This is a genomic window from Limnohabitans sp. TS-CS-82 (genome assembly GCF_002943475.1).
This window is the reverse complement of sequence record NZ_PTQX01000016.1, coordinates 111270-156095: the sequence shown is the minus strand read 5'-3', so window position 1 is coordinate 156095 and position 44826 is coordinate 111270. Positions and strand designations below refer to the sequence as shown.

The following is a 44826-nucleotide window of genomic DNA, read 5'->3' as shown; positions in this document are numbered from 1 at the left end:
GCAGCTGATATCTTGAACCGAATCAAGGCTTGCAATTTTTTTAAGTACGCCACCTCCGCGCGTAGTCGCTCGTTCTCTTCGCGTAAGGCCTGCGCCGAATCTGTGATGGCCGTGCTTGGCGGCACTGGGCTTCGTTGTTCATTCTTCATACTGGAGTGCTCTTGTTCCCAGGTCCCGAAGGCCTGCACGCCGCCTTCATCAAGTTTACGTCGCCAGGTCACGACTTGGTTGGGATTGCGGATGTCATAGACCGCCGCAACCTGCCGGCAAGAAAGCTGCTCACGGTCCTGATGAGACAGTACCTGCAACTTGAACTGCGCACTGTACTTGCTGCGCTTGGGTCGTAGCCCGTCAATGCCGTGCAGACGGTAGTGGCTTACCCAAGTACGGATCTTCTCCTCAGGCACTGACCACTGCCGGGCCAGCAACTTCGCTCCGCCGTCCCCATTCAAAAAGCTCTTGACCACCTTGAGCTTGAACTCGGTTTCGTACTTCCTCATGTCACCCCCTTTAAGTTTGTCCAACTCTTGGGGGTCAGTTCAAACACGGGGCGATTCAGTTTGGAGAGGTTTGCATTTTCGAGTTTCGTTCGCAGTGTCACCAATTCCTCTGTGCTTAGTGTTCGGTTTCGTTCGACATCCGAGCCACCTGCTTCTTTTTTCGAGACCGCATCAAGTGGATTAGAAGCAATCAGTTCCCGTGTGTGTGCAAACCGAAACATTTGTTTCATGTCTGCTAACAGCATGTTGCATGTCCTTCGTTTGCCTTCTGATTTCACTTTGTCCAAGATGGCAACCAAATCAGATTTTCGAATGGCATTTATGTCGACATTGCCCAGCATCGGAAATAAGCGCCGTTCGAATTGCTCAAGTGTGTATTTGCCTCCATCTTTTCTGCCGATGCGACGGCCATCAGCACGAACCTGTGGTTTTAGTTCCACGCTGGCCCAGCGTTCATAAAGCTTGCGGACAGAAATTCGTCGGAGTTTGTCTAAGGCCTCAGCCTCCACTGCTCTCTTTTCGGAGAGGATGCGTTGAGCTTCGTCCGCTTTTTCCTTTTCGCGTTCTAGCTCAAAGTGCTTGTGTAAATCCTTGATGCCGTTGCGATACAACTCAGAGAGTTCACAGGCTTTGGCATAGGCATCAGCCAGGGTAATCCCCTTGATTCCCTTTGGGTGATACGGGCCGATTGGGAAAGGTTGGCGTTTGCCTAAGGTGTTTGTGTAACGAAAGTAAAGAAGACGTTCACCGTTAGGTGTGATTCTTCCCACAAATACGCCAGCTCCTCGCTTAAACGGGCTATTGAGCCATTGGTCTTTGCCCGTTGGTTTGGCTTGCATGCCTTTGTCCGTGATTGATGCCATCGCTGTTTCTCCATCGAAGTTAAGCACGTGGTTGCCGTTCGGTTGCCGTTTCGTGCTGGATTAAAGTCTATGTAGAAACATCTCGTTGAATCAAATTTGCGAATAACTCATTGATTTCATTGGTAAAATTCAGAAAAGCCTTTTTCAAAAAAACTTCTCTGGACTGCCAGAAATGCAAAGTGTGTTGGCTACGAACCAAGGGGTCGTGGGTTCGATTCCTGCCAGCCGCACCAAATTGAACAAGGGTTTACATCTTCGGATGTAAACCCTTTTTCTTTTGCCCCGTTGATTCATCTACTTGCCTAAAATTTCTCTTATGAAAAATCATCTCGCTATTTTTTTGACGGCAATCGCAGCTGTTTTGTTGATCGGTTGTGCCACGCCTGTGGCAAAACCCGCGTTTTATCCCAATGCGCATTACCAACGCATGGGCCCAGCTCAAGCCAATGCGGATGCTCAGTATTGCGCTGAGCTTGCACAGCAATCTCAGGTAACAGCTGTTAACAAGGTCGATGCTGGACGTTCTGCCGCCGCAGGTGCTGCAGGTGTGGGTACGGCAGGTGTTGTGGGCTCACTGCTCAGTGGCCACAAACCAGATCTGAAAAATATTGCTGCTGGCGCTGTAGCCATTGGTGCAGGTGGCGCTGCTGCTACGGCCGCGGGCCAGTCGGTGGGAGGAAGTGGCTTGTACCGCCAGTTCGTTCAGCAATGTTTGGCTGAACGCGGCTATCAAGTCATTGGCTGGCACTGAGCCATTCATTGAGCGGCAATGAGCAAAGCCTTCACGCGTGAGACCGATGGCGAGGACGACGACCTCACCTTGCCACACTTGCCCGCGGGCAGTAAAAATTACATCACGCCACTTGGTTATGCCACGCTTCGTGATGAATTGTTTGAGTTGATTGACAACGAACGCCCACGCATTGTTGACATCGTGCATTGGGCCGCCAGCAATGGCGATCGATCCGAAAACGGCGACTACCTGTATGGCAAAAAGCGTTTGCGTGAGATTGACCGACGCATTCGCTTTCTGACCAAACGCCTAGAAATTGCCGAGGTCACCGACCCCAGCGCGCACCACGGCAGGGATCAAGTGTTTTTTGGTTGCACCGTTACCTATGTCGACGAAGCCAATGTCGAGCGCACTGTCACCATCATGGGCATTGACGAGGCCGATAGCCTGAAAGGCCAGGTCACGTGGGTGTCGCCCATTGCACGTGCTTTGCTCAAAGCGCGCGAAGGCGATGTGGTGAAGTTGGTCACGCCCGTGGGCGTGCAAGAGGTGGAAGTGGTCGAGGTGCGCTATCCCGCACCTGCGGTTGAAAAGACTTAGGCCAAGGCGATAGGTCGGCTACGCCTCTCGCCCCACGCCGGATACCACGCGTTGCGCTTGCAACACAGACGGCACGCGGCGTAAATTACCCAGCACCGTTTCCAAATGCGCCTTGTCGCGCACCGTGAAGAGAAAGCGCAAGTCGGTGGCTTCTTGACCGCTGACCTCATCGGCCATTAACACGTGGCTGATGTCTGCTTCTGCGCTGGTGATGGCCGATGCCACTCGGGCTAGCACGCCTTTGCCGTTGCTGACCGTCACCACCACAGCCACTTCAAATGCGCGTGTCGGTTCTTCGGCCCATTCCACAGAGATGAAGCGTTCACTGTCTTTGTATTTCAAGCGTTGTGCCACGCCGCATTGGTCAGTGTGCACCACCAAGCCTTCGCCGCGGCCCAGATAGCCCACGATGGCATCGCCTGGCACCGGGCGGCAGCAGGTGGCGTATTGCACCGAAGCGTTTTCGCTGCCGTCGACCGTCACGCCGCCTTGCGACACGTTTTCGTGCGCGGTAAAGCGCTCGCGGCTCAACAGCAGAGCATCGGGCTTGTGGCCCATGTCTGACAACAAGGTCGCCAAGCGTTTGGCCACGATGCTCGCCACGCGTTTGCCCAGGCCGATGTCGGTTAACAACTCTGCCTTTGTTTTGCTGCCTGTGAAGTGCAACAGTTTTTCCCAAGTTTGCGCATGTTGTTCGTCTTGTGCTGGCAACGCTTCAATACCTTCAGCCCGCAACGCTTGGGCCAATAGTTTTTTCCCCAAACCTTCCGACTCTGAGTGAGCCATGCTCTTGAGGTGGTGGCGAATTTTTGAACGTGCACGGCCCGTACGCACAAAACCCAACCATGCCGGATTAGGCGAAGCCACCGCAGAGGTGACCACTTCCACAATGTCGCCATTGCGCAGCTCTGTGCGCAGTGGTACTTGCTCGCCATTGATTTTTCCAGCCATGGTGCGGTCGCCCACATCGCTGTGCACGGCATAAGCGAAGTCGACGATGGTTGCGCCGCGCGGCATCGCCATGATCTTACTTTTCGGCGTGAACACATACACCGCATCGGGGAACAGGTCGACTTTGACGTGGTCCCAAAACTCGGTAGCGTCGCGTGTTTCGTCTTGGATGTCCAGCAACGACTGCAGCCACTTGTTGCCCAAGTTGGCATTGGCTTCGGAGTTGGAGCCTTTGTCTTTGTAGAGCCAGTGTGCAGCCACGCCGGTTTCGGCCACCAAGTGCATGGCCTCGGTGCGCATTTGAAACTCCACGTTCAAGCCAGATGGCCCGACGATGGTGGTGTGCAACGATTGGTAGCCGTTGAGCTTGGCAATGGCAATGTGGTCTTTGAACTTGCCAGGTACGGGCTTGTACATCTGGTGCAACACGCCTAGGGCTGTGTAGCAGTCAATCACATCGGGCAGCACCAAGCGGAAGCCGTAAATGTCGGTCACTTGCGCAAAGCTAAGGTGCTTACCGTCCATTTTTTTGTAAATCGAATACAGCGTTTTTTCGCGGCCCGAGATGTGCACCTTGAGACCTGCTTTGATAAAAGCGGCGTCGACTTCTTGCGCCACTTTTTCCATCAAATCGCGGCGGCGGTGGCGGGCTTTTTGAATGGCTTTGCTCAGCACTTTATGGCGCCATGGCCACAGGTGTTGAAACGCCAGTTCTTGCAGTTCGCGGTAGGTTTGGTTCAGGCCCAACCGATGGGCGATAGGCGCGTAAATTTCCAGCGTTTCGTTCGAGATGCGGCCCCACTTGGCACGAGGCATATCTCCCATGGTGCGCATGTTGTGGCTGCGGTCAGCCAGCTTGATGAGGATGACGCGCACATCACGCGCCATGGCCAACAGCATCTTGCGGAATGATTCAGCTTGGTTCTCTTCGCGGGTGTTGAACTCCAGCTTGTCGAGCTTAGTCAGGCCATCCACCAAATCGGCCACTTGAATGCCAAAGCGCTCGATCAAGTCGGTTTTGGTGATGCCGCAGTCTTCCATCGCGTCGTGCAGCAGCGCGGCCGACAGGGCTTGGGCATCGAGTTTCCAATCTGCGCATTGCGCAGCCACGGCAATGGGGTGAGTGATGTAAGGTTCGCCGCTGTTGCGCAGTTGGCCCAGATGGGCTTCGTCGGCATAGCGGTAAGCGCGGCGCACCATGTCTAAGCCTTCAGCATTGAGGTAGCTCAGTTTTTCAGTCAACGCAGCAAAGCTGGCCGCTGCCGCATTGGCTGCAGCCGCGCTTCCAGACAAGGAAGCAGGGGGCTTTAACGTGGATTGGGTAACGCTCATGTGGCTGACTTTACCCGCAATGAAAAAAGCACCGCAAGAGCGGTGCTTTTCACTTGGGGTAACCCCGATTTAGCCGGGTACTTTTTTGAGCATTTCGATGCCAATTTGGCCAGCAGCAATTTCGCGCAAGGCGGTCACGCCTGGCTTGTTCTTGCTTTCGACCTTGGCAGTGTGGCCTTGGCTCAGCATACGAGCGCGGTAAGTGGCGCACAGAACCAATTGAAAGCGGTTAGGGATTTGCTCGAGGCAATCTTCAACAGTGATGCGGGCCATGTGGATACTCCAGAATTCAGGTGATGTTCAGGGCTTGAAAGATATCAGCCCGAGCCCGGCGCTGTGCCAGGTATTTGAGGCGCTGTGCATGAACGATCGCTTTCAGGTCGAACAGTGCCGTCTCAAACAATTCATTGATTATAACGTAGTCAAATTCTTTGGCCTGTGCCATCTCGTCGGCCGCGTTTTGCAGGCGCAGGTCAATGATGTCGGGGGCGTCTTCGCCACGGTTGTGCAGGCGAGACTTCAGTTCTTCCCAGCTGGGCGGCAAGATGAAGATGAGCACCGCGTTGGTAAACAGCTTTTTGACTTGAATTGCGCCTTGGAAGTCGATCTCCAAAATCACGTCTGCGCCTTGGGCAATGCGGTCTTCAATGGCTTTGCGCGACGTGCCGTAGCGCTGGCCGTGCACATTGGCCCATTCCAAAAACGCATTGCCTTCCACCATTTGGTCGAATTCGGGCGGAGACACAAAGAAGTATTCGCGGCCATGCTTTTCTTGGCCACGTGGCTGGCGCGTGGTGTGCGACACGGAAGGGCGCACTTTGGCGTCTAGCTCCATCAAGGCTTTGACGAGGCTCGATTTGCCAGCCCCGCTGGGGGCCGCGACCACAATGAGGTTGCCGGGGAAGTTGTCCATTATTCGATGTTCTGTACTTGTTCGCGGAGTTGTTCGATCAACACTTTCATGTCCACCGAAATACGGGTCATTTCCATGGTGGCCGACTTCGAGCCCAAGGTGTTGGCCTCGCGGTGCAGCTCTTGAATGAGGAAGTCCAAACGCTTGCCCACACCTTCGGCCTTGCCGCCTTTGGCCAGCAAGTCGTCCATCTCGTCAAAGTGCGACACCAAGCGGGTCAGCTCTTCGGCCACGTCAATGCGAATGGCAAACGATGTGGCTTCGGTCAACGCGCGGTCTTGTGCGGCTTCGGGCAGGGCCGTGCCTTCGGTCAAGGCCATGGCTTCGCGCCAACGCTCTAAAAAGCGCAAGCGTTGTTGTTCCACCAGCTGGGGCACCAGCGGTGCGGCCTGTGTGGCCAGCACGCGCAGTTGGCCAATGCGCTCGCGCAGGGTTTGGGCCAGTCGTGCGCCTTCACGTTCGCGGGCATCGCTCAGCTGGGTCAGGGTGGTTTGGGCCAGCTTCAGCACCGCAGGGCCAATGTCGGCGGGCGCGGCAGATTGGGCCGTGGCCAAGCGCAACACATCGGCCACCGACAGGCCGTTGGCCTTTGGCAAGTGAGCGTGCACTAGCTCTTGTAAGCCCAGTAGGCGTTGCAGCAGGGCAGGGGTGGGCTCGGCAAAGCTGGTGTCGGCCGTGCTTTCAATGTTGGCGCGCACTTCCACTTTGCCGCGCTTGAGGTGTTTGGTCACCAGTTCGCGCATGGCTGCTTCGTGCTGGCGCAGCTCTTCGGGCATCTTGAACGTCAGGTCTAGAAAGCGGCTGTTGACCGAGCGAATCTCTAGCCCCAAGCGCAGGGCTGGGCTGTTGGCGGTGTCTGAAGGTAGCTCGGTTTGCGCGCTGGCATAACCGGTCATGCTGTAAATTGGCATGGGGTGGCGTTTCGTATCAAAGACTAGATTATCTCAGGCTCTCCGTTTCAGTTTTTTGACGCAGGGGTGGGGTATTCGGATTGGTCGACAATTAGTCTTTTACTGAACCGCTAGAAGCATTAAAAAATGACCACCACCTTGCCCGCCTCTCGCCACACCCGTGCTGCCGACCAATTGCGCCCCGTGCGCATCACACGCCACTACACCATGCACGCCGAAGGCTCGGTGCTGATTGAGTTTGGCCACACCAAAGTGCTGTGCACCGCGTCGGTGGAAGAAAAAGTGCCTGGCCACAAAAAAGGTTCGGGCGAAGGCTGGGTCACCGCCGAATACGGCATGCTGCCCCGCGCAACCCACACCCGCAGCGACCGCGAAGCCGCACGCGGCAAGCAGTCGGGCCGCACCCAAGAAATTCAGCGCCTCATTGGCCGCTCCATGCGCGCTGTGGTTGACCTCAAGAAACTTGGCGAACGCACCATCCATTTGGACTGCGACGTGTTGCAAGCCGACGGCGGCACACGCACGGCCAGCATCACCGGCGCGTTTGTGGCCGCTCAAGACGCGGTTAACAAGCTGATCGCCGCAGGCAAGATTTCTGAGAGCCCCATCACTCAAGGCATTGCCGCTATTTCCGTGGGCATGTTGGGTGACTTGCCCTTGCTCGATTTGGAATACACCGAAGACTCAGGCTGTGACACCGATATGAACGTGGTCATGACCTGCGCTGGCCACTATGTCGAAGTGCAGGGCACTGCTGAAGGATTGCCTTTCACCCGCGACCAAATGAACGCCTTGCTGGCCTTGGCTGAAAAAGGCGTGCGTGAACTCATCGCCATGCAGCAAGAGGCTCTGGCTTCTTAAACCATGACGCAGCTCATGAAACGAATCGTTCTGGCCTCTAACAACAAAGGCAAACTCGCCGAGTTGCAAGCCATGTTTGCGCCGTTGGGCGTCGAGCTGGTGCGCCAAGGCGATTTGCAGATTGGCGAAGCCGAAGAGCCGTTTCACACCTTTGTAGAAAACGCCTTGGCCAAAGCCCGCCACGCCGCGCGTGAAAGCGGCTTGCCCGCCGTGGCCGACGATGCGGGCCTGTGTGTCGATGCTTTCGGCGGCCTGCCTGGCGTGCAAACCGCCTTCTACGCCACCCAGTTTGGTTACGAGAAAAGCGACGACAACAACGTGCGCGCCTTGCTAGAGCAAATGGCCAGCATCGACAACCGCCGCGCCGCTTTGGTCAGCACCTTGGTGGCCGTGCGCCATCCGGATGACCCCGAGCCACTGATTGCCGTGGGCCGTGCGGTGGGTGAAATTACCCGTGCGCCTGTGGGTAGCAACGGCTTTGGCTTTGACCCCATCATGTTCATCCCGCGCTTTGGCAAAACCTTTGCCGAGCTGCCCATCGAAGTGAAAAACGCCAACAGCCACCGTGGCCAAGCCGCGCAGCAAATGTTGGCGCTCATGCGTGAGCGCTGGTTCGTTTGACCTTCGCTTGAAACACTGTCAATGATCCAAGATATCCAACACCTCATGCGCCCCGGTACGCTGTCCCTCAGCAGCTTGCCGCCGCTCTCGCTGTATGTGCATTTGCCGTGGTGCTTGAAGAAGTGCCCATACTGCGACTTCAACTCGCACGAGCTCACTAGCAGCGTGGGTGGCGAGCTGCCCGAGCAGCGCTACCTTGATGCCTTGTGCGCCGACCTAGAACACAGCCTGCCTCTCATCTGGGGCCGCACTGTGCACAGCATCTTCATTGGGGGCGGCACGCCCAGCTTGTTTTCGCCGGCTGCGATTGAGCGCCTCATCAGCGACATGCGCGCGCGCTTGCGCCTTGAGGCCGATTGCGAAATCACGCTAGAGGCCAACCCAGGCACGTTTGAAAAAGACCGCTTCCGCGCCTTCCGCGCTGCAGGCGTGACCCGCTTGTCGGTGGGCGTGCAAAGCTTCAACGACCAACACTTGCAAGCCTTGGGCCGCGTACACAACCGCGCCCAAGCCATTGCCGCTGTAGAAGAAGCGCGTGAAGCCTTTGACACCTTCAACCTCGACCTGATGTACGCCTTGCCTGGCCAAACGCTGGCGCAGTTGGACGAAGACCTTGACATGGCCTTGTCGCTCGCGCCCCCGCATCTGTCGGTGTACCACCTGACGATCGAGCCCAACACCGTGTTTGCCAAATTTCCGCCCCAAGTGCCGGAAGACGACGACGCCTACGCCATGCTCGACCGCATCACCGAGCGCACCGCCGCTGTGGGCCTGCACCGCTACGAAGTATCGGCCTACGCCAAAGACAACCACCGCTGCTGGCACAACACCAACTACTGGCAGTTTGGCGACTACCTAGGCATTGGCGCTGGCGCACACAGCAAGCTCAGCTTTGCCCACCGCGTGCTGCGCCAAGTGCGCAACCGCGACCCGCGCCTGTTCATGGACCACGCGCTAGACACCAGCCGCGCAGACCGGGCCGTAGCCCAAAGCACCGAGGTGGCGCGTGCCGAGCTGCCGTTTGAATTCATGCTCAACGCCCTGCGCCTGCGCCACGGTTTTTCGTTGGCCGACTTCACCGACCGCACGGGCCTGCCCGTGACCGCCATTCAGGCTGCACTTGCAGAGGCTGAAGCCAAAGGCTTCATCACGCGCGACTTTCAGCGCGTGGTGCCCACCGAGCGCGGCTTTGATTTCTTGAGCGATTTGCAATCTTTGTTTTTGCCAGAGGCCTGAACCCGAAAAACAGGTCAAACTGCCATTACAATCTCGCCTGAAATTCAACAAGGAAGCGTGGCAGAGCGGTTGAATGCACCGGTCTTGAAAACCGGCGAGGGTGTGAGCCCTCCGTGAGTTCGAATCTCACCGCTTCCGCCAAATTTTAAAAAACCAACTCATTGCAGTTGGTTTTTTTATTTCTGCAGTTGCAGAAAACATAAAGGCAACCCGTGTTCAAAAATGTGATGATGTATCGAATCGGTGAGGGCTGGAGCCCAAGCCTTGAGCAAATCGAACAGGCGTTAGACGCCGAGCGTTTTGTGCCTTGCGGCGCAAGCCAAGAAAAAGCGATTGGCTGGGTCGAGCCTCGTGGCGAAGCACATGGCCCGCTGGTGGAGGCGGTGAGTGGCCAGCGCATTTTGAAGCTCAAGATCGAGACCAAAGGTGTTCCCGGCTCTATCGTCACACGCAAAGCCAAAGAGCGTAGCGCGGTGATTGAAGCCACTGAAGGCCGCAAGCCTGGCAAGAAGGAAATGAAGGAAATCAAAGAAGACGTGAAGATGTCTTTGATGCCCATGGCCTTCAGCAAAGAATCGTCGATCCTTGTGTGGATTGATCCCGCTACCAATTTGATGGTGATGGACGCGGGCAGTCAAGCCAAAGCGGACGAGGTGGTGACGATGCTCATCAAATCATTCGCGGGTTTGAGCCTGACTTTGATCAACACACAAATGTCGCCTCAGTCGGCGATGGCTTCGTGGCTGATCACGCAAGAGTCGCCCGCTGCATTTAGCGTGGACCGCGAATGTGAGTTGAAGGCCGCTGATGAATCGAAGTCAGTCGTGCGCTACGTGCGCCACCCGCTCGATACCGACGAGGTGAAGCAACACGTCGAAGGCGGCAAGCTGCCCACGCGTTTGGCGCTGACATGGGAGGGCCGTGTGTCGTTCTCGCTGACCGAGGCGATGCAGCTGAAAAAAGTCACGTTCTTGGATGTGGTGTTTGAAGCCACCTCCACCGAAAAAGACGAAGGCTTTGATGCCGATGTGGCCATTGCCACGGGTGAGTTGAGCAAGCTGATCCCAGACTTGTTTGAAGCCCTAGGCGGTGAGATGGCTCTGGGCTAAACGCCAGCGGTGTGTGATGCGAATTAACCTTGTCACCCCATTTGCCGAGAAGGATGCGGCCAAGGCGCTAGGTGCGCGTTGGGACGCAGCCAAAAAGTGCTGGTTCATCGTGGACGTGGATGACCTGACACCGTTCATGCAGTGGATTCCAAACCTAGATGCAGCCCAAGACACAGGGGCTACAACAGGTACAAGCCCTAAAGCAAGCGCCAAGGCTGCGGTGGTGAAGACAAAGCCACCCGTGGCCTCTAAACCCGCCGTAGAGGTGCCGCATTGCGGCTGCCACGTGTTGCCGTGGGAAGACTGCGAGCACTCGCTGGCGAAGCGCCTGACTTAGTCTGTAATCAACTCAGCGTTCAAGCGGCGTGCGCGTGGATCCACGTAGTAGCCACCAAACTCGGTGTAACGCAGTGCGTGTTGCTGGCATTTGCCGCAGGCGTGCACATCGCAGCGGTTGTACGGGAAAAACTTCAAGGCCACAGGCGCATCGGCTGATTCATAGCGCGTGCCGTTTGGGTGCTGTTCTTCAAACGTGGGTTCATACACATCGGGGTCGCGCAGGGTGGCCACGAGGGTCATGTGCTGCGCTGGCCACACGGCTTCGCTCACGCTCTCCCAGCCTGCGCAATGTTGCAGGCTGCATTGGCAGGGTGTATGGGGTTTGGCGGCCAGTTGGCGCAGGGCCTCGGGCGTATTTAAAAACGGTACAGAACTCATAGCGGCAGAGCCTACCACTGCACTGATGTGTGAACGCCTCAAAAACAAAAAAGCCCTGCAGTGCAGGGCTTTTTGCTGTCGCGCACGAGTCGCGACGAGGCTGGGTGCAATTACTTGCGCTTGGCCAATGCTTCAACGTTGCGGTGTGCATCGCCAGTGAACAACTGACGTGGACGGCCGATTTTGTACTCGGGGTCGCTGATCATTTCGTTCAACTGAGCAATCCAGCCCACAGTGCGTGCCAAGGCGAAGATGCCGGTGAACAAGTTCACTGGAATGCCGATGGCGCGTTGCACGATGCCAGAGTAGAAGTCGACGTTGGGGTAGAGCTTGCGGCTGACGAAGTATTCGTCTTCCAAAGCGATCTTTTCCAAGGCCTTGGCCAACTTGAACAAGGGGTCGTTCTCGAGGCCGAGTTCTTTCAACACTTCGTCGCAAGTTTCTTGCATCAACTTGGCGCGAGGGTCATAGTTTTTGTAAACGCGGTGACCGAAGCCCATGAGCTTGACGCCAGAGTTTTTGTCTTTGACCAGTTCCATGAACTCGCCGACTTTAGAAATGCCGCCCATTTTCTGGATGTCTTCCAGCATGTTCAAGCAAGCTTCGTTGGCGCCGCCGTGTGCTGGGCCCCACAAGCAAGCCACACCAGCAGCGATGGCTGCGAATGGGTTGGTGCCTGAAGAACCGCACAAACGCACAGTCGATGTAGAAGCGTTTTGCTCGTGGTCTGCGTGCAAAGTGAAGATGCGGTCCATGGCGCGCTCGAGCACGGGGTTGACCACGTATTCTTCGCAAGGTGTACCGAACATCATGCGCAAGAAGTTACCTGCGTAGCTCAGGTTGTTCTGTGGGTACATGTAAGGCTGGCCCACGCCGTATTTGTAGGCCATAGCAACCAAAGTTGGCATCTTTGCGATCAAACGGATCGCAGCGATTTCGCGGTGCTCTGGGTTGTTGATGTCAGTGCTGTCGTGATAGAACGCAGACAAAGCGCCGACCAAGCCAGTCAACACAGCCATCGGGTGTGCATCACGGCGGAAGCCACGCAAGAAGAATTGCATTTGCTCGTTGACCATGGTGTGGTTGGTCACGGTGTGCTCGAACTCAGCTTTTTGTGCGGCGTTGGGCAGTTCGCCCTTCAGCAACAAGTAGCAAGTTTCGAGGTAGTCGCAGTTGGTGGCGAGTTGTTCGATGGGGTAGCCGCGGTACAGCAACTCACCTTTGTCGCCATCGATGTACGTGATGGCCGATTGGCAAGACGCAGTCGACAAGAAGCCTGGGTCATACGTGAACATGCCAGTTTGGCCGTACAACTTACGGATGTCGATCACGTCTGGACCCACGCTGCCGCTGTAGACGGGCATGTCGATGCTGGGGCTGCCGTTGCTGAACGACAGAGTGGCTTTGTTATCTGCAAGTTTCATGGTGATTCCTAAATGTCTTTTTAAAGCGGTGTTCGGTTCAGTCTCTCAACATACTCAGCACTTCAAGTGCTTCTTCTGTCAGGGGCTTTTCTGGCAAGTCTTTGCGTTTCAAAAAGATGTCGAGCAAATCGTTGTCAGACAAGTCCATCAACTCATACATGCCTCTGGCATGACCCACGGTTAAGCGAGATTCATGCCGCTCAAAGAACTTTTTGATGAACAAATCGTTTTCGAGCAGGCCGCGCCGGCTACGCCAGTGCAATTTGCTGAGGGCCCGTTCGCCAAGCGCTTGCTTGCCGTCTAAACCATCCAGCGTCGGATCACCCACAGAGGTGTCGCGAAATAGTGCGTCCACGTCCATGTTGGTGCTCCGTGTGATGTGGTCGTGCCTTAGACGGCGCGACGCACCATCAATTCTTTGATCTTGCCGATGGCCTTGGTGGGGTTCAAACCCTTGGGGCACACGTCGACGCAGTTCATGATGGTGTGGCAACGGAACAGACGGTAGGGGTCTTCCAAGTTGTCCAAACGACCAGCGGTGTCTTGGTCGCGGCTATCGGCAATGAAGCGATAAGCTTGCAACAAACCAGCGGGGCCCACGAACTTGTCGGGGTTCCACCAGAACGAGGGACAGCTGGTGGAGCAGCTGGCGCACAAGATGCACTCGTACAAACCGTTCAACTCGTCACGCTCTTCGGGCGACTGCAGGCGCTCTTTGTCAGGCACCTGTGTGTCGTTGACCAAGTAAGGCTTGATGGAGTGGTATTGCTTGAAGAACTGAGTCATATCCACGATCAAGTCGCGGATGACAGGCAGACCTGGCAGAGGCTTCAACACGATCACGCCGGGGAGGGTGCGCATGTTGGTCAAGCAGGCCAAGCCGTTTTTGCCGTTGATATTCATTGCGTCTGAACCGCACACGCCTTCACGGCATGAGCGACGGAACGAAATGGTGGGGTCGACGGCTTTGAGCTTCATCAAAGCATCCAAGAGCATGCGCTCATTGCCATCCAATTCGACCTCGATGGTCTGCATGTATGGCTTGGCGTCGGTGTCTGGGTCGTAGCGATAGATTTGGAACGTGCGTTTTGTCATGGTGTTTACCTGATCAGAAAGTACGGGTCTGCAGCGGGATGCTGTCGACAGTCAAAGGCTTCATTTGCACGGGCTTGTAAGTCAGCTTGTTGCCTTCTTTGTGCCACAGGGTGTGCTTGTGCCAGTCTTGGTCGTTACGGCCGTTTGGATGCTCGGGCGTGTCGCCGTAGTCGTTGACTGTGTGAGCGCCGCGGCTTTCGTGACGAGCAGCAGCAGAAACCATCGTGGCTTGTGCGGCTTCGATCAAGTTTTCAACTTCCAAGGCTTCGATGCGTGCGGTGTTGAAAACTTTGGAGTTGTCTTTCAAACCAATGTTGTTTACGCGCTCGCGCAGGGCTGCGATTTGCTTCACGCCTTCGTCCATCAACGCCTGTGTGCGGAACACGCTGGCGTGTGACTGCATGGCGTCGCGGATGTCGTTGGCCACGTCTTGTGCATATTCGCCAGTTTGGTTGGCTTCCAAACGAGCCAAACGAGCCAAGGTCACGTCAGCCGCGTTGGCTGGCAGAGGCTTGTGCTCTTTGTTCTTTTGGTTGAATTCAACAATGTGGTTACCAGCTGCGCGGCCGAACACCAACAAGTCGAGCAAGGAGTTGGTGCCCAAGCGGTTAGCGCCGTGCACTGACACGCAAGAGCATTCACCCACAGCGTACAAACCATTCACCACAACGCTTTCGTTGTTGGCGTTTTGCGTCACAACTTGGCCGTTGATGTTGGTGGGGATGCCGCCCATTTGGTAATGGATGGTGGGGATCACTGGGATTGGCTCTTTGGTGATGTCGACGTTGGCAAAGTTGTGGCCAATTTCGAACACCGAAGGCAAACGCTTCATGATGGTGTCAGCACCCAAGTGGGTCATGTCGAGGTTGATGTAGTCCTTGTTTGGACCGCAGCCGCGACCTTCTTTGATCTCTTGGTCCATACAGCGTGACACATAGTCGCGCGGGGCCAAATCTTTGTAGGCGGGGGCATAACGCTCCATGAAGCGCTCGCCATTGCAGTTACGCAAGATAGCGCCTTCGCCACGGCAGCCTTCAGTCAACAACACACCAGCACCGGCCACGCCGGTGGGGTGGAATTGCCAGAATTCCATGTCTTCGAGTGGGATGCCAGCGCGTGCGGCCATGCCCAAACCGTCGCCGGTGTTGATGAACGCGTTAGTCGAAGCAGCAAAAATGCGGCCTGCACCACCGGTGGCCAACATCACGGTTTTGGCTTCCATGATGTAGAGCTCGCCAGTTTCCATCTCGAGGGCGGTCACGCCAACCACGTCACCCGCGTCATCGCGGATCAGGTCGAGGGCCATCCACTCCACGAAGAAGCTGGTTTTGGCTTTGACGTTTTGTTGGTACAGCGTGTGCAACATGGCGTGACCGGTACGGTCAGCCGCAGCACAAGCGCGCTCCACAGCCTTTTCGCCGTAGTTGGCGGTGTGGCCGCCGAAGGGGCGTTGGTAAATGGTGCCGTCTGGGTTGCGGTCGAAAGGCATGCCCATGTGTTCCAAGTCGTAAACGACTTTGGGGGCTTCACGGCACATGTATTCAATCGCGTCTTGGTCGCCGAGCCAGTCGGAGCCTTTGACGGTGTCATAGAAGTGGTAGTGCCAGTTGTCTTCGTTCATGTTGCCCAAAGACGCGCCAATGCCGCCTTGAGCAGCCACGGTGTGTGAACGTGTGGGGAACACTTTGGACAACACGGCCACGTTCAAACCTGCGCGAGCAAGTTGCAACGATGCGCGCATGCCAGAGCCGCCGGCTCCGACGATGACCACATCAAATTTACGACGTGGGATAGAGCTTTTAACTGTCATGACTTAGAGCCTCCAGAGAACCTGAATGGCCCAGCCGAGGCAAGACACCAGCCAGACCAAAGTGAATACTTGCAGAACCAAACGCAAACCCACGGGTTTGACGTAGTCCATCCAAATGTCGCGCATGCCGACCCACACGTGCAGGGACAAGGCGATGAAGACTGAGAAGGTCAAGGCCTTCATGAACTGACCACTGAAAATGGCAGCCCATTTGTCATAGCTGATGTCGCCGCTGGTCAACAACACTTGGCCTAAGACGGCCAAGGTGAATAAAACCATCAAGACAGCGGTGACGCGCTGAGCGAGCCAGTCGCGTAGACCGTAGTGCGCGCCCACGACGACGCGTTTGGAACCGTAATTCACGGACATGTTGAAGCTCCTAGAAAATCAGTAAAGGCCAAACAGCTTGGCGCCCAAGGCGGCGGTCAGGCTCAAGCTCAAGACCAGAGTGGCGATGGCTGAAGACTTGCCGAACTCTTTGCTCACAGCGTGGCAAACGTCCATGTAGACGTGGCGCACACCTGCGATCGCGTGATGCAAATAAGCCCAGATCAGGCCCAGCACCACAACCTTGACCAACACAGCAGGCACAAAGCCCAGACCGACGTTGAACGCGGCGCTGAATTTAGCAAAGGAAATTTCTGATGACACAGAGGTGTCAAACATCCAAACGAGGAGTGGTAACAACAAAAACATGATCAAACCGCTGATGCGGTGCAAGATCGATACGATGCCAGCCGCTGGAAGGCGGTACGAAGGCAGGTCGGTCAAGGCGTTGATGTTGCGGAACTCAGGCCGCTTTTTGGCAAGCTGGGTCATGTGGGCTCTTTCTTCGGGTTTATCTGTATGTCAAAGCAACTTTAAATTCTATTTCACTTCACCAAACTGACATGAGGGTTTCACGCCTGTCAGCTCAAAGCATTACGGTAGTGATGCGTGTCAGTTCTATAGAGTCCTCGGCGCAGTTCCATGGGGGTGTCGTTGTAGGTGTAAGCCACGCGCTCCACGCTCAGTAACGGCGTGGCTGCGTCGACCTTGAGCAGTTCGGCTTGCTCGGCATCAGGGTTGACAGCGCGGATGTTTTCATCGGCGCGCACCATGCGCACGCCAAACTCGGTTTCGAACAACGCATACATCGGTCCGCTGTAATTACTTAAGCGTTCGGCGGTCAATCCTTTGAACGGCGCGCCAGGCAGCCACAGCTCTTCCAAAATGGTAGGGACGCCCGCATAAGCCAGCACGCGACGCACTTGCAGCACGGGGTCGCCGCTGCGTAGGCTGAGCGCGCGGGCCACGTCGGCACTGGCGCGCAGGCGCTTGCAGTCGATGATGGTGCGCTCGGCAGGGCCTTCGCTTTGGGTGTCGCCGTTGTCGGGCTGCAGCTTTAAGAAGCGGTATTGCACATGCTGTTCGGCGTGTGTCGCCACAAATGTGCCTTTACCTTGGCGGCGCACCACCAAGTTTTCGGCGGCCAGTTCGTCAATGGCTTTGCGCACCGTGCCTTGGCTGACGCGAAAACGGGCGGCTAGGTCCATCTCACTGGGGATGGCTTCGCCCGGCTTCCACTCACCAGACTGAAGGCTTTGAAGGATCAAGCCCTTGATCTGTTGATACAGCGGGCTGAAGGCGGGGGTGAGGCCAGGCGCACCCAAAGCATCGCTGCCCGTATACGGCGGGTTGGCGATGGTTGCAAAAGTGGGCGCGGAGTTGGTGGCCATTTTTTATTGGTTTGGCGCGTGTGCGTCAGTTCTTTGTCAAGCTCGTATCATATCTTCTATAAGACATAAGACAGACGGTTTGCCCGATTTCGCGGGTAAACTCTGCCCATAATCTTTTTTTAATCACTACTTGGAGTTTTCCCCATGAGCAAGAAGCCTGTTCGCGTTGCCGTCACTGGTGCAGCTGGTCAAATTGGTTACGCACTGTTGTTCCGTATCGCCTCTGGCGAAATGTTGGGCAAAGACCAACCCGTCATCTTGCAATTGTTGGAAGTGCCTGTTGAAGGCCCACAAAAAGCCCTGCGCGGCGTGATGATGGAACTCGAAGATTGCGCGTTCCCTCTGTTGGTCGGAATGGAAGCCCACGGCGACCCAATGACTGCATTCAAAGACGTCGACTACGCTTTGTTGGTCGGTTCACGTCCACGTGGCCCAGGCATGGAGCGCGCTGAATTGCTCGCCATCAACGGCGCGATCTTCACGGCTCAAGGCAAGGCTTTGAACGCTGTGGCTTCTCGCGACGTGAAAGTTTTGGTGGTCGGCAACCCCGCCAACACCAACGCTTACATCGCCATGAAGGCAGCGCCTGACCTCAAGCCAGGCAACTTCACTGCCATGCTGCGTTTGGACCACAACCGTGCTGCGTCTCAAATCGCTGCCAAGACTGGCAAAGCAGTGGCCGACATCGAAAAATTGTGCGTGTGGGGCAACCACTCTCCAACGATGTACGCTGACTACCGCTTCGCCACCATCAAGGGCGAGTCTGTCAAGACCATGATCAACGACCAAGAGTGGAACGCCAACGTGTTCTTGCCAACCGTTGGCAAGCGCGGCGCCGCCATCATTGATGCACGCGGTTTGTCTTCTGCTGCTTCTGCTGCCAACGCTGCCATCGACCACATGCGCGATTGGGCTCTGGGTACCAACGGCAAGTGGGTGACCATGGGTATTCCATCACAAGGCTGGTACGGCATTCCAAAAGACGTCATGTTCGGTTTCCCCGTGACCTGCGAAAACGGCCAATACAAAGTGGTCGAAGGTTTGGAAATCGACGCATTCAGCCAATCTTGCATCGACAAGACTCTGAAAGAGTTGACTGACGAGCAAGCTGGCGTTGCCCACTTGATCTAATTCTCAACAGAGAACTAGAGTGAGCCATCCGCGCGACGTTCTGTTGGGTTCGCAAGCAGGTAGCGTTCAGCTACCCGTTTGTGACCACTACAGCGGTGTCGAAGCGCGGATGCGCAAAAGCTTGCAGCTGCAAGCCGAAATGACGCAAGAGTTTGGAACCTGCGTCTTTGATGTGACCCTTGATTGTGAAGACGGTGCCCCCGTGGGCGGCGAGGCAGAGCATGCCGCGCTGGTCACCGAGTTGGCATTGAGTGCCGCACCCGAAGCCCGTGTGGCTGTGCGTGTGCACCCCGTGGATCACCCCAGTTTTCAAGCAGACATGGCCACCATTGGGGCACAAGCTGCCCACCGCTTGACGCACATCATGGTGCCCAAGGTTGAGTCAGTGGCCGATGTGCAACTGGCCGAACAAGCCTTGGCTCAAGCGGGCGCCAAGAATTTGGCCTTGCATGGGTTGATTGAGTCTCCCGCTGCGGTGCACCGCGCGTTTGACATTGCCGCGCATCCGCGCGTGCAGTCGCTCAGTTTTGGTTTGATGGACTTTGTGTCGGCTCACGGTGGTGCGATTCCTGCACACGGTATGGGGGCACAAGGTCAATTCACCCACCCGCTGGTGGTGCGTGCCAAGCTGGAGATTGCCAGTGCCTGCCATGCCCACGGCAAAGTGCCCTCGCACTGTGTGGTGACCGAATTCAACGACACCGCCGCCATGCGCGCTGCAGCCCAGCGTGCTGCGCACGAATTTGGCTACACCCGCATGTGGAGCATTCACCCCGCGCAAATTCGCCCCATTCTTGAGGCCATGGCCCCAGATGCCGCCGCCATTGAAGTGGCCAGCGAAATTGTGTTGGCTGCGCGTGCTGCTCAGTGGGCGCCCATCAGCCACAAAGGTCAGTTGCATGACCGCGCGAGTTACCGCTTCTTTTGGCAAGTGTTGGAACGCGCGCACAGCACGGGCTGTAGCCTTCCAGCTGAAGTCCAGTTATTCTTCAAGGATTAACAGGAGATGGCTATGCACAAGATGATTGCAATGTTGGCTTTTGCTTTGGCAAGCACGTCTTGGGCTGCAGAGCCTGCCAAGGCTCAAGCGAGTGCGCCTGTTAAATCGCCGGTCAAAGCTCAACCCGCCAAGCCCGCTGCAGTGAAACAAGCCGCAGTCAAGGCTAAGCCAGCAGCGCCTAAATACTATTACGTCAGAGCGACGCCTTTGGTTGCGTTGCCGATTGCCGCGGCGGCTGCACCTGTTGCTGCCCCCCAAGTGCAAACGGCTACGCCTGAAGTGGGCGAGGTCCACACGGGGCGCATGATGTGTGAGTTGGGTAACTCGGTCACCGTCACGCCAGACCCGCAACTTGCCTCGCGCTTCATCGTGCAGATGAAGAAAAACACGTACTACATGACGCCCGTGGAAACCACCACCGGCGCCGTGCGATTAGAAGATGCGCAAGCTGGCGCAATGTGGCTGCAGCTGCCCAACAAGTCGATGTTGATGAACAGCAAGTTGGGTCAGCGTATGGCCGATGAGTGCCAAAGCGATCACCAAACAGTTGTTGCACATCGCATGAAGCTAGACCCGCCGCCTAGCTTGCTGGATGCGTCCACCCTTGCCAAGAAATAACCCTTTTAATTTTTGATTTGATAGACCGGAGAAAACCATGTTGAAAGCCTACCGTGAACACGTAGCCGAGCGCGCAGCGCTGGGTATCCCTCCCTTGCCATTGGACGCTAAGCAAACGGCTGAATTGATCGAGTTGATCAAAGCCCCCGCTGCAGGCGAAGAAGCGTTTTTGATGGACTTGTTGACGCACCGCGTGCCACCAGGTGTGGACGATGCTGCCAAAGTCAAAGCTTCATTCTTGGCTGCTGTGGCTCACGGTGAAGTCAAGGTTGGCTTGATCTCCAAGTCCAAAGCCACCGAGCTGTTGGGCACCATGGTGGGTGGCTACAACGTGCACCCCCTTATCGAATTGCTCGACGACGCTGAAGTTGCCGCTGTGTCCGCTGAAGCTTTGAAGAAAACATTGTTGATGTTTGACTTCTTCAACGACGTCGCTGAAAAAGCCAAGGCCGGTAACGCCAAAGCCAAAGAAGTCATGCAAAGCTGGGCCGATGGCGAGTGGTTCACCACACGTCCTGAAGTCGAAAAGAAAATCACCGTCACCGTGTTCAAGGTGCCCGGCGAGACCAACACCGACGACTTGTCTCCAGCGCCTGACGCATGGAGCCGTCCAGACATTCCATTGCACTACTTGGCAATGTTGAAAAACACCCGCGAAGGCGCAGCGTTCAAGCCTGAAGAAGATGGCAAGCGCGGCCCTATGCAATTTGTTGAAGACCTGAAGAAAAAAGGCCATTTGGTTGCCTACGTGGGCGACGTGGTGGGTACAGGTTCTAGCCGTAAGTCGGCCACCAACAGCGTGATCTGGGCGACAGGCCAAGACATCCCATTCGTGCCAAACAAGCGTTTCGGCGGTGTGACTTTGGGCGGCAAAATTGCCCCCATCTTCTTCAATACCCAAGAAGACTCTGGCGCATTGCCTATCGAAGTGGACGTGACCCAACTCGAAATGGGTGACGTTATCGACATCTTGCCCTACGACGGCAAGATCGTGAAAAACGGCGCTACCGTGACTGAGTTCAAACTCAAGAGCGATGTGTTGTTTGACGAAGTGCGCGCCGGTGGCCGTATCAACTTGATCATCGGTCGCAGCTTGACTGCCAAGGCTCGCGAGTTCTTGAACTTGCCAGCCTCTACCTTGTTCCGTTTGCCCACAGCGCCTATCGCGACCAAAGCCGGTTTCACATTGGCTCAGAAGATGGTCGGTCGTGCGGTTGGTTTGCCAGAAGGCCAAGGCGTTCGCCCCGGCACATATTGCGAACCCAAGATGACGACCGTGGGTTCACAAGACACCACAGGCCCGATGACACGCGACGAGTTGAAAGACTTGGCCTGCTTGGGCTTCTCTGCTGACATGGTCATGCAATCGTTCTGCCACACAGCGGCTTACCCCAAGTCAGTGGACGTCAAAACACACCGCGAATTGCCAGCGTTCATCAGCAACCGTGGCGGCGTGGCTTTGCGTCCAGGCGACGGTGTGATTCACTCTTGGTTGAACCGTTTGTTGTTGCCTGACACCGTCGGTACTGGTGGTGACTCTCACACACGTTTCCCCATCGGTATCAGCTTCCCGGCTGGTTCTGGCTTGGTGGCTTTCGGTGCGGCCACAGGCGTGATGCCTTTGGATATGCCTGAGTCCATTTTGGTTCGCTTCAAAGGCGAAATGCAACCAGGCGTGACATTGCGCGACTTGGTACACGCCATTCCTTTGTATGCGATCAAGCAAGGTTTGTTGACTGTTGCCAAGGCTGGCAAGATCAACGAATTCTCTGGTCGCATCTTGGAAATCGAAGGCTTACCAAACCTCAAAGTGGAACAAGCGTTTGAATTGTCTGACGCGTCTGCCGAGCGTTCTGCTGCTGGTTGCTCGATCAAACTCAACAAAGAGCCAGTGGCTGAGTACCTCAAGTCCAACGTGGTTCTGATGAAGAACATGATTGCTGATGGCTACGCTGACGCACGCACTTTGGCTCGTCGCATTGAGAAGGTTGAAGCATGGTTGGCTGCGCCAACTCTGCTCGAAGCCGACAAAGATGCTGAGTACGCACACATCATCGAAATCGATTTGGCCGACATCAAAGAGCCCATCGTGTGCTGTCCGAACGACCCAGATGACGCCAAGTTCTTGTCTGAAGTTGCTGGCACTCACATCGACGAAGCCTTCATCGGTTCTTGCATGACCAACATCGGTCACTTCCGCGCAGCTGCCAAGTTGCTCGGCGGCCAACGTGACATCCCTGTCAAGTTGTGGGTGGCACCTCCAACGAAGATGGACGAGAGCGAGCTGATCAAAGAAGGTCACTACGCTGCATTCGGCACAGCCGGCGCACGCACTGAAATGCCAGGCTGCTCGTTGTGCATGGGTAACCAAGCGCAAGTGCGTGAAGGCGCGACTGTGGTGTCTACCTCCACACGTAACTTCCCCAACCGTTTGGGTAAGAACACCAACGTGTACTTGGCTTCTGCCGAGTTGGCTGCCATCACCTCGAAGATGGGTAAGTTCCCAACCGTGGCCGAATACCACGCTGCAATGGGCGTGGTGAACAGCGACGGCGCAGCCATCTACAAGTACTTGAACTTCAACCAGATCGACGAGTACGTTGAAACTGCCAAGGGCGTGACAGCGTAAGCTGCCTGCGTCTTCACCCAGCACTTCGGTGCTTGGGTTACAAAACTAAACCCCGCAAAGCTCGCGAGCCTTGCGGGGTTTAGTTTTTGAGCAGATGCGGCTTAGAACATGCGAGCCAACAAACCACCTTCAACAGGACCATCGACAGGAATCCACACGTGCGTGGGGCTGCCTGCAGCCACGTCAATCGACGCACCGTTTTTGTCTTTCATCTGCTCAAGCTTCACCTTGCGGTTGCCGCTGGGGTGAATGATTTCGATGGTGTCGCCGACTGAGAATTTGTTTTTGGTTTCGATTTCAGCCCAGCCGTCAGCCACAGCACGCACCTCGCCCACAAACTGGCTGCGGTGAGCGATGGAGTGACCGGTTTCGTAGTTTTGGTAGTCGTTGGCAGGGCGGCGGTCCATCAAGCCTGCGGTGTAGCCGCGGTTGGCCAAGCCTTCGAGTTCGGTGATGAGCTCGGGGTTGAACGGGCGGCCCGCCACGGCATCGTCAATCGCGCGGCGGTACACCTGTGCGGTGCGGCTCACGTAGTACAAGCTCTTGGTGCGGCCCTCAATCTTGAGTGAGTCCACGCCGATTTTGGTTAGGCGCTCCACGTATTCCACAGCACGCAAGTCTTTGCTGTTCATGATGTAGGTGCCGTGCTCGTCTTCCATGATGGGCATGAGCTGACCGGGACGGCCTTTTTCTTCGAGCAAGTAAATGTTGTCGGCGGCGGGGTGGCGTTCACCATTGCCGCACGAAGAAAAGCTGGACTCTGCTTCTTGCTGTGACTTGGCAAAGTCAAAGTCGCCTTGCATAGCAACAGCCATGGCTTCGCCGGTGTTGGGGTCGGTGGCGCTGGCTTGTGTGCCGTACTCCCAGCGACAGGCGTTAGTGCAAGTGCCTTGGTTGGGGTCGCGGCGGTTGAAATAGCCCGACAGCAAGCAGCGCCCTGAGTAGGCAATGCACAACGCGCCGTGCACGAACACTTCGAGTTCCATGTCAGGGCACTCTTGGCGGATTTTTTCAATCTCATCAAAGCTAAGCTCGCGCGACAAGATGATGCGCTTCACGCCCACGTTTTGCCAAAACTTCACAGCCGCCCAGTTGACGGTGTTGGCTTGTACCGAGAGGTGAATGTCCACCTCGGGCCACTTTTCGCGCACCATCATGATGAGGCCAGGGTCGGCCATGATGAGGGCGTCGGGCTTCATCGCGATGATGGGTTCGATGTCACGTATATAGGTGCGCACCTTGTCGTTGTGCGGCAGCAAGTTGCTGGTCAAAAAGAATTTTTTGCCACGTGCATGGGCTTCGGCAATGCCGATACCAATTTGTTCCAAGCGGAACTCGTTGTTGCGCGCGCGCAAGCTGTAACGGGGTTGGCCGGCATACACGGCATCAGCGCCGAAGTCATAAGCGGCTCGCATTTTGTCGAGCGAACCTGCAGGCAACAGGAGCTCGGGGGCTTTGAGTGTGGTCATAGAGGTGTGCTGCTTACAGGGCAGCTAAAAAATCATTCAGGGTCGATTTTCGCATCCCGCACGACTTTTGCCCAACGTGGGGCTTCTGCTTTGATGAGTGCCGCAAATTGCTCGGGCGTGCCGCCACCCACTTCATTGCCTTGGCTCAAGATTTTTTCTTTCACCTCAGCGGTTTGTAGTGCTTGGTTGCACACCGTGTTGAGCTGTTTGACCAGTTCGGGGGACATCCCTTTGGGGCCAATCAGGCCTTGCCAGTTGAGTACTTCAACTTCAGGGAAGCCTTGTTCGGCCATCGTCGGCAAGTTGGGCAACAAGGGCGAGCGTTTTTTGCTGGTGATGGCCAATGCGCGCATGCGGCCACCTTGAATGGCGGGCATAGCGGTGTACATCTGTTCAAACATCATGTGCACTTGGCCGCCCATCAAATCGGTGGCCGCTGCAGAGCCGCTTTTGTAGGGGGCATGAATCATGTCGATGCCGGCCGCGTGCTCAAACAAAGCACCGCTCAAATGGTGCGAGCCACCAATGCCGCCCGAGCCGTAGCTGAGTTTGCCGGGCGATGCTTTGGCGGCGGCCACGAGGTCTTTGACCGTCTTGTACGGCGAGTCGTTGCGCACCATCAAGATGAGGGGACCGCGCTCAATCAGGCAAATGGGGGTGAGGTCGTTCAGCGGGTCGAAGTTGAGCTTTTTGAACAAGGCCTGGTTGACAGCCAAGGGCGCGAAGTTGCCCATGCCCAAGGTGTAGCCATCGGGCTTGCCGCGAGCAATGGCTTCGGTGCCAATGTTGCCGCCAGCGCCCGCCTTATTGTCAATGATGATGGGCTGGCCCAAGAGGGTGCCCATGGCTTTGGCCACTTGGCGTGAGCGGCTGTCGGCGTTGCCGCCTGCCGCATAGGGGCAGATCCAAGTGATGGTTTTGCTCGGGTATTTATCTTGAGCCAAGACGGATGTAGATACAAGGCCTAAGCCCGCTGTCGCTTTTAGCAATTGACGACGTTGCATGTCGAAGTCTCCTTGGTATTAAAGATTTCATTCATCATAGGCGGACCCGCGCCGTATTGAGGTGATGCAGACATAGCACAATCACGTATATGAATCGAAATGTGTTGATTGCAGGGGGCGGTATTGCAGGCATGGCCACAGGCTTTGCGCTAGCCCGTGCAGGAGGACAAGCTGCAGTAATTGAGCGTGCGCCTGAGTTCTCAGAGGTCGGGGCTGGCGTGCAGCTGGGACCCAACGTGACGCGCATTTTGCAAGCGTGGGGTTTGGGTGACGCACTCAAACACGTCGCCGCATTTCCTGCGGGCTTGCAGGCCCGCAGCATGAACACGGGTGAGGTACTCGCGATCTTGCCTTTGAAAGACGCGGTGAGCACTTACGGCGCACCGTACGTCACCCTCCATCGCGCTGATTTGCATGGTTTGTTGTTGCAGGCGGCTGTGCGCGAAGGCGTGCAAGTGCACCGTGACGCGGCGGTGCAACGCGTCGACCAAACGCCTGATGCCGTCATGTTGGATGTAATGCAACACGCGCAGCTTCAACACCATCACGCTGCCATGGCGGTGGTCGCCGATGGCGTGTGGAGTCCCTTGCGCCAACAGTTGCTGGGCGATGGCTTGCCCGCTTTCACAGGTCATGTGGCTTACCGCACATTGGTGGCGCAAGCCGACTTGCCTGTGCATTTGCGCAGCCAAGATGTGTCGGTATGGATGGGCGAAAAAGCCCATGTGGTGAGCTACCCTGTGCGCGGCGGTGAATACCTGAACATCGTGTGTTTGGCTGAAGGCCGTTTGTTGGACCACGATGCCAACAATCTCACAGCCTTACAAACATGGAATGCGCAGAAGTCAGAGGCGCAAACGTTGGCCGAGTTGCACCATGCCTTGCGCGGCGCCTGTGCGCCGTTGACTGATTTGATGGCGGCTTGCAGCGATTGGCGTTTGTGGCCCTTGTGCGGCAGACCCGCTATGCAAGGTGCGCACGAACATGTGCAAGGGCGTATCGCGTTGGTGGGTGATGCCGCGCACCCCATGCTGCCGTACTTGGCTCAAGGTGCGGGCATGGCGATCGAGGACGCCTCTGAACTGGCTGTGCAGTTGGGCCAAGTCGCCGCAGAAGGTGTGCCGCAGCGATTGCAAGCGTTTGCCCAAGCCCGCTGGGAGCGCAATGCACGTGTACAAGAAAGGGCGGTGCGCAATGGCCAAATTTTTCATGCGCAAGGGCCGATGCGCGTGGGGCGTGACATGGGCTTGCGCCTGATGGGCGCGCGTTTGATGGATGTGCCGTGGCTGTACGGCTATGGCCGCAGCTAAGCGGGCTTAGTCGAGCGCCGACAAGCCTTGGCGCATGCGTGCACGTTGGCAAGCATCACTGCCTTCTTCAAACTCTCGGCAAGGGGAGGGACGCCATTCGTAAATGCCGCAGGTAGCTTTCTCGCCCACTTTGCCACTCAGTGCGCCGCAGCGTGGCGGCGAGTAATCAGTACCACGCATGCGGCACATCGTGGCTGTGAGTTCTTGGCCCAAGCCTGTGGGCACAGAGCCGCCGTGCGTGTCCATTTCTTCCACGCTGAAATCCACCCGAAAACTGGCGCAGCAAGCGCCGCAGCTGGTGCAGGCCGACATGCTTATTGACGTCCGAGCAGCAGGTACTCCATGAGCGCTTTTTGCACGTGCATGCGGTTTTCGGCTTCATCCCACACCACGCTTTGTGGGCCGTCGATCACGTCGGCCGACACTTCTTCGCCGCGGTGTGCAGGCAAGCAGTGCATGAAGAGGGCGTTGGGTTTGGCCACGGCCATCATCTCGTTGTCCACGCACCAATCGGCGAATGCTTTTTTGCGCGCTTCGTTTTCAGCTTCATAGCCCATGCTGGTCCACACGTCGGTGGTGACCAGGTCTGCGCCTTCGCAGGCTTGCATGGGGTTGGCAAATACTTTGTAGCAATCGGTGTTTTTCAGGCCCGCAATGGCGGGATTCACCTCGTAGCCACTGGGCGTGCTGACGTGGACGGTGAAGCCCAGCATGTCTGCGGCTTGCAGCCAAGTGTTGGCCATGTTGTTGCCATCACCCACCCACGCCACCACTTTGCCTTTGAGGCATTCGAGCGGATGCACGGTCAAGCCGCGGTGTTCGACGAAGGTGAACAAATCCGCCATGATTTGGCAGGGGTGAAACTCGTTGGTCAAGCCGTTGATCACGGGCACGCGCGAGTTGGCGGCAAAGTTGCTGATTTTGTCTTGGCCGTAGGTACGAATCATCACCAAGTCGGTCATGCGGCTGATGACTTTGGCGCTGTCTTCAATGGGTTCAGAACGGCCCAGTTGGCTGTCGCCCGTGGTCAAGTGAACCACCGAGCCGCCCAGCTGATACATGCCAGCCTCAAAGCTCACGCGTGTGCGCGTGGAGGCCTTCTCGAAAATCATGGCCAGCGTGCGGTCAGCCAGCGTGTGGTGTTTTTCGTAGGCTTTGAATTTCTTCTTGATCAGCGCTGCACGTTGGAACACGTACGCGTATTCATCCGCCGTGAGGGAGGTGAACTGCAGGTAATGTTTGATCGTCATGCTTTTTCTGCCAAGAAGGTTTTGATCAGAGGCACCAAGATGGAAATCAATTCATCACACTCAGCTTGGGTGATGATGAGTGGTGGCAACAAACGCACCACGGTGTCAGCCGTGACGCTGAGCATCAGGCCTGCATCCAAAGCACGCTGCATGATGGCACCGCAAGCGCGGTCGAGTTCAATGCCAATCATCAAGCCTTGGCCGCGAATGTCTTTCACGCCCGCTTCATTGGCAAGCTCACGCTCGAATGCGTTGGTCAGGTACTCACCCATGCGAGCCGCATTGCCCATGAGGTCGTCTTTTTCCATGATGCGGATGGTTTCTAAACCCGCGCGCACGGCCAGCGGGTTGCCGCCGAATGTGGAGCCGTGGGTGCCCGCAGTTAATACGCCTGCTGCTTTGGGCCCAGCGACCACCGCGCCAATTGGCACGCCTGAAGCCAAGCCTTTGGCCAGTGGCATCACATCAGGCACCACGCCTGCCCATTGGTGGGCAAACCATTTGCCTGTGCGGCCCATGCCGCTTTGCACTTCGTCGACCATCATCAACCAATCGTGTTGGTCGCACAGGGCGCGCACGTCACGCAGGTAGTCCATGTGCATGGGGTTGACGCCACCTTCGCCTTGGATGGTCTCCAAGAACACAGCCACCACATTGGAGTTGCCTTCAGTGGCTTGCTTGAGTGCGTCGATGTTGTTCACGGGCACACGGATGAAGCCTTCGAGCAAAGGCTCAAAGCCTTTTTGAATTTTGGGGTTGCCCGTGGCGCTGAGTGTGGCAATGCTGCGACCGTGGAAGGCTTTTTCGTAGACCACGATTTGTGGGTTGTGGATGCCTTTGTCATGGCCGTATTTACGTGCCAATTTGATGGCGGCTTCGTTGGCTTCCAAGCCGCTGTTGCAATAGAACACATTGGTCATGCCCGAAAACTCGACCAGCTTGGCGGCCAGCTTTTCGGCATTGGGTGTGTAGTAGTAGTTGCAGCAGTGAATGACTTCGGTCATTTGTTGCTGCAAGGCGGCCACAAACTCGGCGTGGTTGTGGCCCAGGGTGTTGACGGCAATGCCTGCCAATGCGTCTAAATAGGTACGACCTTCTGTGTCCCACACGCGGCAGCCTTGACCGCGTGCAATGGCGATGGGCAAGCGCCCAAAAGTCGGCATGACATGAGGTTCTGTAGGCACTGTGCGTGTAGCGGATGACATGTAGGTACTCCAAAAAGAAAACGACCCAACGAAGGTTGAGCCGTTGAAGGGTGATTTTAGAGGCAGAGCTGTGACAAAACAGTGGCAAATCAGAGGTCATGAAAATGCCACAAGTCTTATATAAGATAGAATACTAGTCACCCTAGCGACTGAGGGAGATCCCCCGTTCGCCACGCAACTGTTTTCAGCCTCTACCCGATGGTTTCACACTCCGCCAAAGAAGTTTTTATTCTGGGTATCACCCAAGATGGACGCACGTTTCGCCCCAGCGATTGGGCCGAGCGTTTGGCGGGCGTGATGAGCCAATTCCGCCCGGGCGGCGCCACCCCTGGCAGCCATTTGAGCTATTCGCCTTGGTGTGTGCCCAACACGCTGGACAACAAAAAATGTGTGATCGTTCACACCGACTTGCGCGACGAAGAACCCATGGCCTGGAACTTCGTGATGAACTTTGCCCGTGATAACAATTTGCAAGTTGTTGAGGCTTGTTTGCTGCCTGAGCACCCACCTGCGGTTTAAGTCTCTGGCCCAATGGCCAGGCCTTCAAAAACGAATAGGCAACAAAAAACCCGCTCAAGAGCGGGTTTTTGCTTTTTCTTTGCTGACAGCGCACCCGTTACAAACGGCGGGCTGAACGTTCAGCCCGGGCTGGTTGCCTAATAAATTAGGCGGCGAGTGCCAAGGCTTTCACCTTGGTAGACAAGCGGCTCTTATCGCGAGCTGCTTTGTTTTTGTGGAAGATGCCTTTGTCAGCAATCGTGTCCACAACCGCTTGCATCTTGGCAAACAGTTCGGTAGCTTTGGTTTTGTCGCCAGCGATGACAGCTTTTTCGACGTTCTTCACCGCAGTGCGGTACTTCGAGCGCAACGATGTGTTGGCAGCGTTGATTTTGATGTCCTGACGGACGCGTTTACGGCCTGATGCCAGGCGTGGGTTCTTTTTCTTGGGTTTGGCTGAAGCCATGATAGTTTCCTTATGTGTCTGAGGATGATGTCAGCAAAGCCTGCGATTGTAGCAAATCGCTACACTCATCACGTGTCACTGTTCAAATCTGCCTCCATCGTCTCGGGCTTGACCCTGGTTTCCCGCATCACTGGGCTGATGCGCGAACTGCTGATTGCCTCGACCTTTGGGGCCAGCGCCCTGACCGACGCCTTTAATGTGGCGTTTCGCATCCCCAATTTGTTCCGACGTCTGTTTGCCGAAGGTGCCTTCAGCCAAGCCTTTGTGCCCGTGTTGGCCGCCAGCCGCCAACAGCATGGTGATGACGCCACCCATGTGTTGATCAACCAAGTGGCCACCCTGCTGATTTGGGCCTTGTTCATCACTTCAGTGTTTGGCGTTTTGGCTGCACCTTGGTTGGTGTGGGCCATGGCCAGTGGTTTGCAGCAGTCGCCCGAGGGTTTTGAGGTGGCGGTGGTGATGACGCGCTTTATGTTTCCGTACATCGCTTTTATGTCGTTGGTGGCTTTGGCCGCAGGGGTACTCAACACTTGGAAGCGTTTTGCTGTGCCAGCTGCCACGCCTGTGTTGCTGAACGTGTCCATGATTGCCGCTGCATGGTGGGGCGGCCCATGGTTTGGAACTTTGGGTGTGCCCCCGATTTATGCCTTGGCCGTGGGCGTGATGCTGGGCGGTGTGGCCCAGCTCAGTATTCAGCTTTTGGCGTTGCGCCGTTTGGGTATGTTGCCCCGCATGGGCCTCAGCTGGCGTGCGGTGCGCGAGGCTTGGGGCGGCGAAGGCCCCAAACGCATCTTGCAGCTGATGGTGCCTGCTTTGCTGGGCGTGAGCGTGGCGCAGATTTCTTTGCTCATCAACACGCAAATCGCCTCGCACCTCATGGCTGGTAGTGTGAGTTGGCTCAGTTATGCAGACCGTTTGATGGAATTCCCCACCGCTTTGCTGGGTGTGGCTTTAGGCGTGGTGCTGATGCCTCAGCTGTCGGCGGCGAAGGCGGCCAACGACACTGCCAAATATTCAGACATGCTTGACTGGGGCTTGCGCCTAGTGCTGCTGCTGGCGCTGCCGTGTGCCTTGGCCTTGCTGATTTTTTCTAAGGCCTTGGTCGCTGTTCTTTATAACTACGGCGCATTTAGTGCCCACGATGTGCAGCAAACCACACTGGCGCTGATGGGCTACGGCGTAGGCTTGCTCGGGCTGGTGGCCATCAAGGTGCTGGCGCCTGGCTATTACGCCAGTCAAGACATTCGCACGCCGGTGCGCATTGCCGTGGTGGTGCTGATCATCACGCAGTTGTTTAACGTGGCATTGGTTCCATACTTCGCGCATGCTGGCTTGGCCTTGTCGATTGGCTTGGGCGCGTTGGTCAACGCAGCTTGGCTGCTGTGGGGCTTGCGCAAGAATGGTACGTATGTGATGAGCGAGGGTTGGTTGCGTTTTGTGTTGCAAGTGTTGGTAGCGTGTGCCGTGTTGGCCGCATGGCTGTGGTGGTCGGCCCAGCATTGGGATTGGACGGCTTTGCACGCCACGCCGCTGTTGCGCGTGGGTTTGATGGCCGGTGTGCTGGCTGTGAGTGCATTGCTGTACTTTGCGACACTCACCATCACCGGCTTGAAACTGCGTACGTTGTTGCGCCGATAAAAAAGGGGCAGAGCTATGGATTTCAAACTCGAAGTACCCACTGCCTTGGAATACTTTGCCTCGTTGGTGCAAAGCGATGAGCAGTTCCCCTTGCTTGAAGCCGCCGCCAGCTTGGCCCAAGACGAATACCCAGAGCTAGACATTCAAGAGGTGCTGGATCTGGTGGATCAGCTCAGCAGTCGCCTCAAACAACGCTTGCCCTCAGATGCAGGTGCCTTGCAGAAGCTGCGCTTGCTCAATAAGTTCTTTTTTGAGGAACATGGTTTCAGCGGCAACCTCAACAACTACTACGACCCCGACAACAGCTACTTGCATGTCATGCTGCGCACGCGCCGTGGTATTCCTATCAGCTTGGCGGTGTTGTGGCTAGAGCTGGCGCAAAGCATCGGGCTGCGTGCGCAAGGTGTAGGCTTTCCGGGGCACTTCTTAGTCAAAGTTCGTTTGCCTTTCCCGAACGAAGGGCAGGTGGTGATTGACCCATTCACGGGTGAGTCGCTCAGCAAAGAAGATTTGTCCGCGCGCTTGGTGCCCTTGCACGCCGAGTCGGGCTTGTTGCGTGATGGCCATGTGTCTGACGAGTTGCTCAAACACTATTTACGCGCCGCCACGCCACGCGAAATCGTGGCGCGCATGCTGCGCAACTTGGAAGAGGTGTACACATCTCACCAAGACCCAGAGCGCTTGCTGTTGGTACGGCAAAGGTTGATGGTGCTGCTGCCGCAGGTTGGTGATAAGGATTGAAAATCCGCTTGTCGGCAGTTCGATTCTGCCCTAGGCCGCCAGAGATAAGGCTCTCCACGTGAAAGCCTTTAAAAACCATTAAAGTTTCGACTTTAGTGGTTTCTTTCGACAGTACGGTTCAAGGCAGCCTCTAGCAAGGAAGTCTTTCGCATTGATAGATTAAGATGAAATTACAGTTCCTAAGGAGGTAGCGTGAGAGAGAGTTTTCGCCTTTACAACCATTTCAGGGACGGCAGCATAAACCGTAGGTATCACAAATTCCTCTACACGGCTGCTCTAAGACTGGGTGTCATTCCTAAAGTGGTCAGTGGGGTGACTGAGTTCCTCTTTGAAGGGCAACCTTACGTTGAAATAGACGCACACAACGGAAATGAATCATTCTTAGGCTCACTCCGTGTGAATGGTGAACTTTTCAGAGACATTGTTTTCATCGCAAAAATGAAGACAACTGGACGATATGACTTCATTACATTCTGGCCTGTAGTTCAACATCCTGATGCACATAAGAGCTATACCGATCCGCTGGTCGATACAGCTATGGATGGCACACCATTCGATATTGAGGTCGTTGCCGACAAGATGCATAAGCACTTCGCTGAGAATGCTGGTGTATCACCAGCAACGCTAATGAAGCTCATATACGAAGATGCCAACGAGAGCATTCGTGCGGCAGCAGAAAAGCTCGGAACTTTGTTGGATGAGGCTTTAGAAATATCCAAACAAGAGTCTGAGCGTGCAAATCGTGAAAAAGATCGAGCAGATAAGCTTGCGATTGATGCTGAAGGTTTCAAGCAAGATGCCGAACTTCAAAGAAAGAGGAGTACAGAGTTGGAAAAAGAAAATGAAGAGCTTAGGAAGGCTGCTTACATAGCCCCACCGCCAAATGAACAATTAGTGGTTTCCGAAAAAATTAAGCTCGTACGAGCATTTGAAGGTGTTCAAGGAAAATTTAATCAGCGTGCCGTAGTGCTTGAGATGAGTGACGGCACAACGCGCTCAAACAATTGGGCGAGAGGACTTGACGAAAGGCTAGCCTACGCAAAGAGCTTAGAAGGGCACTACATCACGACGGACGTATGGGGTGGATACGATGGTAAGAAGTGGTACAAAAATATCTATCAGGCTTAGCATTTCATTAACCGTGATGCACGAATAAGGCAACGAATGAAACTTGCATTAACTAAGCAGCTGTTCGCGATAAGTCAGAGTTTGCCAATAGGCGAAACATTTGACTCAAAAGGAAACTTGTTATCTTCTAAAAGCGCGGATGGGCACTTTGTGCAAAATACCTATGATGAAAACGGTAACGACACTTCATATTTGAACTCGGCAACGCAGTTTCTATCAGAGAAAACTTATGACGGTAATGGTCGTCAACTTTCATACAAAGACAATGGCGGTGGATTTACTAAGTGCGAATATGATGAAAATGGATTTCAGACTTTGTATGAAATGGGTCGATTTGACAAAGTACATCTGTGGTGGAAAAGAACCTACGATAAAAACGGTAATGTACTGACTACGAACGGAAACAGCTCGATAAAGTAAATAGGAAAAATAATGAAAAAAATTCCAGAAGTAGAAAAGCCAAAATTTTTTAATGCAATCTATCAAGCCTATTGCAGAGCAGAATCAACAGGCCTTGTCGCACCAGTAAATTTCACAGCATTAGCCGATATCATTCAAATTCAAATTTTGCTTTCGCAGCAGTCAAATTTGCTTTGCTTCGAAATACCAAAAAGGCTTCAGCGTACATTGATTGACATATCGCATAGTACGAAAAGCGAGTACAGCACTAAGTTTGGAGCAGACAGCGATACATTAATCATTGAGTTCGAAAATAAAAGCTCTCTTGACAATGTGATTCAAATTTTTGAAATGATTCGTACCCAGAACAAAAGAGCCTACGATGCACCTGACCTCTATCTTGGGGAGGCTGAACTCAATTTAGATTATGTGCGTGATGTATTGCGCGGCATCATTTTGCAAGTTGAGACTGCTTAAGGTTTATGAGTTTGCCGAGGTAAATGAGACATTCATATCAAGTAGTTTGAGGTTTGCACGGGGAGGTTTAAGCCACCACCACCGCAGGGCCATCACCCAGTTCTGCAATCACCCCAATGGTGTGCACTTGTTCGCCATGGGCCTTCAGGATCTCGGTGCAAGCTGCTGCGTGGGCGGCGTCAATGACCACCACCATGCCAATGCCGTTGTTGAACGTGCGGTTCATTTCGATGTCGTCAATGCCCGCTGTGTTTTGCAACCAAGCAAACAGCTCGGTTTGTGGCCAGCTGCCTTTTTTCAGGTGAGCGGCTGTGCCTTCGGGTAACACGCGTGGGATGTTCTCCAGCAAGCCGCCACCGGTGATGTGAGCCAAGGCCTTGATGGGGGTCTCGGCCAAAGCAGCCAACACGCTCTTCACATACAAGCGGGTAGGGGCCATGATGGCTTCTTTGAAGGGCTTGCCGTCCAAGGTGGCGGGGGCGTTGGCGCCTGCGCGGTCAATCACCTTGCGTACCAATGAGAAGCCGTTGGAGTGCACGCCAGCCGAAGCCAAGCCGAGCACTACATCGCCTGGCTTGACGTTTTGGCCGGTCAAGATTTTGGATTTTTCCACCGCACCCACGGCAAAGCCGGCGAGGTCGTATTCGCCGTCTGGGTACATGCCGGGCATTTCAGCGGTTTCGCCGCCAATCAAGGCGCAGCCTGACAGCTCGCAGCCTTTGGCAATTCCGCCCACCACCGCAGCGGCGGTGTCGATGTGCAATTTGCCGCAAGCAAAGTAGTCGAGGAAGAACAGGGGTTCAGCGCCTTGCACCAACACGTCGTTCACGCTCATGGCCACCAAGTCGATGCCCACGGTGTCGTGCATTTGCCATTCAAAGGCCAGCTTGAGCTTGGTGCCCACGCCGTCAGTGCCACTCACCAGCACAGGTTCTTTGTAGCGCTTGGGCACTTCAAACAAGGCGCCAAAACCGCCGATGCCAGCCAATACGCCCTCGCGCATGGTTTTCTTGGCCAAGGGTTTGATGCGTTCGACCAAGGCATCACCTGCGACGATGTCGACGCCGGCGTCTTTGTAGGAGAGGGGTTTGTTCATAGTGAAGAGGTGCTGGGGCGCTGCCAAGATGGGCGTGGATTGTGCGCCGATAGAATCAAACGGTAATTTTAAAGCCAACCCCTTCACACGCTGTATGCAATTCACCCCCGCTCAACAACATGCCTTGGCTTGGACTGGCCTCGCAGGCGCGACTGCGCTGGTCTTGTGGCTGTTGGGCCCTGTGTTGATGCCGTTTGTGGTGGCAGCTGTGTTGGCTTATGTGCTGAGCCCGATGGTGCGCGGCTTGCAGCGGTTGTGCGGCCGTCGTTTGCCCCGTTTGGTGGCGGTGGTGTTGGTAGAAGTTGTGTTTTTGCTGCTGCTGGTGGCTTTGTTCACTTTGCTGATCCCCATCTTGGCGAACGAGCTGCCCCGTATGCGTGACCAGCTGCCTGTGCTGGTTGAACGCTTGCAAACCGACATTGCACCTTGGTTGCAGGCCAAAGGTATTCCGGTCATGTTGGACAGTGCCAGCATCAAAGCCTTTGTGCTGCAAACCTTCAGCACCTCGTTTGACGATGGTTTCAAACAAGCCCTGACTTCGTTGCGCATTGGTGGCAGCGTGGCGCTGGCGGTGGTGGGCAACTTGGTGCTGATTCCGGTGGTGCTGTTTTATTTGTTGGTCGATTGGCACCGTTTTGTTCGCCACGTCGAGGCTTTGGTGCCTATGCCCGCACGTGAAGCCTATGACAGCTTTGTGAGCGAATGTGACGAAGTGCTAGGCCAATACTTGCGAGGTCAGTTGTCAGTCATGGCCTTGTTGGCTGTGTATTACAGCGTGGCCTTGTGGGCCTTTGGCTTGGAGCTGGCATTCCCGATTGGCGTGTTCACAGGCTTGGCGGTGTTTGTGCCGTATGTGGGTTTTGGTGTGGGCCTGGTCTTGGCCGTCTTGGCGGGTGTGTTGCAGTTTTCGCCTAGCGAGGCTTTGCTGATGGTGGCAGTTGTCTATGGCTTGGGCCAACTCATTGAGAGTTTTGTGCTTACGCCCCGCTTGGTGGGCGAGCGCATTGGCCTGCACCCGCTGCATGTGATTTTTGCCTTGATGGCGTTTGGCCAGTTGTTTGGTTTTGTCGGTGTGCTGGTGGCTTTGCCTGCCAGCGCCGTGTTGTTGGTGGCCATTCGCCGCTTGCGTGCGCAGTACCAAGCCAGCGCTTTGTACCGTGGTGTTTGAGTGCAGATGAAGCAAATCGCACTCGACATTGGTTTGGCCCCCGGCCCGACGCTCAAAAACTTTTTCGCAGGCCCCAATCAAGCAGCGTTGCAGCACTTGCAACTGTGGGTGGGCAACGACAAGCGCTCACCCGTGCCCACGTATGTTTGGGGTGAAGGCGGAAGTGGAAAAACCCATTTGCTACGCGCCGCGCAAGCCGCGTTGCGCGACCAAGGTTGCTCCGTGGGTTGGATGGATGCCGCGGTGACCGAGCCCTCGGCTTTCAATGACGCATGGCGCGTGGTCATCTTGGACGATGTGCACCTCTACACCGCTGTGCAGCAGCACGCCGCCTTCAATTGGTTTGTGAACGCCACCACGCCCAGCGATGGCCAGCAGCGTTGGGTGTTGGCTGCTGGCAATGTGCCGCCCAGCGACTTGGCCCTGCGCGAAGACTTGCGCACCCGTTTGGGCTGGGGTCATATTTTTCAATTGCAGGTGCTCAGCGAGCCTGAACGCCGGGCCGTGCTGCGCCAACAGGCCGATGACCGAGGTGTGTTTTTAAGCGACGAGGTGATGGACTTCATGCTCAATCGCTTCAGTCGCGACCTCAGCAGCCTCATTCAACTCCTCGATCAACTTGATGGTTACGCCTTGCAAACACAACGCGCCATCACCATCCCGTTGATCAAAGCCATGCTGGAAGCCATGTGATGAAACTCGCCTTATTTGACCTCGACCACACTTTGTTGCCGATTGACTCTGACCAATCGTGGGGCGAATTCACTGTGCGTTTGGGCTGGCATGCGCGTGATGCGTTCATCCAACGCAACGACGAGTTTTATGCCCACTACCAAGCCGGCACTTTGGATATTCACGACTACGTGCGTTTTGCCTCCGAGGCGTTTTGCCAGCGCGGGCCAGATGTGGCAGCTGAGGCCCATGCGCAATTCATGCGCGAAGTGATTCAGCCCGCCATTCGCCCCGAAGCGCTGGCGCTGGTGAAAAAACACAAGGATGCAGGCGATCGCGTCATCATCATCACCGCCACCAACGAGTTTGTGACCCGCCCAATCGCCAAAGCCTTTGGCGTGGATGAGTTGATTGCGGTGGAGCTGGTACGCGACGCCAAGGGCTGGTTCACCAACGAAATCAGCGGTGTGCCCACCCTGCGTGAAGGCAAAGTGCAACGTCTGCAACAATGGCTCATACGCGAAGGCTTGGACTGGGCCGATGTAGAGACCACCTTCTACAGCGATTCCCGCAACGATTTGCCCCTGTTGGAGCGCGTCAACCACCCCGTGGCGACCAACCCCGACAACACACTGCGCGCCGTGGCCTTGGAAAAAGGCTGGCCGATTTTGGAACTGTTCCCAAAACAATGATCAAACAATTCATCAACAAGCTGATGGGCAAGTCGCCCGCCAGCACGCTGCCCAGCTTAGGCAAACGCCATGTGGTGCCTGCCAAGGTGCACGGCATCAACGTCGATTGGGTGGACGAACGCGCCCTGAACGTGGTGCGTACCCTGCAAGACCGCGGCTTTGAGGCCTATATCGTGGGTGGTGCGGTGCGCGACTTGTTGTTGGGGCTCAAACCTAAAGACTTTGACGTGGCCACCAACGCCACGCCTGAGCAAGTCAAAGCTGCATTCCGTCGTGCCTTCATCATTGGCCGACGCTTCCGCATCGTGCACGTGGTGTACGGCCGAGGCCGTGAGCATGAAGTGATTGAGGTGTCGACCTTCCGTGCGCACCTAGACAACACCGAAGCCGAGCAAGTCAAAGGCAACGAACGCAGCAGCAAACAAGAGCTGGCGAATATGAAGCACGCCGTGGACGCCAGCGGCCGTGTGTTGCGCGACAACGTGTGGGGTCCACAAGACCAAGACGCGGCGCGCCGTGACTTCACCATCAACGCCATGTACTACGACCCCGAAACGGGCAACGTGATCGACTACCACGGCGGCATTGCCGACGCGAAGAAAAAAGTCATCCGCATGATTGGCGACCCTGCCACGCGCTACCGCGAAGACCCTGTGCGCGTGATTCGCGCCGTGCGTTTTGCCGCCAAGCTCTCGGTCTTGGGTTTCAAGATGGAAGCAAAGACGGCAGCTCCTTTGAAGAAAGCCGCCAAGCTGCTGGCCGATGTGCCGCAAAGCCGCTTGTTTGATGAAATGCTCAAACTCTTGCAAACCGGCCACGCGCTGGCCAGCATTGAGCAACTCAAGCAACACGGTTTGGCCAAAGGTATTTACCCGCTGCTCGACATCGTGGTCGAGCGTGCCAGCGAACAATTTGTCACCACCGCTTTGAATGACACCGATCGCCGTGTTGGCGAGGGCAAGCCCGTGGCTCCAAGCTTCTTGCTGGCTTGCGTGTTGTGGTCAGATGTGCGCGAAACATGGGCGCATCGCAGCGTCAAACAGCCATCGTTCCCGGCCTTGCAAGATGCGATTGACGAAGTGTTTGACTCTCGCATTGGCGATGTGTCCGGTCGCGGCAAGCTTGGCGCGGACATGCGCGAAATTTGGATGATGCAGCCGCGCTTTGAAAAGCGCACAGGCAGCGGCCCTTGGACCTTGGTAGATCAATCGCGCTTCCGTGCTGGCTTTGACTTCATGCGCTTGCGTGCGGATGTGGGCGAGGTGGACGAAGCCTTGTCGGATTGGTGGCAAGAGTTCAGCGTGGCCAGTGACAGCGAGCGCGAAGACCTGCTTCAGCAAGTGCGCCAAGAACAACAAAAAGCCCAACGTGCACCACGCGTGCATGCGGTGCGTCGTGCGCCAAAACCTGAAGGCGAAGACCCACGTTTCCGTGAGGTGGAGCCCGAAGGTGAAGAGGGTGCCGCGTCGCCTGCCAAAAAACGCCGCCGTCGCCGTCGCAAGCCCACGGGCGAAGCCGGTGGCTCACCCGCCGCCGAATAAGCGGAGACTTCGCCATGTCAGCAACACCCGTCATGGCGTGTGTGGCCCTCGGCGCCAACTTGGGCGACGCGGTGGCCACGGTGCAGCAAGCCTTGCGCGATGTGGCGGCCTTGCCAGAGACGCGGCTGCTCAAAGCTTCGTCCCTCTACCGCAGCGCTCCCTACGAGGCGCAAGGGCCAGACTTCATCAATGCGGTGGCCTTGGTTTATACCCAGCTCAGCCCACTGGCGCTGTTGCATGCCTTGCAAGCGCTGGAGTTGCAATGTGGTCGTGAGCGGCCTTTTAAGAATGCACCTCGCACGCTGGACCTTGACATCATTTTTTACGGTGATGTGTCGCTGGATACGCCTGAGCTGACTTTGCCGCACCCGCGCTGGCAGGAGCGTGCTTTTGTCTTGCAGCCCTTGGCCGAAGTTTGGCCGGAGCGTGTCAGTGCCGTGCAGTTGGCTGGGGTGAAAGACCAAGCCATCCAGCGCATGGCCTGAGGCCCTGCTTCATCTCACGACCGACGGATTTGCCATGAACTTCTCTGCCATTCCCCTCGCTTTGCAAGCGGTGTTGTTGCTGGTCGCAGCCAACGTGTTCATGACGTTTGCTTGGTACGGCCACCTCAAGAGCCTGGCCAACTCGCCTTGGTACACAGCGGCATTGGTGAGCTGGGGCATTGCGCTGATGGAGTATTTGCTGCAAGTGCCGGCCAACCGCATTGGGTTTCATGAAGCGGGCTTGCAAGTAGGGCAGCTCAAAATCATGCAAGAAGTGATCACTTTGGCAATCTTTGTGCCGTTCTCCGTCTTTTTCTTGAATGAGCCACTGAAATTGGATTATTTGTGGGCTGGGTTATGCATGGTGGGGGCTGTGTATTTCATCTTTCGCACGTGAGCTGGGTTTACACTTCCGTGTCATTTAACTGTCACAAATAAGTCATCCACAGGAGATCCAAATGCTGTTTGGAAAGTTGCTGCCCACCGAGGGCAATTTTTTCGTCATGTTCAACCAGCACGCTGATCGCATCGTCGAAGCTGCGCATGCTTTTTCAAATTTGGTGGCCAATTACGGTGACGCCAATTTGCGTGACAAATACAACCAAGAGGTAGACAACGCTGAGCGTGCCGCCGATCGCATCACACACGAGTGCAATGTGGCGATTCACAAAACCTTCATCACCCCCATCGATCGCGAGCAAATTCACTCGCTCATCAACACCATGGACGATGTGGCCGACTTGATTCAAGACAGCGCTGAAACCATGGCTTTGTATGACGTGCGCGTCATGAATGAAGAGATCGTCCGTTTGACAGACCTGAGCTTGAAGTGTTGCGAGCGCTTGCGCGATGCGGTGTACATGTTGGAAAAAATCTCTGACCACAACACGGCAGAGGCGGCCCTCAAGACGTGTGAAGAAATCGACAAGCTCGAGTCAGATGCCGATCGCGTGATGCGCGGCGCGATGAGCAAGTTGTTCCGCGAAGAGCCTGATGTGCGTGAAGTGATCAAACTCAAAGCCATTTATCAGTTGTTGGAAACCATCACGGACAAGTGTGAAGACGTGGCCAACTTGATCGAGGGCATCGTCCTCGAAAACTCTTAATCACGAGCGCCGTATGGAAACCGTACAAACCGCCTTTTGGGTGGTCGCTTTGTTGGTAGTGTTGGCCCTGATGTTCGATTTCATGAACGGCTTTCACGATGCTGCCAATTCAATTGCGACTGTGGTGTCAACGGGGGTGTTAAAGCCCGGTCAGGCCGTGTTGTTTGCTGCCTTCTTTAACTTCGTCGCCATTTTTATTTTCCATTTGAGCGTTGCTGCCACCGTGGGCAAAGGGATCGTGCAGCCCGGCATCGTCGACACCCATGTGGTGTTTGGGGCGCTGGTGGGAGCGATCACTTGGAACGTCATCACTTGGTACTACGGCATCCCCAGTAGTTCGTCGCATGCGTTGATTGGTGGTATTTCGGGCGCTGTGATTGCCAAAGCAGGCACGGGCGCCTTGATTTCTGCTGGCATTTTCAAGACCGTGGCGTTTATTTTTGTGTCGCCTTTGTTGGGCTTCACACTTGGCTCGTTGATGATGGTGGCGGTGGCTTGGATTTTCCGCAGCTTCCGTCCTTCACGCGTGGACAAGTGGTTCCGTCGCTTGCAGCTGGTGTCTGCGGGCGCTTACAGCTTGGGCCACGGCGGTAACGATGCGCAAAAAACCATTGGCATCATTTGGATGTTGCTGCTGGCCACGGGCTATGCCTCGGCCGATGACAAGTCACCACCCAGCTGGACCATCGTGAGTTGTTACATGGCGATTGGCTTGGGCACCATGTTTGGTGGCTGGCGCATTGTGAAGACCATGGGTCAAAAGATCACCAAGCTCAAGCCGGTGGGTGGTTTTTGCGCGGAAACAGGCGGTGCCATGACGCTGTTCTTGGCGACAGGCCTGGGTATCCCCGTTTCAACGACGCACACCATCACGGGTGCCATCGTGGGCGTGGGCTCTACGCAACGCGCCAGTGCCGTGCGTTGGGGTGTAGCTGGCGGCATTGTGTGGGCTTGGATTTTGACGATTCCCGCCAGTGCCTTTGTGGCTGGCGTGGCGTATTGGATCAGCCTGCAGATTTTTTAATTATTCCGACAGCTCTTTGGCCGCTTCGATTTGGTATTCGAAGTAGCGTTGAAAGCTGAACACGATGCTCGACATGAGCACCGTGGTGCCAATCAATAAGGCAAATGCAATCGCACCGATGGTCAACCAATTGGTTTGACCAGCCGGTGCGTCTTTGTTTTCGGTGCCGTTGAAACGTGTATTCCAAGCTTCCGGCGTCATCAGGCCATACACGATGGCGTTCAAGGCGCAGGCCGCAAAGGTGAAGCCTGCGATGGGAATGAGCCACCAACTGGCGACATCGTCTAAACCGTATTGCTGGACCCGCTCGACCCCGTAAAAGCCCAGGGCCGTTGGAATGGGCAACAACCAGCCCAGGGTGTCCCACAGGCCAAACAGGTAAAAGCGATGAAGGCCAAAAGGGCCGCCTAAGAAGGCCAACCAGGCTGCAATTGTTTTATTTTTCATAGCCTGAGTGTAGAGCGCTATAATGGAAGGCTTTTCAGCGTGTCGCAGGCCGGGTGGCTTAGCGCGTGTCTCAAACGTTGAAAAAAATTCCACCCGAAGGATTCATCATGGTCGTCATCCGACTTTCACGCGGCGGTTCTAAAGCCCGTCCGTTTTTTAACATTGTTGTTGCCGACAAGCGCGATCGTCGCGACGGCCGTTTCATTGAGCGCATTGGTTTTTACAACCCAATCGCCAAAGGTCAAGCTGAAAGCTTGCGCGTTGCGCATGACCGTTTGAACCACTGGACCAGCGTGGGCGCTCAGTGCTCTCCTACCGTGATCCGTTTGGTCAAGCAAGCTGCTGCTAAGGTTGCTGCTTAATTGAACAAAGGCAATGCAATGATGCTGAACCTTGAGTCTGCGGAACTTCCTGCGGACGCCATCGAGGTTGGGCGCATTGCAGATGCTTGGGGCATCAAAGGCTGGTTCAAGGTCTTGCCCCACAGCGCTTCTCCGGAAGCGCTTTTTTCTTCCAAGCGTTGGTTTTTACAACCCTCGGAAAGAGGTGCCAAGACCTTTGCTGGTACCGTGCTTCTGAAAATCATCGAAGCCAAAGAACATTCTGATTCTGTGGTGGCCACGGCCCAAGAGGTGCCCGACCGCAACACTGCAGAACTGCTCAAAGGCGCACGCATTTTTGTGTCGCGTGCCAGCTTTCCCACCCCTGCGACAGACGAGTACTACTGGGTCGACCTGATTGGCCTTGATGTGGTCAACCGCGAAGGCGTGGCGCTTGGCGCTGTGCGTGAGCTGTTGCATACAGGTCCACAAACCGTGTTAGTACTTGCTTACGAGGAAGATGGCAAGGCTCAAGAGCGCATGATTCCTTTTGTGTCTGCCTACATCGACACCGTCGATTTGGCTGGACGCCGCATCACCGCCGATTGGCAGCCCGATTACTAAATCGGCCCGTCCAAGGCCATCGCCATGCGCTTTGACATCATCACCCTGTTTCCTGAACTGTTTGAGCCGTTTTTAAAAATCGGCATCACACGTCGCGCCTACGAGGCTGGACTGGTGGATGTGCGCTTGTGGAACCCCCGTGATTACGCCGAAGGCAATTACCGTCGTGTGGACGACCGCCCCTTTGGCGGTGGCCCTGGCATGGTGATGATGGCCGAGCCCCTGTCTGCCTGTTTGGCTGCCATTCGTGCCGATCGTGCCCAAGGCCGTGATCTGGCACCGCTGGTGTTGTTCTCGCCCATTGGCGAGACGCTGCGCCACTCTGCCGTACAGCACTGGTCAGACAGCCAAGGCGCAGTGTTGTTGTGTGGCCGCTATGAAGGCGTGGACCAACGCTTCATCGACACCCATGTGGACCTGCAAATCAGCGTGGGCGACTTTGTGCTGTCCGGTGGTGAGATTGCCGCCATGACCCTGCTGGATGCCGTGGCCCGCTTGCAGCCTGGCGTACTTAGTGACGAAGGCAGCCATCAGCTCGATAGCTTTAACCCTGCTTTGGATGGTTTGTTGGACTGCCAGCATTACACCCGTCCCGAGCAATGGGAAGGGCAGGGTGTGCCTGCCGTGCTGGTGTCTGGCCATCACATCAACATCGAGCGCTGGCGCCGTGACCAACGTTTGTTGCTCACTGCGCGCCTGCGCCCAGAGCTGATTGATGCAGCACGCGCCGAGGCCAAGCTCACAGCCCAAGATGAGGCTGTTTTGAAGGCTCAAAACTCGCTATAATGGTGGGCTTTTCGATCCTCTGGTCGGCCGCTTCGCGCCTTTGTTGCAAGAAGCCTTTTGTGTAGCGCGACCAAGATCCTTTAGAGGAAATCATGAACTTAATCCAAACTCTCGAGGCAGAAGAAATTGCTCGCCTCGCCAAAGTTATCCCCGAATTCGCACCTGGCGACACAGTCATTGTGAGCGTCAACGTGGTTGAAGGTACACGCAAGCGTGTGCAGGCCTACGAAGGTGTGGTGATCGCCAAGCGTAACCGTGGCCTCAACAGCGGCTTCACAGTTCGCAAAATGTCCAGCGGTGAAGGCGTGGAGCGTACGTTCCAAACTTACAGCCCATTGATCGCGAGCATCGAAGTCAAGCGTCGCGGTGATGTGCGTCGTGCCAAGTTGTATTACTTGCGCGACCGTAGCGGTAAGTCTGCTCGTATCAAAGAAAAATTGGTCAGCAAGTCGGCCGCAGCGCTCAAAGCCGCAGCAGCCGCTAAATAAGCAGGTCTCACCTTGCTTAG

51 protein-coding genes, 1 tRNA gene and 1 pseudogene are annotated in these 44826 nt (G+C 55.7%); 31 read left to right on the top strand and 22 right to left on the bottom strand.

Features of this window, described 5'->3' with window-relative positions; genetic code table 11:
• The coding region (locus tag C5F52_RS24845; RefSeq protein WP_146100156.1) for a transposase at positions 1–500 on the bottom strand (500 nt) is incomplete at its 3' end.
• Positions 497–1363: an Arm DNA-binding domain-containing protein gene (locus tag C5F52_RS24840; protein ID WP_146100155.1), complete on the bottom strand. Its 867-nt coding sequence runs from the start codon at positions 1361–1363 to the stop codon at positions 497–499. The genes C5F52_RS24845 and C5F52_RS24840, both read right to left, overlap by 4 nt.
• A gap of 316 nt (positions 1364–1679) precedes the next feature.
• On the opposite strand from C5F52_RS24840, the gene C5F52_RS24835 reads away from it, so the two are divergent.
• Together C5F52_RS24835 and greB are read left to right on the top strand one after the other, a co-directional pair.
• On the top strand, positions 1680–2114 hold the full coding sequence (locus C5F52_RS24835) for a glycine zipper family protein (RefSeq protein ID WP_104801049.1): 435 nt from the start codon (positions 1680–1682) through the stop codon (positions 2112–2114).
• An 18-nt stretch (positions 2115–2132) separates the two neighbouring features.
• Positions 2133–2696, top strand: coding sequence for a transcription elongation factor GreB (gene greB / locus C5F52_RS24830; RefSeq protein ID WP_104801048.1), 564 nt, complete (start codon positions 2133–2135; stop codon positions 2694–2696).
• Positions 2697–2714: 18 nt separating this feature from the next.
• Here the strand turns inward: greB and C5F52_RS24825 are convergent, their stop codons facing one another.
• From C5F52_RS24825 to C5F52_RS24810, 4 genes are all read right to left on the bottom strand, one after another.
• The gene (locus tag C5F52_RS24825) at positions 2715–4979 is read right to left on the bottom strand and encodes a bifunctional (p)ppGpp synthetase/guanosine-3',5'-bis(diphosphate) 3'-pyrophosphohydrolase (RefSeq protein ID WP_104801047.1); all 2265 of its coding nucleotides are present in this window, start codon (positions 4977–4979) and stop codon (positions 2715–2717) included.
• Between the two features lie 69 nt (positions 4980–5048).
• Entirely contained in the window at positions 5049–5252 is a 204-nt protein-coding gene (gene rpoZ, locus C5F52_RS24820) for a DNA-directed RNA polymerase subunit omega (protein ID WP_104801046.1), read from the bottom strand.
• A 16-nt stretch (positions 5253–5268) separates the two neighbouring features.
• Positions 5269–5892: a guanylate kinase gene (gene gmk, locus C5F52_RS24815; protein WP_104801045.1), complete on the bottom strand. Its 624-nt coding sequence runs from the start codon at positions 5890–5892 to the stop codon at positions 5269–5271.
• Positions 5892–6803, bottom strand: a complete 912-nt coding sequence (locus C5F52_RS24810) for a YicC/YloC family endoribonuclease (RefSeq protein WP_104801044.1) — start codon at positions 6801–6803, stop codon at positions 5892–5894. The genes gmk and C5F52_RS24810 overlap by 1 nt, the downstream gene beginning before the upstream one ends.
• 126 nt (positions 6804–6929) lie before the next feature.
• Between C5F52_RS24810 and rph the strand changes: the two genes are divergently transcribed.
• From rph to C5F52_RS24780, 6 genes are all read left to right on the top strand, one after another.
• Positions 6930–7664, top strand: a complete 735-nt coding sequence (rph, locus tag C5F52_RS24805) for a ribonuclease PH (RefSeq protein WP_104801043.1) — start codon at positions 6930–6932, stop codon at positions 7662–7664.
• 15 nt (positions 7665–7679) lie between these two features.
• Positions 7680–8285 (top strand): RdgB/HAM1 family non-canonical purine NTP pyrophosphatase, encoded by a 606-nt coding sequence (rdgB, locus tag C5F52_RS24800; protein ID WP_104801061.1) that lies wholly within the window; start codon positions 7680–7682, stop codon positions 8283–8285.
• Between the two features lie 21 nt (positions 8286–8306).
• Complete coding sequence (hemW, locus tag C5F52_RS24795; RefSeq protein ID WP_104801042.1) at positions 8307–9521, top strand: radical SAM family heme chaperone HemW; 1215 nt, start codon at positions 8307–8309, stop codon at positions 9519–9521.
• Between the two features lie 51 nt (positions 9522–9572).
• Positions 9573–9662 (top strand) — tRNA-Ser (locus C5F52_RS24790).
• Positions 9663–9733: 71 nt separating this feature from the next.
• Positions 9734–10630: a recombination-associated protein RdgC gene (locus C5F52_RS24785; protein WP_104801041.1), complete on the top strand. Its 897-nt coding sequence runs from the start codon at positions 9734–9736 to the stop codon at positions 10628–10630.
• 16 nt (positions 10631–10646) lie between these two features.
• Positions 10647–10967: a DUF5710 domain-containing protein gene (locus C5F52_RS24780; protein WP_104801040.1), complete on the top strand. Its 321-nt coding sequence runs from the start codon at positions 10647–10649 to the stop codon at positions 10965–10967.
• On the opposite strand, the gene C5F52_RS24775 is transcribed toward C5F52_RS24780, so the two are convergent.
• The 8 genes from C5F52_RS24775 to C5F52_RS24740 form a co-directional block, all read right to left on the bottom strand.
• The gene (locus C5F52_RS24775; RefSeq protein WP_236658002.1) at positions 10964–11347 is read right to left on the bottom strand and encodes a hypothetical protein; all 384 of its coding nucleotides are present in this window, start codon (positions 11345–11347) and stop codon (positions 10964–10966) included. The two genes, C5F52_RS24780 and C5F52_RS24775, sit on opposite strands and share 4 nt — an antisense overlap.
• A 110-nt stretch (positions 11348–11457) precedes the next feature.
• Positions 11458–12771 (bottom strand): citrate synthase, encoded by a 1314-nt coding sequence (locus C5F52_RS24770; protein ID WP_104801039.1) that lies wholly within the window; start codon positions 12769–12771, stop codon positions 11458–11460.
• 37 nt (positions 12772–12808) lie between these two features.
• Positions 12809–13132, bottom strand: a complete 324-nt coding sequence (locus C5F52_RS24765) for a succinate dehydrogenase assembly factor 2 (RefSeq protein WP_104801038.1) — start codon at positions 13130–13132, stop codon at positions 12809–12811.
• A gap of 29 nt (positions 13133–13161) precedes the next feature.
• Positions 13162–13866 carry a succinate dehydrogenase iron-sulfur subunit gene (locus tag C5F52_RS24760; RefSeq protein WP_104801037.1) on the bottom strand — a complete coding sequence of 235 codons (705 nt, stop codon included), beginning with the start codon at positions 13864–13866 and terminating at the stop codon, positions 13162–13164.
• A 13-nt stretch (positions 13867–13879) separates the two neighbouring features.
• Positions 13880–15676: a succinate dehydrogenase flavoprotein subunit gene (gene sdhA, locus C5F52_RS24755; RefSeq protein WP_104801036.1), complete on the bottom strand. Its 1797-nt coding sequence runs from the start codon at positions 15674–15676 to the stop codon at positions 13880–13882.
• A 3-nt stretch (positions 15677–15679) separates the two neighbouring features.
• Positions 15680–16045 (bottom strand): succinate dehydrogenase, hydrophobic membrane anchor protein, encoded by a 366-nt coding sequence (gene sdhD, locus C5F52_RS24750; protein ID WP_104801035.1) that lies wholly within the window; start codon positions 16043–16045, stop codon positions 15680–15682.
• Between the two features lie 18 nt (positions 16046–16063).
• The gene (sdhC, locus tag C5F52_RS24745; protein WP_104801034.1) at positions 16064–16495 is read right to left on the bottom strand and encodes a succinate dehydrogenase, cytochrome b556 subunit; all 432 of its coding nucleotides are present in this window, start codon (positions 16493–16495) and stop codon (positions 16064–16066) included.
• 89 nt (positions 16496–16584) lie between these two features.
• Entirely contained in the window at positions 16585–17394 is an 810-nt protein-coding gene (locus C5F52_RS24740; RefSeq protein ID WP_104801033.1) for a GntR family transcriptional regulator, read from the bottom strand.
• A gap of 144 nt (positions 17395–17538) precedes the next feature.
• On the opposite strand from C5F52_RS24740, the gene C5F52_RS24735 reads away from it, so the two are divergent.
• From C5F52_RS24735 to acnB, 4 genes are read left to right on the top strand one after another with little or no spacing between them, the layout of a single operon-like run.
• Positions 17539–18525 (top strand): malate dehydrogenase, encoded by a 987-nt coding sequence (locus tag C5F52_RS24735; RefSeq protein ID WP_104801032.1) that lies wholly within the window; start codon positions 17539–17541, stop codon positions 18523–18525.
• 19 nt (positions 18526–18544) lie between these two features.
• Positions 18545–19525 carry a CoA ester lyase gene (locus tag C5F52_RS24730; RefSeq protein WP_104801031.1) on the top strand — a complete coding sequence of 327 codons (981 nt, stop codon included), beginning with the start codon at positions 18545–18547 and terminating at the stop codon, positions 19523–19525.
• 12 nt (positions 19526–19537) lie between these two features.
• Positions 19538–20143 (top strand): hypothetical protein, encoded by a 606-nt coding sequence (locus C5F52_RS24725; RefSeq protein ID WP_236658001.1) that lies wholly within the window; start codon positions 19538–19540, stop codon positions 20141–20143.
• Between the two features lie 37 nt (positions 20144–20180).
• Complete coding sequence (gene acnB, locus C5F52_RS24720; RefSeq protein ID WP_104801029.1) at positions 20181–22772, top strand: bifunctional aconitate hydratase 2/2-methylisocitrate dehydratase; 2592 nt, start codon at positions 20181–20183, stop codon at positions 22770–22772.
• A 101-nt stretch (positions 22773–22873) separates the two neighbouring features.
• Here the strand turns inward: acnB and yegQ are convergent, their stop codons facing one another.
• Positions 22874–24241, bottom strand: coding sequence for a tRNA 5-hydroxyuridine modification protein YegQ (gene yegQ / locus C5F52_RS24715; RefSeq protein WP_104801028.1), 1368 nt, complete (start codon positions 24239–24241; stop codon positions 22874–22876).
• Between the two features lie 32 nt (positions 24242–24273).
• Positions 24274–25245, bottom strand: a complete 972-nt coding sequence (locus C5F52_RS24710) for a tripartite tricarboxylate transporter substrate binding protein (protein ID WP_104801027.1) — start codon at positions 25243–25245, stop codon at positions 24274–24276.
• An 89-nt stretch (positions 25246–25334) separates the two neighbouring features.
• On the opposite strand from C5F52_RS24710, the gene C5F52_RS24705 reads away from it, so the two are divergent.
• Positions 25335–26555 (top strand): FAD-dependent monooxygenase, encoded by a 1221-nt coding sequence (locus C5F52_RS24705; RefSeq protein ID WP_104801026.1) that lies wholly within the window; start codon positions 25335–25337, stop codon positions 26553–26555.
• Positions 26556–26561: 6 nt separating this feature from the next.
• Here C5F52_RS24705 and C5F52_RS24700 read toward each other — a convergent pair whose 3' ends face one another.
• Genes C5F52_RS24700 through C5F52_RS24690 form a run of 3 tightly spaced genes read right to left on the bottom strand, consistent with a single transcriptional unit; the run spans position 26562 to position 29010 of the window.
• Complete coding sequence (locus C5F52_RS24700) at positions 26562–26867, bottom strand: YkgJ family cysteine cluster protein (protein WP_104801025.1); 306 nt, start codon at positions 26865–26867, stop codon at positions 26562–26564.
• Positions 26868–26869: 2 nt separating this feature from the next.
• Complete coding sequence (gene argF / locus C5F52_RS24695) at positions 26870–27799, bottom strand: ornithine carbamoyltransferase (RefSeq protein WP_369954232.1); 930 nt, start codon at positions 27797–27799, stop codon at positions 26870–26872.
• A gap of 2 nt (positions 27800–27801) precedes the next feature.
• On the bottom strand, positions 27802–29010 hold the full coding sequence (locus C5F52_RS24690) for an aspartate aminotransferase family protein (RefSeq protein ID WP_104801023.1): 1209 nt from the start codon (positions 29008–29010) through the stop codon (positions 27802–27804).
• Between the two features lie 198 nt (positions 29011–29208).
• Here C5F52_RS24690 and C5F52_RS24685 point away from each other — a divergent pair, with 198 nt between their 5' ends.
• Positions 29209–29529, top strand: a complete 321-nt coding sequence (locus C5F52_RS24685) for a DUF3579 domain-containing protein (RefSeq protein ID WP_104801022.1) — start codon at positions 29209–29211, stop codon at positions 29527–29529.
• A gap of 145 nt (positions 29530–29674) precedes the next feature.
• Here the strand turns inward: C5F52_RS24685 and rpsT are convergent, their stop codons facing one another.
• The gene (gene rpsT / locus C5F52_RS24680) at positions 29675–29974 is read right to left on the bottom strand and encodes a 30S ribosomal protein S20 (RefSeq protein ID WP_104801021.1); all 300 of its coding nucleotides are present in this window, start codon (positions 29972–29974) and stop codon (positions 29675–29677) included.
• Between the two features lie 72 nt (positions 29975–30046).
• Between rpsT and murJ the strand changes: the two genes are divergently transcribed.
• The 5 genes and pseudogenes from murJ to C5F52_RS24660 all read left to right on the top strand — a co-directional run bounded on the left by murJ (position 30047) and on the right by C5F52_RS24660 (position 34357).
• Positions 30047–31612, top strand: coding sequence for a murein biosynthesis integral membrane protein MurJ (murJ, locus tag C5F52_RS24675; protein ID WP_104801020.1), 1566 nt, complete (start codon positions 30047–30049; stop codon positions 31610–31612).
• A gap of 15 nt (positions 31613–31627) precedes the next feature.
• Positions 31628–32332 (top strand): annotated as a pseudogene (locus C5F52_RS24670) (SirB1 family protein); the annotation flags it as partial.
• 213 nt (positions 32333–32545) lie between these two features.
• The gene (locus C5F52_RS24665) at positions 32546–33481 is read left to right on the top strand and encodes a hypothetical protein (RefSeq protein WP_104801018.1); all 936 of its coding nucleotides are present in this window, start codon (positions 32546–32548) and stop codon (positions 33479–33481) included.
• 36 nt (positions 33482–33517) lie between these two features.
• Positions 33518–33901, top strand: coding sequence for a hypothetical protein (locus tag C5F52_RS29775; RefSeq protein ID WP_146100154.1), 384 nt, complete (start codon positions 33518–33520; stop codon positions 33899–33901).
• A 12-nt stretch (positions 33902–33913) separates the two neighbouring features.
• Complete coding sequence (locus C5F52_RS24660) at positions 33914–34357, top strand: hypothetical protein (RefSeq protein WP_104801017.1); 444 nt, start codon at positions 33914–33916, stop codon at positions 34355–34357.
• A gap of 67 nt (positions 34358–34424) precedes the next feature.
• Here C5F52_RS24660 and purM read toward each other — a convergent pair whose 3' ends face one another.
• Positions 34425–35453 (bottom strand): phosphoribosylformylglycinamidine cyclo-ligase, encoded by a 1029-nt coding sequence (purM, locus tag C5F52_RS24655; protein WP_104801016.1) that lies wholly within the window; start codon positions 35451–35453, stop codon positions 34425–34427.
• Positions 35454–35547: 94 nt separating this feature from the next.
• Between purM and C5F52_RS24650 the strand changes: the two genes are divergently transcribed.
• The 8 genes from C5F52_RS24650 to C5F52_RS24615 all read left to right on the top strand — a co-directional run bounded on the left by C5F52_RS24650 (position 35548) and on the right by C5F52_RS24615 (position 42141).
• A complete protein-coding gene (locus tag C5F52_RS24650; protein ID WP_104801015.1) occupies positions 35548–36621 on the top strand; it encodes an AI-2E family transporter in 1074 nt (357 codons plus the stop codon).
• Between the two features lie 6 nt (positions 36622–36627).
• Positions 36628–37314 (top strand): DnaA regulatory inactivator Hda, encoded by a 687-nt coding sequence (gene hda / locus C5F52_RS24645; RefSeq protein WP_104801014.1) that lies wholly within the window; start codon positions 36628–36630, stop codon positions 37312–37314.
• Complete coding sequence (locus tag C5F52_RS24640) at positions 37314–37985, top strand: HAD family phosphatase (protein ID WP_104801013.1); 672 nt, start codon at positions 37314–37316, stop codon at positions 37983–37985. The genes hda and C5F52_RS24640 overlap by 1 nt, the downstream gene beginning before the upstream one ends.
• Positions 37982–39526 carry a polynucleotide adenylyltransferase PcnB gene (gene pcnB / locus C5F52_RS24635; protein WP_104801012.1) on the top strand — a complete coding sequence of 515 codons (1545 nt, stop codon included), beginning with the start codon at positions 37982–37984 and terminating at the stop codon, positions 39524–39526. The genes C5F52_RS24640 and pcnB overlap by 4 nt, the downstream gene beginning before the upstream one ends.
• Positions 39527–39540: 14 nt before the next feature.
• The gene (gene folK, locus C5F52_RS24630; protein ID WP_104801011.1) at positions 39541–40011 is read left to right on the top strand and encodes a 2-amino-4-hydroxy-6-hydroxymethyldihydropteridine diphosphokinase; all 471 of its coding nucleotides are present in this window, start codon (positions 39541–39543) and stop codon (positions 40009–40011) included.
• A 34-nt stretch (positions 40012–40045) separates the two neighbouring features.
• Positions 40046–40408 carry a DMT family protein gene (locus C5F52_RS24625; RefSeq protein ID WP_104801010.1) on the top strand — a complete coding sequence of 121 codons (363 nt, stop codon included), beginning with the start codon at positions 40046–40048 and terminating at the stop codon, positions 40406–40408.
• A 61-nt stretch (positions 40409–40469) separates the two neighbouring features.
• The gene (locus tag C5F52_RS24620; RefSeq protein ID WP_104801009.1) at positions 40470–41117 is read left to right on the top strand and encodes a DUF47 domain-containing protein; all 648 of its coding nucleotides are present in this window, start codon (positions 40470–40472) and stop codon (positions 41115–41117) included.
• Between the two features lie 13 nt (positions 41118–41130).
• Entirely contained in the window at positions 41131–42141 is a 1011-nt protein-coding gene (locus C5F52_RS24615) for an inorganic phosphate transporter (RefSeq protein WP_104801008.1), read from the top strand.
• Here the strand turns inward: C5F52_RS24615 and C5F52_RS24610 are convergent, their stop codons facing one another.
• Positions 42142–42588 carry a TM2 domain-containing protein gene (locus tag C5F52_RS24610; protein WP_104801007.1) on the bottom strand — a complete coding sequence of 149 codons (447 nt, stop codon included), beginning with the start codon at positions 42586–42588 and terminating at the stop codon, positions 42142–42144.
• A gap of 107 nt (positions 42589–42695) precedes the next feature.
• On the opposite strand from C5F52_RS24610, the gene rpsP reads away from it, so the two are divergent.
• The 4 genes from rpsP (at position 42696) to rplS (ending at position 44806) form a co-directional block, all read left to right on the top strand.
• On the top strand, positions 42696–42950 hold the full coding sequence (rpsP, locus tag C5F52_RS24605; RefSeq protein WP_104801059.1) for a 30S ribosomal protein S16: 255 nt from the start codon (positions 42696–42698) through the stop codon (positions 42948–42950).
• Positions 42951–42968: 18 nt separating this feature from the next.
• Positions 42969–43532: a ribosome maturation factor RimM gene (gene rimM, locus C5F52_RS24600; protein ID WP_104801058.1), complete on the top strand. Its 564-nt coding sequence runs from the start codon at positions 42969–42971 to the stop codon at positions 43530–43532.
• Positions 43533–43556: 24 nt separating this feature from the next.
• Positions 43557–44318 (top strand): tRNA (guanosine(37)-N1)-methyltransferase TrmD, encoded by a 762-nt coding sequence (gene trmD / locus C5F52_RS24595; protein ID WP_104801006.1) that lies wholly within the window; start codon positions 43557–43559, stop codon positions 44316–44318.
• A 92-nt stretch (positions 44319–44410) separates the two neighbouring features.
• On the top strand, positions 44411–44806 hold the full coding sequence (gene rplS / locus C5F52_RS24590; protein ID WP_104801005.1) for a 50S ribosomal protein L19: 396 nt from the start codon (positions 44411–44413) through the stop codon (positions 44804–44806).
• The last annotated feature ends 20 nt before the right edge of the window (positions 44807–44826 follow it).

What these genes read in the sequence shown, in the direction of transcription:
- C5F52_RS24840 (WP_146100155.1), bottom strand. Translation starts at nt 1,363, where the DNA reads ATGGCATCAATCACGGACAAAGGCATGCAAGCCAAACCAACGGGCAAA.
- C5F52_RS24835 (WP_104801049.1), top strand. Translation starts at nt 1,680, where the DNA reads ATGAAAAATCATCTCGCTATTTTTTTGACGGCAATCGCAGCTGTTTTG.
- greB (WP_104801048.1), top strand. Translation starts at nt 2,133, where the DNA reads ATGAGCAAAGCCTTCACGCGTGAGACCGATGGCGAGGACGACGACCTC.
- C5F52_RS24825 (WP_104801047.1), bottom strand. Translation starts at nt 4,979, where the DNA reads ATGAGCGTTACCCAATCCACGTTAAAGCCCCCTGCTTCCTTGTCTGGA.
- rpoZ (WP_104801046.1), bottom strand. Translation starts at nt 5,252, where the DNA reads ATGGCCCGCATCACTGTTGAAGATTGCCTCGAGCAAATCCCTAACCGC.
- gmk (WP_104801045.1), bottom strand. Translation starts at nt 5,892, where the DNA reads ATGGACAACTTCCCCGGCAACCTCATTGTGGTCGCGGCCCCCAGCGGG.
- C5F52_RS24810 (WP_104801044.1), bottom strand. Translation starts at nt 6,803, where the DNA reads ATGCCAATTTACAGCATGACCGGTTATGCCAGCGCGCAAACCGAGCTA.
- rph (WP_104801043.1), top strand. Translation starts at nt 6,930, where the DNA reads ATGACCACCACCTTGCCCGCCTCTCGCCACACCCGTGCTGCCGACCAA.
- rdgB (WP_104801061.1), top strand. Translation starts at nt 7,680, where the DNA reads ATGAAACGAATCGTTCTGGCCTCTAACAACAAAGGCAAACTCGCCGAG.
- hemW (WP_104801042.1), top strand. Translation starts at nt 8,307, where the DNA reads ATGATCCAAGATATCCAACACCTCATGCGCCCCGGTACGCTGTCCCTC.
- C5F52_RS24780 (WP_104801040.1), top strand. Translation starts at nt 10,647, where the DNA reads ATGCGAATTAACCTTGTCACCCCATTTGCCGAGAAGGATGCGGCCAAG.
- C5F52_RS24775 (WP_236658002.1), bottom strand. Translation starts at nt 11,347, where the DNA reads ATGAGTTCTGTACCGTTTTTAAATACGCCCGAGGCCCTGCGCCAACTG.
- C5F52_RS24770 (WP_104801039.1), bottom strand. Translation starts at nt 12,771, where the DNA reads ATGAAACTTGCAGATAACAAAGCCACTCTGTCGTTCAGCAACGGCAGC.
- C5F52_RS24765 (WP_104801038.1), bottom strand. Translation starts at nt 13,132, where the DNA reads ATGGACGTGGACGCACTATTTCGCGACACCTCTGTGGGTGATCCGACG.
- C5F52_RS24760 (WP_104801037.1), bottom strand. Translation starts at nt 13,866, where the DNA reads ATGACAAAACGCACGTTCCAAATCTATCGCTACGACCCAGACACCGAC.
- sdhA (WP_104801036.1), bottom strand. Translation starts at nt 15,676, where the DNA reads ATGACAGTTAAAAGCTCTATCCCACGTCGTAAATTTGATGTGGTCATC.
- sdhD (WP_104801035.1), bottom strand. Translation starts at nt 16,045, where the DNA reads ATGTCCGTGAATTACGGTTCCAAACGCGTCGTCGTGGGCGCGCACTAC.
- sdhC (WP_104801034.1), bottom strand. Translation starts at nt 16,495, where the DNA reads ATGACCCAGCTTGCCAAAAAGCGGCCTGAGTTCCGCAACATCAACGCC.
- C5F52_RS24740 (WP_104801033.1), bottom strand. Translation starts at nt 17,394, where the DNA reads ATGGCCACCAACTCCGCGCCCACTTTTGCAACCATCGCCAACCCGCCG.
- C5F52_RS24735 (WP_104801032.1), top strand. Translation starts at nt 17,539, where the DNA reads ATGAGCAAGAAGCCTGTTCGCGTTGCCGTCACTGGTGCAGCTGGTCAA.
- C5F52_RS24725 (WP_236658001.1), top strand. Translation starts at nt 19,538, where the DNA reads ATGCACAAGATGATTGCAATGTTGGCTTTTGCTTTGGCAAGCACGTCT.
- acnB (WP_104801029.1), top strand. Translation starts at nt 20,181, where the DNA reads ATGTTGAAAGCCTACCGTGAACACGTAGCCGAGCGCGCAGCGCTGGGT.
- yegQ (WP_104801028.1), bottom strand. Translation starts at nt 24,241, where the DNA reads ATGACCACACTCAAAGCCCCCGAGCTCCTGTTGCCTGCAGGTTCGCTC.
- C5F52_RS24710 (WP_104801027.1), bottom strand. Translation starts at nt 25,245, where the DNA reads ATGCAACGTCGTCAATTGCTAAAAGCGACAGCGGGCTTAGGCCTTGTA.
- C5F52_RS24705 (WP_104801026.1), top strand. Translation starts at nt 25,335, where the DNA reads ATGAATCGAAATGTGTTGATTGCAGGGGGCGGTATTGCAGGCATGGCC.
- C5F52_RS24700 (WP_104801025.1), bottom strand. Translation starts at nt 26,867, where the DNA reads ATGTCGGCCTGCACCAGCTGCGGCGCTTGCTGCGCCAGTTTTCGGGTG.
- C5F52_RS24690 (WP_104801023.1), bottom strand. Translation starts at nt 29,010, where the DNA reads ATGTCATCCGCTACACGCACAGTGCCTACAGAACCTCATGTCATGCCG.
- C5F52_RS24685 (WP_104801022.1), top strand. Translation starts at nt 29,209, where the DNA reads ATGGTTTCACACTCCGCCAAAGAAGTTTTTATTCTGGGTATCACCCAA.
- rpsT (WP_104801021.1), bottom strand. Translation starts at nt 29,974, where the DNA reads ATGGCTTCAGCCAAACCCAAGAAAAAGAACCCACGCCTGGCATCAGGC.
- C5F52_RS29775 (WP_146100154.1), top strand. Translation starts at nt 33,518, where the DNA reads ATGAAACTTGCATTAACTAAGCAGCTGTTCGCGATAAGTCAGAGTTTG.
- C5F52_RS24660 (WP_104801017.1), top strand. Translation starts at nt 33,914, where the DNA reads ATGAAAAAAATTCCAGAAGTAGAAAAGCCAAAATTTTTTAATGCAATC.
- purM (WP_104801016.1), bottom strand. Translation starts at nt 35,453, where the DNA reads ATGAACAAACCCCTCTCCTACAAAGACGCCGGCGTCGACATCGTCGCA.
- C5F52_RS24650 (WP_104801015.1), top strand. Translation starts at nt 35,548, where the DNA reads ATGCAATTCACCCCCGCTCAACAACATGCCTTGGCTTGGACTGGCCTC.
- hda (WP_104801014.1), top strand. Translation starts at nt 36,628, where the DNA reads ATGAAGCAAATCGCACTCGACATTGGTTTGGCCCCCGGCCCGACGCTC.
- C5F52_RS24640 (WP_104801013.1), top strand. Translation starts at nt 37,314, where the DNA reads ATGAAACTCGCCTTATTTGACCTCGACCACACTTTGTTGCCGATTGAC.
- pcnB (WP_104801012.1), top strand. Translation starts at nt 37,982, where the DNA reads ATGATCAAACAATTCATCAACAAGCTGATGGGCAAGTCGCCCGCCAGC.
- folK (WP_104801011.1), top strand. Translation starts at nt 39,541, where the DNA reads ATGTCAGCAACACCCGTCATGGCGTGTGTGGCCCTCGGCGCCAACTTG.
- C5F52_RS24625 (WP_104801010.1), top strand. Translation starts at nt 40,046, where the DNA reads ATGAACTTCTCTGCCATTCCCCTCGCTTTGCAAGCGGTGTTGTTGCTG.
- C5F52_RS24620 (WP_104801009.1), top strand. Translation starts at nt 40,470, where the DNA reads ATGCTGTTTGGAAAGTTGCTGCCCACCGAGGGCAATTTTTTCGTCATG.
- C5F52_RS24615 (WP_104801008.1), top strand. Translation starts at nt 41,131, where the DNA reads ATGGAAACCGTACAAACCGCCTTTTGGGTGGTCGCTTTGTTGGTAGTG.
- C5F52_RS24610 (WP_104801007.1), bottom strand. Translation starts at nt 42,588, where the DNA reads ATGAAAAATAAAACAATTGCAGCCTGGTTGGCCTTCTTAGGCGGCCCT.
- rpsP (WP_104801059.1), top strand. Translation starts at nt 42,696, where the DNA reads ATGGTCGTCATCCGACTTTCACGCGGCGGTTCTAAAGCCCGTCCGTTT.
- rimM (WP_104801058.1), top strand. Translation starts at nt 42,969, where the DNA reads ATGATGCTGAACCTTGAGTCTGCGGAACTTCCTGCGGACGCCATCGAG.
- trmD (WP_104801006.1), top strand. Translation starts at nt 43,557, where the DNA reads ATGCGCTTTGACATCATCACCCTGTTTCCTGAACTGTTTGAGCCGTTT.
- rplS (WP_104801005.1), top strand. Translation starts at nt 44,411, where the DNA reads ATGAACTTAATCCAAACTCTCGAGGCAGAAGAAATTGCTCGCCTCGCC.